This window comes from Enterobacter sp. WCHEn090032, from assembly GCF_003986875.1.
In the GTDB taxonomy this organism is placed as follows: Bacteria; Pseudomonadota; Gammaproteobacteria; order Enterobacterales; family Enterobacteriaceae; genus Enterobacter; species Enterobacter sichuanensis.
On record NZ_RXRN01000012.1, the window covers coordinates 112199 to 155625 of the forward strand.

General features: G+C 50.2%; 52 protein-coding genes and 4 pseudogenes (1 of these 56 cut by a window edge). 45 read left to right on the forward strand and 11 right to left on the reverse strand.

Annotation, left to right across the window (positions count from 1 at the left end):
- From EKN83_RS12490 to EKN83_RS12505, 7 genes and pseudogenes are all read right to left on the reverse strand, one after another.
- Positions 1 to 1005, reverse strand: partial view of a RecT family recombinase gene (locus EKN83_RS12490; protein ID WP_126801021.1) — the 5' portion only. 81 nt of this gene lie to the left of the window's left edge; only the first 1005 of its 1086 coding nucleotides appear in the window; the start codon lies at positions 1003 to 1005; its stop codon lies beyond the left edge, outside the window.
- Between the two features lie 9 nt (positions 1006 to 1014).
- A complete protein-coding gene (locus EKN83_RS12495) occupies positions 1015 to 4152 on the reverse strand; it encodes a RecE family exodeoxyribonuclease (protein ID WP_126801022.1) in 3138 nt (1045 codons plus the stop codon).
- Positions 4153 to 4292: 140 nt separating this feature from the next.
- Positions 4293 to 4457: a YdaE family protein gene (locus EKN83_RS23355; RefSeq protein ID WP_185857672.1), complete on the reverse strand. Its 165-nt coding sequence runs from the start codon at positions 4455 to 4457 to the stop codon at positions 4293 to 4295.
- A pseudogene (locus EKN83_RS23540) lies at positions 4450 to 4605 on the reverse strand (hypothetical protein); the annotation flags it as partial. The pseudogene EKN83_RS23540 and the gene EKN83_RS23355, both read right to left, overlap by 8 nt.
- Before the next feature lie 306 nt (positions 4606 to 4911).
- A complete protein-coding gene (locus EKN83_RS12500) occupies positions 4912 to 5751 on the reverse strand; it encodes a hypothetical protein (RefSeq protein WP_185857673.1) in 840 nt (279 codons plus the stop codon).
- Complete coding sequence (locus EKN83_RS23360) at positions 5714 to 5893, reverse strand: hypothetical protein (protein ID WP_185857674.1); 180 nt, start codon at positions 5891 to 5893, stop codon at positions 5714 to 5716. The genes EKN83_RS12500 and EKN83_RS23360 overlap by 38 nt, the downstream gene beginning before the upstream one ends.
- Positions 5894 to 6125: 232 nt before the next feature.
- A complete protein-coding gene (locus EKN83_RS12505) occupies positions 6126 to 6512 on the reverse strand; it encodes a helix-turn-helix domain-containing protein (protein WP_126801024.1) in 387 nt (128 codons plus the stop codon).
- 104 nt (positions 6513 to 6616) lie between these two features.
- On the opposite strand from EKN83_RS12505, the gene EKN83_RS12510 reads away from it, so the two are divergent.
- From EKN83_RS12510 to EKN83_RS12585, 16 genes are all read left to right on the forward strand, one after another.
- Positions 6617 to 6844, forward strand: coding sequence for a transcriptional regulator (locus EKN83_RS12510; protein ID WP_126801067.1), 228 nt, complete (start codon positions 6617 to 6619; stop codon positions 6842 to 6844).
- A 2-nt stretch (positions 6845 to 6846) separates the two neighbouring features.
- Positions 6847 to 7398 (forward strand): toxin YdaT family protein, encoded by a 552-nt coding sequence (locus tag EKN83_RS12515; protein ID WP_126801025.1) that lies wholly within the window; start codon positions 6847 to 6849, stop codon positions 7396 to 7398.
- 84 nt (positions 7399 to 7482) lie between these two features.
- Positions 7483 to 8400: a replication protein gene (locus EKN83_RS12520; protein WP_185857675.1), complete on the forward strand. Its 918-nt coding sequence runs from the start codon at positions 7483 to 7485 to the stop codon at positions 8398 to 8400.
- The gene (locus EKN83_RS12525) at positions 8397 to 9077 is read left to right on the forward strand and encodes a replication protein P (RefSeq protein WP_126801026.1); all 681 of its coding nucleotides are present in this window, start codon (positions 8397 to 8399) and stop codon (positions 9075 to 9077) included. The genes EKN83_RS12520 and EKN83_RS12525 overlap by 4 nt, the downstream gene beginning before the upstream one ends.
- Positions 9078 to 9243: 166 nt before the next feature.
- Entirely contained in the window at positions 9244 to 10590 is a 1347-nt protein-coding gene (locus EKN83_RS12530; protein WP_185857676.1) for an AAA family ATPase, read from the forward strand.
- 4 nt (positions 10591 to 10594) lie between these two features.
- Positions 10595 to 11230, forward strand: coding sequence for an RloB family protein (locus EKN83_RS12535; RefSeq protein WP_126801028.1), 636 nt, complete (start codon positions 10595 to 10597; stop codon positions 11228 to 11230).
- A 555-nt stretch (positions 11231 to 11785) separates the two neighbouring features.
- Positions 11786 to 12010: a DinI-like family protein gene (locus tag EKN83_RS12540; protein ID WP_126801029.1), complete on the forward strand. Its 225-nt coding sequence runs from the start codon at positions 11786 to 11788 to the stop codon at positions 12008 to 12010.
- Between the two features lie 115 nt (positions 12011 to 12125).
- The gene (locus EKN83_RS23680; RefSeq protein WP_260591250.1) at positions 12126 to 12368 is read left to right on the forward strand and encodes a hypothetical protein; all 243 of its coding nucleotides are present in this window, start codon (positions 12126 to 12128) and stop codon (positions 12366 to 12368) included.
- A gap of 39 nt (positions 12369 to 12407) precedes the next feature.
- Entirely contained in the window at positions 12408 to 13010 is a 603-nt protein-coding gene (locus tag EKN83_RS12550) for a DUF1367 family protein (RefSeq protein WP_014832175.1), read from the forward strand.
- Positions 13010 to 13216, forward strand: a complete 207-nt coding sequence (locus tag EKN83_RS12555) for a hypothetical protein (RefSeq protein WP_126801030.1) — start codon at positions 13010 to 13012, stop codon at positions 13214 to 13216. Before EKN83_RS12550 ends, EKN83_RS12555 begins: the two co-directional genes overlap by 1 nt.
- A gap of 2 nt (positions 13217 to 13218) precedes the next feature.
- A complete protein-coding gene (rusA, locus tag EKN83_RS12560; RefSeq protein WP_126801031.1) occupies positions 13219 to 13581 on the forward strand; it encodes a crossover junction endodeoxyribonuclease RusA in 363 nt (120 codons plus the stop codon).
- Positions 13578 to 14411, forward strand: a complete 834-nt coding sequence (locus tag EKN83_RS12565; protein ID WP_126801032.1) for an antitermination protein — start codon at positions 13578 to 13580, stop codon at positions 14409 to 14411. The genes rusA and EKN83_RS12565 overlap by 4 nt, the downstream gene beginning before the upstream one ends.
- A 195-nt stretch (positions 14412 to 14606) precedes the next feature.
- Positions 14607 to 14798 (forward strand): hypothetical protein, encoded by a 192-nt coding sequence (locus EKN83_RS12570; RefSeq protein ID WP_126801033.1) that lies wholly within the window; start codon positions 14607 to 14609, stop codon positions 14796 to 14798.
- Between the two features lie 565 nt (positions 14799 to 15363).
- Positions 15364 to 15588, forward strand: coding sequence for a class II holin family protein (locus EKN83_RS12575; RefSeq protein ID WP_126801034.1), 225 nt, complete (start codon positions 15364 to 15366; stop codon positions 15586 to 15588).
- Entirely contained in the window at positions 15566 to 16060 is a 495-nt protein-coding gene (locus EKN83_RS12580; RefSeq protein ID WP_126801035.1) for a lysozyme, read from the forward strand. The genes EKN83_RS12575 and EKN83_RS12580 overlap by 23 nt, the downstream gene beginning before the upstream one ends.
- Complete coding sequence (locus tag EKN83_RS12585) at positions 16057 to 16521, forward strand: lysis protein (RefSeq protein ID WP_126801036.1); 465 nt, start codon at positions 16057 to 16059, stop codon at positions 16519 to 16521. The genes EKN83_RS12580 and EKN83_RS12585 overlap by 4 nt, the downstream gene beginning before the upstream one ends.
- 13 nt (positions 16522 to 16534) lie before the next feature.
- Here the strand turns inward: EKN83_RS12585 and EKN83_RS12590 are convergent, their stop codons facing one another.
- Entirely contained in the window at positions 16535 to 17065 is a 531-nt protein-coding gene (locus EKN83_RS12590) for a hypothetical protein (protein WP_126801037.1), read from the reverse strand.
- Between the two features lie 66 nt (positions 17066 to 17131).
- Between EKN83_RS12590 and EKN83_RS12595 the strand changes: the two are divergent.
- Positions 17132 to 17347 (forward strand): annotated as a pseudogene (locus EKN83_RS12595) (hypothetical protein).
- Positions 17348 to 17502: 155 nt separating this feature from the next.
- Here EKN83_RS12595 and EKN83_RS23550 read toward each other — a convergent pair.
- The gene (locus EKN83_RS23550; protein WP_260591253.1) at positions 17503 to 17937 is read right to left on the reverse strand and encodes a hypothetical protein; all 435 of its coding nucleotides are present in this window, start codon (positions 17935 to 17937) and stop codon (positions 17503 to 17505) included.
- Here EKN83_RS23550 and EKN83_RS12605 point away from each other — a divergent pair.
- The 11 genes and pseudogenes from EKN83_RS12605 to EKN83_RS23365 all read left to right on the forward strand — a co-directional run.
- Positions 17818 to 18178 (forward strand): annotated as a pseudogene (locus EKN83_RS12605) (terminase small subunit); the annotation flags it as partial. The gene EKN83_RS23550 and the pseudogene EKN83_RS12605 overlap by 120 nt on opposite strands.
- 440 nt (positions 18179 to 18618) lie before the next feature.
- Positions 18619 to 18981 (forward strand): hypothetical protein, encoded by a 363-nt coding sequence (locus tag EKN83_RS12610; RefSeq protein ID WP_126801039.1) that lies wholly within the window; start codon positions 18619 to 18621, stop codon positions 18979 to 18981.
- A gap of 36 nt (positions 18982 to 19017) precedes the next feature.
- Complete coding sequence (locus EKN83_RS12615; protein ID WP_126801040.1) at positions 19018 to 20007, forward strand: terminase small subunit; 990 nt, start codon at positions 19018 to 19020, stop codon at positions 20005 to 20007.
- On the forward strand, positions 19985 to 21292 hold the full coding sequence (locus tag EKN83_RS12620; RefSeq protein ID WP_126801041.1) for a terminase large subunit domain-containing protein: 1308 nt from the start codon (positions 19985 to 19987) through the stop codon (positions 21290 to 21292). The genes EKN83_RS12615 and EKN83_RS12620 overlap by 23 nt, the downstream gene beginning before the upstream one ends.
- A 1-nt stretch (position 21293) precedes the next feature.
- Positions 21294 to 22682, forward strand: coding sequence for a DUF4055 domain-containing protein (locus EKN83_RS12625; protein WP_126801042.1), 1389 nt, complete (start codon positions 21294 to 21296; stop codon positions 22680 to 22682).
- Between the two features lies 1 nt (position 22683).
- Positions 22684 to 23781, forward strand: a complete 1098-nt coding sequence (locus EKN83_RS12630; RefSeq protein ID WP_126801043.1) for a phage minor head protein — start codon at positions 22684 to 22686, stop codon at positions 23779 to 23781.
- A gap of 80 nt (positions 23782 to 23861) precedes the next feature.
- Positions 23862 to 24644: a hypothetical protein gene (locus tag EKN83_RS12635; protein WP_126801044.1), complete on the forward strand. Its 783-nt coding sequence runs from the start codon at positions 23862 to 23864 to the stop codon at positions 24642 to 24644.
- Between the two features lie 10 nt (positions 24645 to 24654).
- Complete coding sequence (locus tag EKN83_RS12640) at positions 24655 to 25602, forward strand: major capsid protein (RefSeq protein ID WP_126801045.1); 948 nt, start codon at positions 24655 to 24657, stop codon at positions 25600 to 25602.
- Between the two features lie 102 nt (positions 25603 to 25704).
- Positions 25705 to 26190 carry a hypothetical protein gene (locus EKN83_RS12645; protein WP_126801046.1) on the forward strand — a complete coding sequence of 162 codons (486 nt, stop codon included), beginning with the start codon at positions 25705 to 25707 and terminating at the stop codon, positions 26188 to 26190.
- Positions 26191 to 26294: 104 nt separating this feature from the next.
- Positions 26295 to 27752: a glycosyltransferase family 2 protein gene (locus EKN83_RS12650; protein ID WP_126801047.1), complete on the forward strand. Its 1458-nt coding sequence runs from the start codon at positions 26295 to 26297 to the stop codon at positions 27750 to 27752.
- A gap of 12 nt (positions 27753 to 27764) precedes the next feature.
- Positions 27765 to 27905: a hypothetical protein gene (locus EKN83_RS23365; protein WP_185857678.1), complete on the forward strand. Its 141-nt coding sequence runs from the start codon at positions 27765 to 27767 to the stop codon at positions 27903 to 27905.
- A gap of 40 nt (positions 27906 to 27945) precedes the next feature.
- Here EKN83_RS23365 and EKN83_RS12655 read toward each other — a convergent pair whose 3' ends face one another.
- Positions 27946 to 28161, reverse strand: coding sequence for a hypothetical protein (locus tag EKN83_RS12655; protein ID WP_126801048.1), 216 nt, complete (start codon positions 28159 to 28161; stop codon positions 27946 to 27948).
- 161 nt (positions 28162 to 28322) lie between these two features.
- Here EKN83_RS12655 and EKN83_RS12660 point away from each other — a divergent pair, with 161 nt between their 5' ends.
- The 16 genes from EKN83_RS12660 to EKN83_RS12735 all read left to right on the forward strand — a co-directional run bounded on the left by EKN83_RS12660 (position 28323) and on the right by EKN83_RS12735 (position 42513).
- Positions 28323 to 28919 carry a hypothetical protein gene (locus EKN83_RS12660; RefSeq protein ID WP_126801049.1) on the forward strand — a complete coding sequence of 199 codons (597 nt, stop codon included), beginning with the start codon at positions 28323 to 28325 and terminating at the stop codon, positions 28917 to 28919.
- Positions 28916 to 29398, forward strand: a complete 483-nt coding sequence (locus EKN83_RS12665; RefSeq protein ID WP_126801050.1) for a DnaT-like ssDNA-binding protein — start codon at positions 28916 to 28918, stop codon at positions 29396 to 29398. The genes EKN83_RS12660 and EKN83_RS12665 overlap by 4 nt, the downstream gene beginning before the upstream one ends.
- Position 29399: 1 nt before the next feature.
- On the forward strand, positions 29400 to 29660 hold the full coding sequence (locus EKN83_RS12670; RefSeq protein WP_126801051.1) for a hypothetical protein: 261 nt from the start codon (positions 29400 to 29402) through the stop codon (positions 29658 to 29660).
- Between the two features lie 3 nt (positions 29661 to 29663).
- The gene (locus EKN83_RS12675; protein ID WP_126801052.1) at positions 29664 to 30014 is read left to right on the forward strand and encodes a hypothetical protein; all 351 of its coding nucleotides are present in this window, start codon (positions 29664 to 29666) and stop codon (positions 30012 to 30014) included.
- A 1-nt stretch (position 30015) separates the two neighbouring features.
- Positions 30016 to 30600, forward strand: a complete 585-nt coding sequence (locus EKN83_RS12680) for a hypothetical protein (RefSeq protein ID WP_126801053.1) — start codon at positions 30016 to 30018, stop codon at positions 30598 to 30600.
- Entirely contained in the window at positions 30597 to 31007 is a 411-nt protein-coding gene (locus EKN83_RS12685; RefSeq protein WP_126801054.1) for a phage tail terminator-like protein, read from the forward strand. Before EKN83_RS12680 ends, EKN83_RS12685 begins: the two co-directional genes overlap by 4 nt.
- A gap of 67 nt (positions 31008 to 31074) precedes the next feature.
- Positions 31075 to 31758, forward strand: a complete 684-nt coding sequence (locus tag EKN83_RS12690) for a phage tail protein (protein WP_126801055.1) — start codon at positions 31075 to 31077, stop codon at positions 31756 to 31758.
- A 47-nt stretch (positions 31759 to 31805) separates the two neighbouring features.
- Positions 31806 to 32117, forward strand: a complete 312-nt coding sequence (locus tag EKN83_RS12695) for a phage tail assembly chaperone (protein ID WP_126801056.1) — start codon at positions 31806 to 31808, stop codon at positions 32115 to 32117.
- A 47-nt stretch (positions 32118 to 32164) separates the two neighbouring features.
- Entirely contained in the window at positions 32165 to 32428 is a 264-nt protein-coding gene (locus EKN83_RS12700; RefSeq protein WP_312845068.1) for a DUF1799 domain-containing protein, read from the forward strand.
- Positions 32425 to 35352, forward strand: a complete 2928-nt coding sequence (locus tag EKN83_RS12705; protein ID WP_126801057.1) for a phage tail tape measure protein — start codon at positions 32425 to 32427, stop codon at positions 35350 to 35352. Before EKN83_RS12700 ends, EKN83_RS12705 begins: the two co-directional genes overlap by 4 nt.
- Before the next feature lie 35 nt (positions 35353 to 35387).
- On the forward strand, positions 35388 to 35735 hold the full coding sequence (locus EKN83_RS12710; protein WP_047361644.1) for a phage tail protein: 348 nt from the start codon (positions 35388 to 35390) through the stop codon (positions 35733 to 35735).
- Positions 35732 to 36487 (forward strand): phage minor tail protein L, encoded by a 756-nt coding sequence (locus EKN83_RS12715; protein WP_126801058.1) that lies wholly within the window; start codon positions 35732 to 35734, stop codon positions 36485 to 36487. The genes EKN83_RS12710 and EKN83_RS12715 overlap by 4 nt, the downstream gene beginning before the upstream one ends.
- 1 nt (position 36488) lies before the next feature.
- Positions 36489 to 37199 carry a C40 family peptidase gene (locus tag EKN83_RS12720; protein ID WP_126801059.1) on the forward strand — a complete coding sequence of 237 codons (711 nt, stop codon included), beginning with the start codon at positions 36489 to 36491 and terminating at the stop codon, positions 37197 to 37199.
- Between the two features lie 32 nt (positions 37200 to 37231).
- Positions 37232 to 37861: a tail assembly protein gene (locus tag EKN83_RS12725; RefSeq protein ID WP_126801060.1), complete on the forward strand. Its 630-nt coding sequence runs from the start codon at positions 37232 to 37234 to the stop codon at positions 37859 to 37861.
- A 60-nt stretch (positions 37862 to 37921) separates the two neighbouring features.
- A complete protein-coding gene (locus tag EKN83_RS12730) occupies positions 37922 to 38488 on the forward strand; it encodes a hypothetical protein (protein ID WP_126801061.1) in 567 nt (188 codons plus the stop codon).
- 62 nt (positions 38489 to 38550) lie between these two features.
- Entirely contained in the window at positions 38551 to 42513 is a 3963-nt protein-coding gene (locus tag EKN83_RS12735; RefSeq protein WP_126801062.1) for a DUF1983 domain-containing protein, read from the forward strand.
- A gap of 34 nt (positions 42514 to 42547) precedes the next feature.
- Here EKN83_RS12735 and EKN83_RS12740 read toward each other — a convergent pair whose 3' ends face one another.
- The gene (locus EKN83_RS12740; protein WP_126801063.1) at positions 42548 to 42817 is read right to left on the reverse strand and encodes a hypothetical protein; all 270 of its coding nucleotides are present in this window, start codon (positions 42815 to 42817) and stop codon (positions 42548 to 42550) included.
- Between the two features lie 128 nt (positions 42818 to 42945).
- Between EKN83_RS12740 and EKN83_RS12745 the strand changes: the two are divergent.
- Positions 42946 to 43427 (forward strand): annotated as a pseudogene (locus EKN83_RS12745) (tail fiber protein); the annotation flags it as partial.

The window sequence follows — 43427 nt, forward strand, 5'->3', positions numbered from 1 at the left end:
AGATGCCAGTACGCGCTCGGCTTCCGCGAACCGTTCGGCGGCATTCGGCTCGTCAGGCTGGGGCAGGGAGTTAATAGCGGCCTCAACCTTGTTGCGTGCGTCCACCAGGTAATAACGCTTCACGGCCTTGTTTTTCAGCTCAGTGAACAGGGCAGAACCCAGGGTTGCTTTCACGGTTTCAATATCTGCGCGAAGAGCTTTAGCGCTATCCACATCCTGAGCCGCCTCGATGCGGTCACGAAAATCATCAGCAAGAGCATCGATGTTTTGAGCAGATTCCTGAGCCGTTTGAGTGGTAGTTACGTTGTCACCTGAAATGTCTGCGAGGCTAACGTGCTGCGCCGGTGCCGGGTTTACCTCTCGTTCTTCTCGTCGATCATCGAGCTCATCAGGGGTGTAAACGCCCAGAATCACATCCGGGCAGAACAGTCTCGCCCAGCGTTTGACGGCCAGGTACGCCAGCTGCTGGCGAGGGTCATCAGCCCAAAGGGTAGAGTTACGGGTTCGGGCCTGAGCCAGCAGCAAATCGAGTTCTCTCGGCTGATCTTCACCTTTAAGCGTTGCGCGGATAATGATGCCGATCCCGGCTTCGTCGGCCAGGGTCCAGCCCGGGACGCGGTACTCGCCTTTGTCGCCTTTACGGATATTGAATTTTCCAACTACCTTTTCCCATGGCCCGTACCATTCATATTCAAAGCGGCTGGCCAGCACGCCGCTGCGCGAAATGACTGCATTAACCAGCTGCGCTTCATACCCGAGCACACCGTTAATCAGGTGCGTCTTCTGCGCCACGGCAAAGGGATTCATCTGCCACTGTGCCGCTTGCATCGCTACAGCCATGCAGTCGGCCTGGTTGCCCTGCAGGTGTTTAGGAACGGTCGCGGTTCCTTGCGCCATAATTTGCGCGAACGTGCTGATGGCGTTCAGATACTGGGAATCAAACAAAGCCACGTTGGAGTTAATAACAGTGTTCTGGTCAGCAACGGTAACGTTAGTGTTATGCATAAATCCCCCTTAAGCCTGAGCGCGCAGCGCTTCGAGGCGGCGCAGGTCGAAATCGTTCAGTTCATCTGTGTAATCGGTAGTGATTGGCGCTGGCCACTCGCCCGTATCGAAGCCTGTGGCGATGGCGCGCATCGTTTTGCGGTACTCCAGCATGCCCAGTTCCAGTAGTTCGGTGGATGCCTCAATGATGGCGATCCAGTGGTAGTTCTCGTCTTTATTGACGAAAATCCAGAAGAACTGGTCCAGCGCCGCGGTCTCGCAATACATTGCCGCGCTGAGGTGATAGTCACGGTCTATGATTTCCCTGTGCAGCCTGGCGCGAAGGCTTTCTTGCTTCACATTCCACATGCTGATGGTTTTCAGATCGGCACCGATGCGCACGCCATCCAGTTCAATCTCTAGGTCCGGACGTACACGCACTTCTAAACCTGTTTCGTCGTCAAAGCCGAAGTAACTCACTTCAACAGCGCGGCTTGGATGTGTCAGCAGCATGCCCGCGGTCGGGTGCGCCAGTAGAGCGGACTGAATTGCTCGCGCTGTGGCCAACTGCTGGCGGGTAACCAAAATCTTTTCGCCAGGGTTGTTGCGCCAGGCATCTAGAAGTTCGTCGGCGAATATGGCATCGGGCTTAACCGACTTAACTGCCTGGATCATGTCTGCTTTGGTGCCGGACACTTTCAGCGGTGTCGGTTTCTGCGCTTCCTGTGCGACCAGATCAGGATTGATGATCGCTAATTGCTCGAGTAGCGCATCACGGCTGCCGCTGGTTTTAACCGGCGTCTGCAGAGTGGCGTTGTACTGTTTAATGCATGCCTTCATTGCCGTTGCTGTCTGCTTCTGGCCTTCTTCAATGCGCTGGTACTCAGCAGGGAGAGCCATATAGCTTTGAGCCGTTTCTTCCAGACTGGCGCCAAGCGGCACTGGAGCGGGAAGGGACGCGTTATGTTCTTCAAGTAACGCTTTAATCTCGTCAGCGCTTAGCAGCGCCGGCAGGCTGGCGTTGTACGCTTCGATGAACTCGCGCAGAGTTGCGGTGGTGGTGAAAGCACCCTCCGGGATCTCAGGTTCTACGCTGAATTCTGCTTCCAGGTTCTCCGGCTGCAGTGCAAGGGCGTGCACCAGATTTCCCATGTCCAGCACTTTGGATGCTGTGCGCGGGATAGTTTTAGCCACATGGCGCGCGTTGAAGTACATCAGGCTGACGCGGGCATCTTTCACCTGGGTTGAGCTAATGCCGTTTGCTGCGTGATAAACGTCATTCGGTAGGCCTTCGTAGCGGCCAGGCTCGAAGTAAGCCGGGTATTCAATTACCGGTTCTGCTTGCTGTTCTTCCAACGCTACGGAATCTGTCTGCGAATTAGCTGCATCAGTGCTTTCGCTCGGTGGTACTGAACCAACATCTTCGTCTTTCTCTGGCTTAGCCGTTTCCATCTGCACATCGCTGGTGGTCTCCGCTGCGTTTTCCGTTTTTTCGACTTCATTTGAGGTGGTATTGATGCCCGGATTGTTATTTCCACCAATCAGGCCATCGATGGAGAACACGCCACTGCCGAGATTTTCAACCTGCGGTTGTTCAACTGGGGCTTCAGTCTCAACTGCAGGAGTAGGCAACGGCAGTAGCTCCACAGCAGAGTTAAACCCAGCCGTCATGGTTTTATTAACTAACTCAAGATGAGCCGCTGGCGTATGGTGGATGTTCTCTGGTGCGATACGGATCAGATTGAAGATTGCCGCACGGTTCACCGCCAGTACGCCTGGTTGATTGCGTAGGATTGCGCTCCATGACTTCCATGGCTCCTCTTTCTTGGCTACGATTTCTTTGGCGCGTCGTAACACGCTCGAAGGAATTTCGAAGTGGTGGAAGTCCATAGGCAGTAGGGCACAGGCAATTTCAAGATCGAGAGTGTCCAGAGTGTGGTGCGCACCTTCGCCGCGATCCGTCACATAGCCACCGTCTGCATTGGTACCAGAATCAGTGCGCTGAACATTACTGATGCGATTACCGGTAGCCCATTCGCGAACGAGAATGCCGCGATCGATATAATCAGTCTTCGCCCAGATTCTGGTGAAACGGAGAACCAAAGCGAGTTCGTGACGCTTATCCTGGCTGAACACCTTGCGAATGGCGTCGGTGTAGCGCCACAGGTCTTTGGTATCGTAACCCTTTACCTCTTCGCAGTTTTCTGCCGCCAGCAGCAGGTTCTGGACGTAGCCGTTGTCAGTGTCCATTTCCAGCGCGCTGATACCTTCGTATTCTTCGCGGGTTAAGTGGTGACGCAGTTCGTCGGCGGTGAACTGGGCGAGCAGCTGCTTGCGGAACGGCATACGAACGACTGGATAACGTGTGGTTTCGTCATCATTCTCGTCAATCTGGATACCATTATCAGGTTCTAAATCCTGACCGGTTGTAGCGCCGCTGTCGCTGGCGCTTTCTGATTTGAGAAGAGTAAGCTTTCCGCTTCTCCACTCTTCAATTAACTGATTGCGGTCGCCAGTATCTGCTCTCGTCCAGTCAGCCATGAATGCAGCGATAACTTCTGCTTCGTGCGTTTCATCTGGCGCGAAGACCTGCTTTATCGCCTGAACCAGTTTCCATTCAGCGTTCAGGCTGAGTTCGGCAACTTCAGGGATGTCGTTCTTCGCAAGCAGCAGGTTCTGGAGATAAGTGTTGCCTTCATCCAGTGACATTTCGCTGGCAGCCAGCTGCTGCTCTTTAGTGATGTGTGACTGGTATTTGTCGCTGGTCAGATGGACGGCAAAACGGACAGCTGGAGTGCGGTTTTCAAGCGGGACACTCTCGACGGTAGTTTCGACTTTAACGGTCGTTTCCGGTGCGGCAGTTTTGTCCACGGCACCAGTCGACTCAGTACCAGCCTTTGGCAGCCAGGTGCGTCCATCGTCCTGCAGTTCGTAGCGTTTGCACCAGGTGTAATCCACAGTGCTTTCTTCAGGCAGATCGTTGTAAACAGGGAAATCGGTGCGAACCGGTTTGACGTAATCCTTACCGCGGCCGGTTTCAATACCGGCATCTTCAAGCTCAACATCGAGCTGCAGGTTGGCACGGGCTTCAGATTTCGCAGTGAACCAAATCACTGCATCTTCTTTGCCAGATTTCTGCGTAGCCTTCACTACATAGAAAAATTCCATGTGAGATCCTCTTTTTTGGATGTAAGATCCCCGGGCCAGAGATAGCGCCCATTGGGTGAACTTTGGTTTTTTAAGTAGTTTTCCGGTGTAACTTTGGTCGGGAGCACCGGACGTACGGGCCGCCTTGCGCGGCTTTTACGTTATGCCTCGTAGGCCATCTGGTCGTACGAAGCACAACGTTCAGAGCAGTATTCTTTTTCTTTGCGCGCCAGCTGTGCGCCGTTGCGATAGAGAAGGGTACTTTTGACTAATTCCCCCGGTTTAACCGGCTTGCCGCAGTACCCGCATTTCGTTGAGTTACACATCTGGATTCCCCTTTTGCGCCAGCAGGTAGCATAAGCGGCGAAGAATCACTTCGAAGAAGTTCAGCTTTACGGCCTGCTGCCGTCCTGGTTTGCGTGCGAAATCAATCATTCTCACCCTCGTTTGCCTTATCGCCGGCCAGCGGAACGTTTACACCTGATGCGCGTTAATCTCTCCACCTCATCCGACTATTCGTATGCCGTCGGCGGCTACTTCGTGGGCGTCCTGCCTTGGTGGTTCGTAGTGCGTCTTGGTGAAGTCATATTAAGTCTTAGGCTTAATTTATGTCAAGTCTATGGCTAAATTTGGGGGTAAGTTGTAGACTTAGTTGTGATGTTTGAAGGAATATTAAGGCAAAAAACCCGACGCTATGGTCGGGTTCGGGGAGTTAAGTGTAGGGCTTGGCAGCGAACTAGTGCCTAAAGAGAAGTAAAAACGTCGCGGTGGCAGAGTTAGTTATTGAATATTCCTGAAAATTATAAGAGGTGTCATGCCATACGAATTTCCACTTCTCCCGGCTAAGTCCCTTATCCCAGACAGCATGCCATGAATGCCGTCTTTCATTGGATTCGGCTCAAACGGTGAAGTATCCGTCATATCTTCTTCGGCTTCAGGAAGAGCATCAATGAAACCAATTACATACCACTCACCTGGCAATCTGGAACCATACTTTAGAACCATGTCATCTGGATTTATCGTAAGGTAGTCTCTATTTATAGTCATCCAGATTGTTTGTCCCGCTTCGTTTATGAAATCAACCTGTAAAGTGTTCGGGACAATGTTTAACACCTCTTTCATCATCCCAAAAGTTACACCTGGGGCGATGAATTGGTCATCAACCTGAAAGTTTGATTTTTTTGCTTTAGGCGGCAGTTTTGGTTGTTCCATTTCCATCATCTTTGCTATAAATGGAACACTTTTTTGAAAAACTGAGATATCAAAAATTCTCATTTTGCCCTTGCACAGAACGGTACTTCCAAGACGCTCTCCATTGAGATCTCTTCTTATCAGGCCGCACTCATCAAGTTTATCGAGAAGATTGATTGGAAGGGTCCACGATGCATCAAAACTTTTTTCTTGTGAATGGTTTAAAGTTTCCTCAACACCGATTTTAGATTTGACAAGTTTTAAGTCAAATCCTGCATCGGAAACTGATTTATCAATTTCAGCTGTGACATGTTTAATCGATGTTACAACACCTGGTCCATGCATTTGCGCGAGAAGCGAAGACGCGCGCTGATTATCAACATAGAGAAAATCATAAAGTGAATCGGTGCTTTGTTGCTCTTGCTCCATTTTGCCATTCCTCTCTAGCTCTTTCTTTCTTTTCAGCAATTTTCCGTTGCTTTTCATCTATTTCATCAAATAATTGAGTAAGTTCATCCTCGACCTCATTGGGGACGTTGGGTTTGGCTTGTTTCAATAATTTTCTGAGCATGATGATCTCCTAAAGAGAACTGACAGCTTAAATTATGTTCTCTTTACGTTTTATAAGCAACTTTCTACCGATCAAACGCGAGTCACACAAAGCAACTCTTCATAAAGTTACCTATGATTCCGGTGGTTACGAGCCATGCTTGTTGAGCCTGTCTCAAGTGCTGGGATACAGTTACGATAAACACCAACACAGGGAAAGCGATCCCTATTCTCATAAAATCTCCGGGAGGATGTTATTCCTCATCGCCCTTAATCCTGCGCCCCATGTACTTGGCATACAATTCGTCGAGTTCTTTTAGCCGTAGTGAAACAATCCTTAGCATGTTCCGTTGCTCTTCTTCAGGCAACTGGCGATAGAGCTCTAGTAGACGCTGCTCGTCAGGCTTAAGACCGTCTTTTTCGCCAACGTCCTCACCGAGCAACCATGGCACAGATACGCCAGCTGCGTCAGCAACGGCAAGTGCGGATTTCTTACTGATCACACCTTTCTTAAACCAGCCGTTTACAGATTGCGGGGTAACCCCAGCAACCCTAGCCATATCGGATTTAGTCATACCACGGCCATTCAGTTCTGAAAGGCGGTCGACAAGTAGTGGATTAAGTATGGTTTTCTCTTTCATGGTTAGAAGAATAAGCCTTTTGCTTAAACTTGAAAATTCGCCCCAGACTTGACAATTAATTAAGCCTAAGGCTTAATTAATTGATGTTCAAATCGGAGAGAATGATGAACGGGTTAACTAAAGCTATTCAATCTGCTGGCACAGCAACAAATCTCGCATTCCTGCTAGGTATAAAACCTATGTCGGTTAGTCGCTGGAAAAACCGATATCACGGTGTTGTACCAGCAGATCGGGTCCTGCCAATTTACGCAGTAACAGGTGTAACACCCCACGAACTGCGCCCAGATCTCTACCCAAATCCTACTGATGGTTTACCTAAACAGGAGCCTTAATAATGCAAACTTTATCATTTCAACAGAGTAGCAGAGCTTCCTCGAATCCAATGATATTCCCGTGTCATCAAAGCGAATCCGCAGCTCAGGATATTGATCATCGTGATATCTGCTCTGCGGTCAGGGCGTGGGCTGCGGCAGAAGGGCGAGTTTCTGTTGCACTTCAAATCCAAGAAGCGGCGGAAGAGCTCCAACTTGATGGCGTGGATGTGTCTGGCCAGGCCGATGTCTGGAACGTGAAGCTGTTCCGCTGGCTCGACAACAAAGAAGAATCTTCATCATACCGAAAGAACGTCGGACAACTGTTGCCCGCGATCATGTCTGTATTGCCACTTCGATACCGCGACCGTGTCGTAAAGAACGACTCCTTTGCCTACCGGATGGCCAGGTTGGAAAAGGAAGTGAGTGAGGCGAAGCAAGCTCTGATGCTCGATGCACCGAAGAAGGAAAAGCTGAAGGAGTTAGGCGAGGGGATTTTTGAGATGTTCCGTGTCGATCCTGACCTTACTGCGCCGCTGCTGGCGATGGTGACAACCATGCTGGGGGCAATGTGAATACTCTAGAAAAGGCGAAAGCCGGTCTGCGCGAACAGAACCGACTTTCAGGTGCAAAAACGGAGTGTAATTGCGGAGCTAAGTATGTCAAACACAGCTGAAATTATCAATTTCCCCCACAGAACCGAACAACCGGGAGGTCGTATGGCCGACCTGTCGAACGGGTATACCAAGGTCGCTAACGAGATCCAACAGCTCAAGCCTCGTCTGAGAATGTCAGGCCGGGAGTGGCAATGTTTTGAGGCGGTGATCTGGCTTACCTACGGCTGGAACAAGAAGCAGGACCGTGTTACGAACACGGTGATTGCCGAGCTTACAGGGCTGAGTGATTCGCATGTTTCTGATGCGCTCAAATCACTCGCAGAACGCAAAATCATCTTCAGTCAAAAGCAGGGAGTAATGAAAACGGTCGGTATAAATACTGACCTTTCCGCCTGGATTTTAGACAAACCGAAAACGGGAAAAGTCTTCCCGAAATCGGGAAAAGTGTTACCGAAAACGGGAAAAACCTTCCCGGAAACGGTAGACACCCAAGACTATAACAAGAACAATATTAAAATATCCTCGTCTCGGAATTCTGACGAATCCCGAAACCAGAAAACTCAAAAGTTTCTCTCTCGCCATCCAGAAGCTGCCGCCGGGATATACACCCCGGCAGGGAAATCATGGGGATCCGCTGACGACCTCAAGGCCGCTCGCTGGATTTACGACAGGCTTCTCACCGTCAACGCATCGCTTTCCGAACCCAACTGGGCTGAATGGGCAAACACCATCAGGCTGATGCGTGTCCAGGACAAGCGTACTCACTACGAAATCTGTGACCTGTTCCAGTGGGCCAACCGGGACGAGTTCTGGAAAGACAACATCCTGAGCCCTTCAAGTCTGCGCAAGCAGTGGGATCAGCTGACTACCAAACGGCTGCGCGCAACTGGAATGGTGAAACCTTCCCGGGGAGGTATCGACCTGCATAACACCGACTGGATTGACGGGGTGCTGGAATGAAAAATCTTGCCGAGAGCATTTGCAATTTTGACCGGGAACAGGCCCGCCGCGTAGCGCACAACCTGCCTGAGCAGTACACCGAACGCGAACAAACGCAGCAGGTGGCGCAGATTATCAACGGGTTATTCGTACAACTAGCCGCCGCGTTCCCGGCAACCCTGGTTAATCGCAGCCAGGAGGACGTTGACGAAATACGCCGGCAGTGGGTGCTGGCCTTCAAAGAAAACGGGATCACCACTCTGGAGCAGGTTGAAGCAGGCATGCGCATGGTGCGTCGCCAGGAACGTCCATTCCTTCCTTCTCCAGGCCAGTTCATCAAGTGGTGCAGGGAAGGGCGCAGCGTGCTGGGGATCACTTCCGCTGACGTGATGGCTGAATACTGGAAATGGCGCAAGCTGGTGTACCGGTACCCGAGCAGCGAGCAGTATCCCTGGCCAAAGCCGGTTTATTATCACATCTGTCTGGAGCTGCGTCGCCGCAGCACTGAGGGCCAGTTGAGTTATCAGGAGCTGGAACGCGAAGCCGTTGCCGTTCTGAACATGTGGGAGCGCCGGGTTATCTCCGGCAAGCCAGTACCGCCAATCTGTCGCGCACTGGCAGCGCCTTCAAAACCAGAGGGTCCAACCCCAATCCAGTTGTTACTTGCTATGTGCAATCGTCTTAAATCACGGGAATAGCAGGAATAACAGGCAAAGGGATTTTTGTTTGGTTGAATCGCGGTAAACCGAAAAATGCGGTAGGTAAAGAAATCGGTTCTAAATTGTGCGTGACAGGACTACAATGCTGTCAAACCGCATTTTTTGGTGCGTTTTTTGCGTAAAACGCCTAGTTGGAGGTATTACAATGCTTTTATCACTTAAAGTTGAAAACTTTAGGTCTTTGAAGAATGAGGTTGTGTTTGACTTATCAGGCACTTCGTCAAGCAATCACTTGAGCGATCATTTGATTAAAGTTCCCAATAGCTCGGATTATGTAGTGCGTACTTTAGGCATCTATGGACCGAATGCGTCTGGTAAGTCCAATTTATTAAAGGTATTCAGAGCATTAAATTATTTAGTTGATGATGCCGCAGCTCTAAAAGAAGGCGAATCAATTAAATGTTATGAGCCATATACACTTTGCCAGACAACCATTGATGCTCCGACAAAATTTGAAATTGATTTTGTGGTTGATGAGTTGAGGTATAAATATAAAATACACTTTAAGAAAACCGAGATCATATTAGAAAGCCTTGATTGTTTTTATTCTAAACAACCATCTAACCTTTTTACTCGGAAAACTGAGGGTTGGGAAAATATTAAGTTTGGTGCTCAGTTTAAAGGTGGTGTGAAAAAAGTTCCATTTGGTAATAATAACTCATATTTATCAAAAATTGGGTTGGTTCAAGAAGCGCCTAAGGTTATAGAAAAAATTTATGATTATTTTATTGGCGTAATCTGCCCAATAGGTATGAATTCCTCATTTAACCTTCTTCATTTACAAGATGAAAGTTTTAGAGACATTTTAGTTGAAACCACAAGTAGCTTCCTGTCATTGGTTGATACTGGGGTTAAAAGTATAAGAATAGAGGAAAATAAGAATATAGATATTAAATTGCCAGACGATATACCAGAGGATCTTAGAGAGAGAATTATAGCGGAAAATCTGCATAGCTTTAAGTTCGAGCATGATACAGATAGTGGTGATAGCTCTGAAATAGATATTGAAGACGAGTCTGATGGTACTAGACGTCTTTTTGAATTAACACCTGCTATAGTCTCAGCTCTATTAATGCAGCGGGTTCTTGTTATTGATGAAATTGATCATAGTATGCATCCTCATTTAGCAGCTCTTCTTGTACGTCTCTTTAATGATAGTGAAGTTAATGGGAAGAACTCGCAGTTAATATTTTCTACACATAATATAGAATTAATGAAGCCAGATAGAATGCGCAGAGATCAGATCTGGTTTTCTGAAAAAAATAAAGGTGAAACAAATATTTTTAGTCTGGATGATTTTGATAAAGATAAAGTAAAAACTTCATCACCATTTAATAAATGGTATGATGAAGGTCGGTTTGGAGGAACTCCGTCAATAAATTATGGTAAGATTCGCGATTACTTCATACATCTTGCAAGTGAAGATGAAGTCGATGAACCTAGCGAAGAGTTATTTGGTGATGTTAACGATATACCAGAAGATTTAAGGTGAATTCATGGCAAACAAATCGAGAAAATTAGAACGTCGATTACATATCATTTGTGAAGGCGCTAAAACTGAACCTATGTACTTACAAGGTTATATTGATGAATTTGCCTCGGAAAAGGCACGCCTAATATCTATCCCTGATGTTAAGTACAATACTCCAATTGCTTTGGTGCGTGCAGCAATAAGACTCAAAGAAAGTGATGCCACAACTGATGAAGATGAAATATGGGTTGTGTATGATAGAGAAGCAGTATCTAAGTACCCTCATACACTTCATCGTGAAGCTTGGGAATTGGCACATTCTCAGTCGATAAATGTTGTTTTATCTAACATTTGTTTTGAACTGTGGCTGTTGCAACATTTTTCTTTTAACTCTGCTCCATATAGCTGTTTCGATGATCTTAAAAAAAATTCAAGTTTAAAAGCCGATCTTCTGAAAATAGGTATAAAAAATTATGACAAAGCTGATAAAAAATTATATGGTAAGATTAAGAAAGGTATCCCAAATGCTCGTGCAAGAGCAAAAGCGTTAAACAAGCAAAGTTTTGCAGCAGCACCATTGAATGCGAATAAGCCATTTCAGCTGAGTTGTTATACCAATGTAAATGAACTGCTTGATGCTATTGATGAATTTACCCCATAATTGCTTCAGGTTAATTTTATAAAAAAAGACTCGTCCTTAGTGCAAGTGTCAGCCTGGATGGCTGACACTGTATAAATTTTTATAGTAGAAATAATAAGCATTTTTATACTTTTAACTACTTATAGAGTTGTGATTTTCATCCCCCTAACTTTAATTAGTTCATTGAGTTTTTATATAATTGAATGAAATAAAAAGTATCATTACACTATGAAGTTTGTTGTTAGAAAAGTCGAACTTATTGAACGCATTGCTAATCGTGCTTAACAGCAATAAGCTTAAAAGAATTATTAACCTCCTACCATGTAGTTTTTTTTATACCTTCTATCCAGCCAATGTTGTACAGCGCCCCCGTCAATACAGTCTCCCTGTGGCGCAATTCATCAATAATCGACAACGGACACTCGAAGCCCACCTAGATTGGGCATTCGTCTGGTTGCAAAGAAATCTGAGTAGAAACAAAGAGGTGTCTTTATCAAAAAGTGCTCTTAAAGGATTGATTAATTCTCTGCATGAGTATACTGTAATTATATACAGTGTTTCTGCAAAGGGAAAAATATGAAAATCGAAGTGACAATCGATCGCATCAAAAAGCTGCCTGACGGCGCTGTCCCGGCACTTGAGCAGGAGCTTCTGATGCAAATTAGTCAGAGCTATACCGGCTGTAAGCTGGTCGCTCGCCGAGCCGGTTCTGACGGGTTAAGCATCATCGGCGGGGGAAAGACGGACAAAAAGCGCATCGAAGAAATCCTGCAGGAGACCTGGGAAAGCGTGAATGTGTGAATTTATTAATGGCGTTAATTTCACTGGAGCAGTTTCAAAGAGTATCGCTGTTTGCGTTCCCCTGGCTGTTCCCGATTACTGTTTACCGCGTCAATAAGTCGCTCTGGGGGAAATAGTGTTTAGTGCAGATGCCTTTAATGCAGATGATCAATGGTACGACGTGGTCAGAAGGGCCGATAAAGCAGTTATCTATAGCTTCCCAGCGGAAGGGAGATATCTGGTTTATCGAGTAAATGGAATAGTTTCATTACGACCGTTACTCGAAGAGGAAGAAATATTCACTCTCAACGGGTTTATGCAATTTGCGAAACGACTGGGGTACCGAGTTACACCACCGTCTGATATTATTCTTTCATAGGCCTGAACAACCTATACCTGATGCGCCACGGAGAGAACCATGGCGCTAGAATTACAACTTATCAAACACCACTCAGGAATACTGATCCCGGCCACACCCGAGACCAGCGATATCCTGCAATCCAAAACCCGGCTCGGCGATGTTCTTGTTGCCGAGTTCAGGCGGGTACGTAACCCGGCATTCCATCGGCGCTTTTTCGCGCTTCTCAATCTCGGTTTTGAATACTGGGAACCAACCGGCGGGGCTATCTCGAGTAACGAGCGGAAGCTGATCACCGGCTACGCCAAGTTCCTGGCCTCGTATGGCGGAAACGAGGGGGCTCTGATCGATGCTGCTGAGCAGTATCTTGAGCAGGTTGCTTACCGGCGAGTCACGAATGGTATTAGCCTGTGCAAATCCTTCGATGCTTACCGCTCATGGGTGATCGTTGAGGCAGGGCACTTTGATGCCATTCAGCTACCTGACGGAACACTAAAAAAACATCCTCGTAGCATCTCATTCGCCAACATGGACGAGTTCGAGTTCCAGCAGCTCTATAAAGCTGCGCTCGATGTTCTTTGGCGCTGGGTCCTGTCCCGTTCATTCCGCAGTCGCGATGAGGCTGAAAATGTCGCCGCGCAGCTGCTTGGCTTTGCGGGGTAATGGGGATGAAGAAAACCTGGTTCCACCACACCGATTGCAGCACCGAACAGGCCGACGAACTGGTTAAGCGTTACAAAGCGCGCGGCGTGAGAGTAGAGCGCAGCCTTAACCAGGATTACATGACCTGGACTGTCAGTGCATTCCTTCCGACCTCAAATACTCCAGCGCGGCCGGATAGCCGCTGGCGAAACCGGATGTGGGGGTGAACGTGAAGACATATCAAATCACTTTGCCCTGGCCGCCGAGCAATAACCGGTATTACCGGCACAACCGCGGGCGCACGCACATTAGCGCTGATGGTGTCGCGTACCGCTATGCCGTGGCCAGTATCATTCGAAGCGCCCGGCTTAATATTCGGACAGCTGCACCACTCAAAATCCGTATTGAATGCCACATGCCTGACCGCCGGCGCCGTGATCTGGATAACCTGCAGAAGGCTGCATTCGACGCTTTGACCAAGGCGAGATTCTGGCTGGATGACAGCCAGGTAATCGATTATCGCGTTGTGAAAATGCCTGTCGTTAAGGGCGGAAAAATAGAACTCACCATTACCGAACTGGAGACCGCATGAATCTCGAAAATACACTCAAATATCACTTCGCCAAATCGACGATGATTAGCGACTCTCCTCGTGCTACGGCATCAGATGCATTAACCGGTTCGGATATTATGGCTGCAATGGGCATGACGCAGGAACTGGCCGCCATGGGTTACAGCGCTTTTCTCGGGAAGATGGGTATCAGCAACAATGACCGGGAGAGGGCGATTGAGTTGCTGGCCCAGTACGCGCTGACCAAGTGCGATCGGGTTGCTGCGCTTCGTAAACTGGATGCCAAGGTTAAGCCAGTGGTGATGAAGCAGCTGGCTGCCTTCGCGTTCGAAGACTATTCCCGCAGCGCCGCCAGCGTGAAGCAGTGCTATGGCTGCAATGGGGAAGGGTTTATAGACGCTGAGGTTTTCAACATGAAGTCTCACACTCCGGCAAAAGAGAAGAGATTCGTGAAGATGTCTCTGAATATGGGCGTCGAAGATTTTCGACCTTCTGAGTATGAGGTACGGAGGCAGGTCAGGGAGATAGCCCGCGTTCTCTGCCCTCAGTGTAAGGGCAAGAAGGTTGTTAGCTGTGCCTGTAGAGATTGCCATGGACGCGGGAAAGCCGTTAATCAGGCTCTTACAGAACAGCAGGGCGTTCCGGTATTGGCTGATTGCAAGCGCTGCAGCGGTCGTGGTTATGAACGAATCCCATCGACCGAGGCATACGCTGCGGTGTGTCAGATAACGGAAGCAATCAGCCTCGATACCTGGAAGAAGTCTGTTAAACCATTTTACGATCAGCTAATCACCAAGTTTGACATCGAAGAGGCCTGGGCAGATGCGCAGCTGAAGCAGATAACAAAATAGGGCGTTATTTTATCGTGAGCTATTTACTTTTCCCGAATCTGTGGTAATTTTGCTCTAACGATGGGTTATTGCCTTCGTTTAAAGCCCTGCGGTTAACCCCGTGGGGCTTTTTGCTTAATGGAGATTTAAGTATTTCTAAAATCATCAATATTCATTGCCTCTTATAATCTCTATATCGAAGAGGAGGGGGGAAAGATGAGAGAAGGCTATTACTGGATCCAGTACAATGGCAGCAGGCAGATCGCTTACTACGTGCACGAAAAAATTGACGATTTAGAGTCGGGTGAAACTATCTACGGCGCATGGTATTTGACTCGTGGAGATGATCTCGCCAACAATGGAGAGGTCGAAGTGCTAAGCGAACGTATTGAAGAGCCAAAGCTGTAACAGGAAAAATAAGTGAAGCCTCGTTACTGTGCGAGGCTTTTAGTACCCATGAAAGAAGTAGCGAATCTTCAAACCGATAAACTTTAACACTGGCCAGACATAATGCTGGCTTAAATATAGGGCAGGTGGAACAACCAATGTCGCCCCAGTTGCGCAGAGTGCGTATACCGCCGAGTCCTTTGCGATTAATGAGTAATTTAGGTTAAGTGTTTCAAGATTAATTGCATTGGCTGTACTCGAACCTACAAATCCAGAGCCAAAAACAACCAGAAACACATAAAGTGATACTGTTATGAGCTTTAATATTAGCCTAATGTATTTCACGATGAGCACCTGCTGATTGATGTCATCGTTTTACACAAATGCCATCTGTTTAGCTAGCTTATAGGTCGCTTGGTTCTAAATAATATCCTGTTCATTGCCTTACCCTCACATTGCCAGCCTGTCGCTGGCTTTTTCATTTCAGGCTCCTGGAACCATCATCGACACGCCTTCTTGTCAAATCGTCCCGACGGACAGACCCTTTTCAAACACACAGCACCCGCTAACTACGCGAGGTGAGAGTATGTATCGCATGGATAAATTAACCACAGGTGTTGCTTACGGCGCTTCAGCCGGCAGCATCCTCAACGGCATTCTGAATGCCTTCAGTCCCGAGCAATGGAATGCTATCGGTGTGCTTGTGGGTATCATCGTTGCTGTACTGACGTACCTGACAAATCTCTATTTCAAGATCCGCGAAGATAACCGCCGCAGCAGGAGCCGAGATGAATACGACACTCAGAAATAAACTGGTGGGTGCAATATTAGGCGGCTCCGGAGCAATCACTATTGCAGCTGTGATGCTGGGCAATGCGGATGGGCTGGAAGGGCGACGTTATTACGCCTATCAGGATGTGGTCGGCGTCTGGACTGTTTGCGATGGGCACACCGGTACTGACATTCGCCGCGGTCACCGTTACACCGACAAAGAATGTGACAACCTGCTGAAGGCGGATCTGCGAAAGGTGGCAAACGCCATTGACCCGCTAATCAAGGTTAGTATCCCTGAGCCTACCCGCGCCGCGCTTTACTCCTTCACCTATAACGTGGGAACGGGAGCATTTAGCAGATCAACGCTGCTGAGGAAACTGAATGCCGGTGATGTTCCGGGTGCATGCAAAGAGCTGCAGCGCTGGACGTATGCCGGTGGGAAACAGTGGAAGGGACTGGTAACCCGCCGGGTGATTGAGCGTGAAGTCTGCGAGTGGGGCCAGAAATGAGCCGATTAACAACCATCATTTGCGCTGTCGTTATCTGCCTGCTGGTTTCCATGACATGGGCGATTAACCACTACCGCGACAACGCCATCACCTACAAAGACCAGCGCGATAAAGCTAGCGAACAACTGAGCCTGGCGAGCGCTACCATCAAAGATATGCAGGCCCGGCAGCGTGATGTCGCTGCACTGGATGCTAAATACACGAAGGAATTGTCCGATGCGAAAAAAACCATTAACGATTTGCGTCGGGATGTCGATTCTGGCGCTCAACGGCTGCGCATCGCCGCAACCTGCCCTGGAGTGCCCAAAGCCACCTCCGCCCCCGGCGTGGATGATGCAGGAGCCCCCGAACTTACTCCAGACGCTCGACGGAATTATTTCGATCACCGGGACGGAATTGCAACCGCTGACAAGATGATTCGCGGCATGCAGGACTACATCAAAGATCAGTGCCTGAAATAAAATTAAAAAAACATCATTCTTTACTCAGATTGCTCCAGTCAGATAATGTTAGCCCTGATATCTTGAAATATTCCAAGTCTTTAGCAATTCTCCTTCCGCGCTTAGTTCCGTCTATACGATACAGTGTTTCTACTAGTGCACTTAGATTTGCATTATGTTCTTGCATCTCATCAAGAGTAATGGTTTTTGAATTTTTATCGCTATAAAGGGCCTCATCACATGGAGATTCCTCAGGTTCATGATTTTCCCAAAAAACAAGCTTAACTGTATTGTGAGCGATAATATTTCTGATTTCTGTTAGCTCATCAATATGTTTGTAAGCCTGAATAAGTTCCTGATGAAGGTCTGGGTGTTCTTCGGAGCACTTAAGGATATCAGTGATGATCTTTATTTTATTACTAAGTGCCATCTCTTTGATATGTTTATATATTAAAGGGGGGGTTAACTCTTCAAGAAGGCTACGAGTAAAAGATTCAACGGCACCAAATTCGAGCATAAACATGCCTACATGTGGTGCCCATTTCTCAATATCTACTATTTTCATGTGCTGTTCCATAGATGGCCTCGTGAGGAGTTTATCACCCAATTAATGCATCTGGGAGTAACAATAATGCCAGACATCTACCAAATCACGCTAACCCCCCAAACAGGCTAAACCTTCACAGGCAAGATGTCGCGACGTCAGCCTGAGCTTAACGGTTTTGTACCGCTGGCGACGAAGACGGGACAGTGGCTGTATTTCGCGCCTGCCGATGTGAAGCGCGTGGAGTTCACGCCAGTACCTGCAGAGCAGGCTGAACAGTCGGAAGAACAAGCAACGGAGTAACCCACGTCTAATCCTTTATGGGAGCCCATAGAGACACGATATGCAAAACCTCCGAGGAAAAATCTGAGTCAATTAGACGATCAAAAATTGTCAGTAAGGTAAATAGAGAATGACACTTTGGTTTTCAAAGTGTCACTGTTCTTAATCAACGCTAGTCAAACGCCGAGAAGGGCTATTGCTGCTGGTAGTAGGGTTAACACTGCGCCAATAATTATTTTGGGGCGGGTAGTTATTTTAAGGTTGGACGCTCCAGCCTGCAAAGATGTAATTCCCAGTGTTAAAAGAACAACAGATAACTGAGGTTTACTGTCTGCAGCTATACATGAAAACACTATTGCTACGACATAAATAATGGCTGACACAGCGAACACAAACACCCGAAGCCCATAGTGCTCAGGTAGAAAATCATCTCTAAAATTCATTTTTTCACCATTTTGGATATGCGTATGGCACTCACCGACAAGCAAGAAATGTTCTGTCGCGAGTACCACATCGATTTGAACGCCACGCAGGCGGCTATTGGGGCGAGGTACAGCGTAAATACCGCCCGTAAAATTGGCAGTGAAATCTTCACAAAACCAGACGTCCATGATTGCATTACAGAACTAAAGTCACAACGCTGTGATTTGGTAGGTATCGACGCTGCGTATGTATTTCGGCGTCTTACCGAAATTGATCAGATGGATGTTCTCGACATACTCACCTCTACCGGTGAACTCAAGCAAGTGTCGAAGTGACCGAAGGTTTGGACGGAGGACTATGCTTTCCGGGTTGAATGTGATTGAAGTGTTCGCCGAGGGAAAAACCTCGGCGCAGCTCAAGAAAATTAAGAGTACTTACAATATGAGGATCCCTGTTCTTCTCTGAAAGCGGCATACAGGGACACTCAGAGAAACAAATGAGGCCAGCAATGTACAGCATACTGTCAACTATATACCTGGCGACGATGTTGATCGCGAGCGCAGGGCAATTGGACCCGTAAGGGTTGAGGTAGTGGACACGGCTTGCGACTGGGTTAACCCCATCAACGGAACGGATCACAACTGGAATATAATGGACAGGCAGATGAAGGAAGACATCCTAGCTCATAACAAAGCGTGACAGGCTAACTGCCATCCAAATTAGAACCTAGCCCATGAGGCTCTGACTCAGCCTCTCCTCTGAACTTTAACCGTAGCAAAAGCTTTCGCTCTTCGCTGGTGGGCTTGATAATTGTTTATAGCGTCAATTAACAATTGTAATGATAAAATACCCTCTTTTTAGGAGGGAATATGTTTATTTGGATGGTTGCTCACGGGGACTTAATAAAAATTATCGCTTCAGGACTTTTGACATTCGGTTCTGTTGTGCTCGCTTTCAGAGTAAAGTCATTAATTGCGCTCATTGGTGATGTTCTTAACGCACATGAGAAAGCACTTTGCGAAATAAAGGACATTAGCGAAAGTCCGAAATGGGACAATGCAGGACGCTTAAGCGCATCTGTCGATGATGGGCTTACAAATGGCATGGCCGTGACTATAGACAGATTCAATGCCAAGAAAGGTGCTGTCCTGCTTGTCATTGGATTTGGCTCGCTCGCTTTAGGGGGAAGCCTTAACTTTGCGATTGGCATATTGATGAAATTTTTCAGCTAAGCGACCGCCTCCGGGCGGTTTTTTATTGGAGTAAATATGGCAAAACCGGACTGGGGCGAGCTTCAGCAACGGTTCCTGTCCGAACATGCCGCAACCGGCGTATCACCAAAGGAATGGTGTGAAGCGCAGGGACTGAACTACGCTACAGCCCGTCGATATATCAAAAAACCTTATGCGCACACTGCGCAAAAACCTGCGCAGAAAAAAATGCGCACTGCGCAGAAAGATAAAAGCGCAAATGAGCTGGTGGATGATGATGGACTTACTGCTCAGCAGCGCTTATTTGTCGCGGAGTACCTGAAGGACAACAACGCCACGGCAGCCGCTGCGCGTGCTGGTTATAGTGACCCAAACTACGGTCGTCAGCTCATAGCGAATCCTAACGTTGCGCAGGCTATTGCGCAGCAGCAAAAAGCCTCCATTGTGCGCACGCTTGGCAGTGCCGATGAAGTCCTCGCGCAGATGTGGCAGCTCGCCACTTTCGATGCAAACCAGCTTTCACAGTATCGTCGCGGCGCGTGTCGTTATTGCTGGGGCTTCGGTCACCACTACCAGTGGTGTGATGCCGTGGAGTTCGAAGAGAAAAGACTCGAGGCTGCTGAGCGTGACAGACGTGAACCCGAAGATTCCGGCGGTTACGGCTATGACCACAATCGAGAACCAAACCCCGAATGCCCGCGCTGCAATGGCGACGGTATTGGCCAGCCTTATTTCCCCGATACGCGCAAACTCCCGGCCGCTTCCAGGCTCGCCTATTCAGGCGTGAAGGTTGGCAAAAACGGCGTCGAAATTACAGCAATCAGCCGCGAGCGGATGTTCGAAGCGGTAATGAAGCGACTTGGCCTGGCCGATAGCGAATTCGCGCAGCGCCTGCAGCAGATTGAAATCGAACGCCGACTGCTGGAGGTTGAGAAACTCCGTAAAGAGTTGGCCGGTGAGGGGGAGGACGATGAACCAACGCCAGTGCAGATCAATATCAACGTAGTGGATGCGAGGGCAGACGATGGGGATCAGCCCGACACTTAACATTCCTCAGGCGCGCTTCCTCGCGATGCAGCACAAATTCAAAGCCTATGTTGCCGGGTTCGGTTCGGGTAAAACGTGGGTGGGTTGTGGCGGCATCTGCAAAGGGATGTGGGAGCACCCGAAGATTAACCAAGGCTATTTCGCGCCGACGTACCCGCAAATTCGTGACATCTTCTACCCGACGATTGAAGAGGTGGCCTTTGACTGGGGCTTGAGCGTCAAAATCAACGAGGGGAACAAAGAGGTTCACTTCTACGAGGGGCGACGGTACCGCGGGACGACAATTTGCCGTTCGATGGAGAAACCCGGCTCAATAGTCGGCTTTAAAATCGGTAACGCGATGGTCGATGAGCTGGACGTCATGGCGGCTGCTAAAGCGCAGCAAGCCTGGCGAAAAATCATCGCTCGTATGCGTTACAAGGTTGATGGGCTGCGAAACGGTATTGACGTTACGACAACGCCGGAAGGCTTCAAGTTCGTCTACCAGCAGTTCGTGAAGGCGGTTCGTGAAAAGCCGGAGCTCGCGGCCCTGTATGGACTGATTCAGGCCAGCACGTTCGACAATGCGAAGAATCTACCGCCTGATTACATCCCATCGCTGCTGAGTTCTTACCCTGATGAACTGATTCAGGCCTATCTGCGCGGGAAGTTCACGAACCTCAATAGCGGAACCATTTACCACACCTTTAACCGCAAGCTGAATAACTGTTCTGACGAGATTCAGGATGGAGATCCGCTGTTCATTGGTATGGACTTCAACGTTGGAAAAATGGCTGCGATTGTTCACGTTAAGCGTAATGGCCTGCCGCGTGCGGTTCGTGAGCTGGTGAAGGTCTACGACACGCCGGCGATGATTAAGCGCATTCAGGAAGAGTTCTGGCGCTACGAGGATGGTCGCTACGTTAAAAGCCGGGAGATTTACATCTATCCGGATGCCTCTGGCGACTCACGCAAATCGCAGAACGCCAGCAGGACCGATATTGCTCAGCTCAACGATGCCGGGTTCAGCGTCATTGTTGATGATGCCAACCCGCCAGTTAAAGACCGCATCAACTCGATGAACGCCATGTTCTGCAACGCCAACGGTGAACGCCGCTATCTGGTTAACGTTCAGAGCTGCCCGGTTTACACAGAGAGCCTCGAGCAGCAAATCTGGGCGGCCAATGGCGAACCGGATAAATCAGCGGATAACGATCACCCCAATGATGCTGGTGGTTACTTCATCGTGAAGGATTACCCGATCGTGAAACCGGCATACTCAATCACCATGGACACCACTTTCTGATATGGCAAACGACGACATCACCTGGGTTCGACCAGAACACCGGGCGGCTTCTGCTGCCTGGCGGAAATACAGAGACTTTTGCAAAGGAGCTGAGGCCGTAAAAGCTGCGGGTAATAAGTACCTGCCTTATCTCGACCCGACTGATAAATCAACGCGTAACCGTAAACGCAACGAAGACTATCTGAGTCGCGCGGTGTTCTATGCCATTGCCGGCAACACGAAGATCGGCATGCTTGGGATGGCGTATCGAAAGGACCCCACGTTTAAGGGTCCTGAAAAGCTGAAATACCTGTTGGACAATGCTGACGGGGCCGGTACCAGCATCTATCAGCAGTCGCAACTGGTGACCGAGAACGTGCTGGAGGTGGCACGAGAGGGGATTTATGTTGACTACGCAGAAGCATCCGATGAGGCGATCATCCTCCGCTATCCGGCAGAGAACATTATCAACTGGCGAACAAAGCGAATTAACGGACGCGATCAGTTGGTGCTTGTGGTCCTGCGCGAATGCGTTGAAGAGCCGGATGGTTACGCTTACAAGGATGAAATCCAGTACCGCGAGCTGGCGCTGGAAGAAGGGCGGTTCATCTGCCGGGTATGGCGCCGGGCTGGTGGCACTGCAAGCGGAACCTACACTGTTGACAGTGAGTACCATCCTAAGCCGAAAGGAAAGGACTACTGGGACGAAATCCCGTTCACCTTTGTCGGTGCCCAAAACAACGATCCTACCATTGATGATTCACCGCTGGCTGCGCTGGTGGAGATAAACCACGGCCATTATCGAAACAGCGCTGACTATGAGGACAGCGTGTGGTTCTGTGGCCAGGTACAGCCGTATATGACCGGGCTCGATACCAACTGGCGCGACCACCTCGAGAAGAAGGGTGTGAAAATTGGTTCCCGATCACCGCTTTTACTTCCCAGGGAGGGCTCGTTTGGCTATGCCCAGGCGCAGCCGAACATGCTGGCTAAAGAGGCCATGGACAGCAAGCGCGATTACATGGTGCAGCTGGGCGCCCGACTGATTGAGCAGAACGCCACGGCGAAGACGGCAACCCAGGCGAGTGGTGAGCAAACATCTTCCACATCCGTGCTCGGTATCTGCGTTTCAAACGTTTCTGAGGCCTACACGCTGGCGCTTGGCTGGTGTGCGAAATATCTCGGCATCAAGGGCGAATCGACGAGCTACACGATCAACCAGGAATTCATTGCGAAGGTTGCCGAGTCGGGCATGGTGACGGCAATCGTCAATGCCTGGCAGTCCGGTGCGCTGCGCGATAGCGATATGATTCGCGCACTGCAGAAGCTTGACCTTATCGACCCGGCCGATAGCCCGGACGAGGTTATTGATGCGCTTCGCAATCAGGCACCAACGATGACGGGAGGCTGATATGCCCACCATTAACGAAAGCCTGCGTGATGAGTCGATCGCACATTCCGTTTGGTTAAGCCGCTACGCCACCGGCGTGGCAAACCGGATGGTGAAGTTGCTTAACGAGACGGATGCTTACCTGTCGGCACGTCTACTGGATGCGCTGGATAGATTGCCGCCGGAGAGCTTCACAGTTAATCGCCTGCAGAGTTTACTGGGCAGCGTGCGCGATCTTAACCATCAGGCCGTAGCTTCCATGCAGGCAGGGCTCGAGAGTGAGCTGGTGGCGCTGGCAAAGAACGAAGCCAGTTATCAGCTGAGCCTGTTCGATTCCCTTCTGCCATCACAGGTCCTGTCTCACTATCCGTTGCAGGGCATCACCGCCGATATGGTGTATGCCGCGGCGATGGCGCAACCCTTTCAGGGGCGGCTGCTGAGTGAGTGGGCGGAGAATCTGGAATCGGACAGGCTGGCGCGTATCGTGAACGCCGTCCGCAGGGGGTATCTTGCCGGCGACACGGTAGAAACTATCGCGCGCAATGTTCGTGGCCATGCCAACAAAGACTATCGCGACGGGGCGCTGCAGATGAGCAGGGCAAACGCCGCCAGCATCGCTAAAACAGCTGTGAATCATCTGGCTGCCACAGCGCGCAACAGCTTCACCAGTGCCAACAGCGATATCGTGAAAGGCAAACAGTGGCTGTCTACGCTGGACAATAAAACCAGCCACGACTGCATTATTCGTGACCTGCTGCGCTACACCCTGGATAACAAACCTGTCGGGCATAAGGTGCCTTACCTGCAGGGACCCGGGAAAATACATTTCTGCTGCCGTTCTACCGAAACCCTGATCCTCAAGTCGTGGCGCGAACTTGGCATCGATATCGACGAGATGGACGAGGGGACTCGTGCCAGCATGGATGGACAGGTGCCGGGGAAAACCTCGTATCTGGAATGGCTAGCGCGCCAGTCGGCACAACGCCAGGATCAGGTTCTGGGTGCCGAGCGTGGACGTTTGTTCCGCGCGGGTGAAATCGACCTGGCTGATATGTTCACTGACAAAGGCGAATGGATCAGCTTGGAACGTCTGAAGCAGTTATCTGGCACTGACTACTAACACCCATTTCTAACTTCACGCCCTGGCATCCGCCGGGGCTTTTTTATGGGCGAGGCCCGGCAAAATCCCAAGGGGAAATTATGTTAATTCGAAACATGCTCATTAAATATTACGCGCCAGCAGGTGAGGAGGACAAATCTGGTGGTGGCGGTAATGGTGATGTTCCAGAGATCAAGCCAGAAATTCAGAGGCTGATTGATGAGCAGGTATCAGCTCAGGTATCAGGGCTGAAAAATAAAAATACCGAATTGCTCGGGAAACTCAAAGAGTCCACCGAATCCCTCAAACGCTTTGATGGTATCGACCCGGACGCTGTTCGCAGCATCCTGCAACGTTTTTCCGACGACGAAGAAGCGAAGCTGATCGCCGACGGTAAAATTGATGAAGTGCTGAACAAACGAACCGAGCGTTTACGTGCTGACGTTGATAAGCAGATCAAAGCGGCAAACGAGCGCGCGGATAAAGCCGAAGCGTTCTCCAATAAATTCCGGGATCGGGTTCTGGGCGATGCAATCCGGGCGGCAGCGTCAAAAGCTGGCGCGCTGCCGGAAGCATCCGACGATCTGATTCTGCGTGCCAAAGGCACATTCCAGCTCAACGACGAAGGCGAGGCCGTAGCGGTTGATGCAAATGGCGATGTTCTTTTCGGTAAAGACGGAAAAACCCCATTGAGCCCCCTCGAGTGGGCGGAGTCTCTTAAGGAGACGGCTCCGCACTTGTTCCCGCGCGCCGAAGGTACTGGAGCGGGCGGACACAAGCCCGGCGGTGGCGGTAGCCTGAAACGTTCCGAAATGAGCGCCAGTGATAAAGCGGACTATATCCGCAAGCATGGCCAGCAGGCCTATCTTAAATTGCCTAAGTAAGGATTAATCAATGCCTACGACTGTAAACAACGACCTGATTATTTATGACGATCTGGCGCAGACCGCGTTTCTTGAGCGTCGTCAGGACAATCTGGCAGTGTTCAACGCCGCCTCAAATGGCGCCATTATCCTTGATAACGAGCTGATCGAGGGGGATTTCCGGAAGCGCACCTTCTATAAAGTCGGTGGTTCTATTGAATCGCGCGACGTGAACTCCACCAGCACGGTAGAAGGAAAAAAAATCGGTGCCGGTGAGTCTGTCAGCGTAAAAGCACCTTGGAAATACGGCCCGTATGAAACCACTGAAGAGGCCTTTAAACGACGTGGTCGCGATGTGAGTGAATTCTCCGAAGTAATCGGCGTCGATGTGGCTGATGCCACGCTTGAAGGTTATATCAAGTACGCTCTTCAGGGGCTTGTTGCGGCTATCGGCGCAAACGCTGAAATGACGGTTACGGCTGATATTGCCACCGATGGCAAAAAAACGCTGACTCGCGGCCTGCGTAAATACGGCGATAAATTTAACCGTGTTGCGCTGTTCGTTATGCATTCCACGACCTATTTCGACATTGTGGACCAAGCGATCGACAACAAAATCTACGAAGAAGCTGGTGTGGTGGTGTATGGCGGTCAGCCTGGCACTCTGGGTAAGCCAGTACTGGTAACAGATACCATGCCAGTTGATGCGATTCTTGGGCTGGTGGCCGGCGCGGTATCTGTAACCGAATCACAGGCTCCCGGCTTCCGTTCCTACGACATCAATGACCAGGAAAACCTTGCAATTGGTTACCGTGCAGAAGGCACCGTGAATGTTGAACTGCTGGGTTATAGCTGGGATGAAACGAAAGGCGCTAACCCTGACTTGACGAAAATCGGCACTGGCGATAACTGGAAAAAACATTTCACCAGTAACAAATCCACTGCGGGTGTTCTCATTAAGCTAGGTGGCGGTAGTTAATAATAAAGGACGTTCGCCTTAATAGCATTCCGGTCGTGTCCTAACAAGGTGCTTACCGGAATGCTTTGCGTTAGAATCAACTCAAATGAGAAAGAGGTGATTATGAACGCAGATTATATTCAATATGAGTCATTAATAGCTGCAAGAGATGCTGCTTACTGGGCTTATTTATCAATGATTGGCACATGGGTTTCTGCGATTGCCACACTTATTGCAGCAGTAGTAGCCTTCTGGGCTATCAGAGGGTGGAGGGTGCAAGAAGAAGCTCATGAATTGAAAGAGTTCAGGATTAGTGCATATAATTATCATAACGCAATGATTCGTGTGCCTGAGTATAATTCAGAAGATTTAGATGAATTGCAGTTTATTGCAGTTCAAAATGCCTTCAATGCGCTCAATGAAATTTATATGTCTACTTTAAAAATGCACTCAAAAAAAACAAGAGGTATGGCATCTGATATCTATGGTCAATTCGGCTCAGTTTTCTCAAAATACAGAGAAAGGGAAATTTCAAATTTTGAAGCGCAAGAAGAAATAGCAAAAATTAGAACTCATGAACCATTGCTAGGAATTGGTTTGAAAGAATGATTGTCTATTTGTGCGGCCCCGTTTTGGGGCCTTTGTTCTATGTTCATTGCAATTAATTTAAACCATCCGGCAAATCACCAAAAATAAAATACCCAGGAGTATCTATGCAGGTCACTATTGATGGTGTCCCGTTTGTTCCTGCCTGCGCTTCAGCATCACGGATTGGCATTGCCATTACTACATATAATCGGGCGGAAGTTTTAAAGCGCGCCATTGAGCAGCACCAGAAGCATCTTCCAGCCGGTGCGCTGGTGGTTGTTATCGACGATGGCTCTAAACCTGCCGCAGTAGTGCCTGACGGCGTGCAGCTGCTTCGCCATGATGAATCACTCGGCATTGTTGCTTCGAAAAATGCCAGCCTGTCAGCCCTGATGGATGCCGGGTGTGAGCATTTATTTTTATGGGATGACGATGCCTGGCCGACTGCAGACAACTGGCATCTTCCCTACATCGAATCCCCAGAGCCGCACCTCGCTTATCAGTTCCTCGATCTGGCTGGGCAGCACAAGCTGAACGATATTTCGGTGCTTTACCGTGACGATCAGCATGTGGCGTATACCGGGCAGCGCGGCGTGATGCTGTACTACCACCGCAGCGCCATCGAGAAGGTGGGTGGATTCGATCCGGTTTATGGTCGCGGCATGTACGAACACAGCGACCTCGCGCTGCGGATTCATAACGCTGGCCTCACGACGTGGGCTTACGCTGATGTCGTCGGTTCAGAAAAGCTGATTCATTCTCTCGATGAGCATGAGGCCGTGGAGCGTTCGGTACCGAAACCAGACCGACAGGCACTGGTGGAGCGTAACGTTAAAATCCACAACGAACGTCGCGATACCGGGTTTACCGGTTATGTGGAGTACCGGCGGCAACGCGACGTGGTAATCACTACGTTACTGACCAGTCAGCCAGATCCGCAGCGTGGTACGAAAATGGCAGCCTCACCTGATATGTTGAGCAGGTGGGCGGCATCGCTGCGGAATTGTGGCCGTATCGCGCTGGTGGATGAATTGCTGACGGCCCCGGCAGACGTTGAGCTGTACCGCGTTCCTGACGTGAAGATGAATGCCTACTTCCGGCGATGGCTGCACATCTGGCAGCACCTGCGAGATCACCCTGAATACCGGTTCGTCTGGTGTACCGATGGTACCGATGTCGAAATGCTACGCGCCCCGTGGGATGAAATGCAGACCGGCAAGGTTTATGTCGGTTCAGAACCGAAGACCTACGCTGACGCCTGGGCGAAGCAGAATCATCCTGAGCGTATCTATCAGGAATTCATTGAAGCGCACCGCGGCGATGTGATGCTTAACGCTGGTCTGCTGGGAGGCACCCGCGCTGATGTAATGGCGTTCGCTCACGGCATCACCCGTCTTTACTACCGGATTGAGAGTTATCGTTTCTGGAAGAAAGAACAGGCTGGCGCCGCGGTGGGTGACATGCTGGCGTTCGGTATTGTTGCTCATGCATTCACTGGTAAGGTGATAACCGGACCTCAGGTTCATACGGTGTTTAAAACCGATGGCATTGGTAAAGAGTCAGCTTGGTGGAAACACAAGTGAAAGGAGAACCATATGATTCCCAAAAAAAGGCTTGCAAAACGAGAAGAAAATGAAACGAACGGAGGAAAAAAGAATACCAAAGAAAAAGTAGTATTCAATGAGGAATACAGTAGTTCTCTACACATTAAAGGACGACTTACTCATACAAAATAAATGGAGGGCAATGCCCCCCATTGGGTTAATATGACGCGAATTACGATTCTTTCGGGTTGAACTGCGCGAGTAAATCGGCTTCTTCGTAGAGCGCAAAACCTTTCAAGTCATCAATAACTTTATTTCTTTCATTTGGCGGTAGTTTCGCAAGAAGTACACCAATAACAACTTTCAGTCTGCTCAGTTGTTCGTTGACTTCTTGGAAGGTTTGCGCGTTAGTCTTAACAGTTATATCAATATTATGGACTGCCATCATTATTCCTTTTATGAGAGGTAATCAGCCATACTCCCAGTGTAGGTTCGTCAGTGTCCCACCACTCACGGGCTGATTAACCACTTTACCCAGGGTTAAAGCGAAGTAACACCCTGATATATAGACAGTAGCCGCCATCGTGCGGCTTTTTTATTGGAGATTCGCTGGTGCCCGAAGACATAAAGTTTGTGGTGGTCGGTCATCACGCCAGACGGCAGCAGGCTGAGGCGCTGGCCTCGGTTTTAGGTGCACATCTGCTGATTGATGATGCTAACCACGGTGCGAACTGGAATCATCGCCGAGCGCTTGAGTGGGCTGCTGAGCAACCTTGCAGGGTAGTGGTGCTGGAAGACGACGCGATACCGGTGCACGGATTCATCGACAAGATAAGTGACTGGCTGGCCCACTTTCCTAATTCTCTCGTCAGTTTTTATCTCGGGACCAGCCGGCCGCCACAATGGCAACCGGCTATCGCGTCAAAATTATCATCCTGCCCGGACACCATAAGCCTGCCGACTTTGATTCATGGAGTTTGCTACAGCATCCCCCCTGAGGAACTGCCAGGCATTCTGGATCGCTGGCCGTACCACCTTGCAGCCGATTTTGCTATCGGAAGGGCATGGGGGCGCGACGTGATTTATCTGTCCAAATCACTGGTTGAGCATGCCGACGGGCCAAGTGTTGAACGCCACCCGGATGGTAAACCGCGGACTGAGACCCGGCGGGCGTGGGCGCTGGCGGACGCTCTGGAGGAATTATGATTATTACGGATCCTGCAAACCCGGGTTTTAATAGCTATGCCAGTGAGTCTGATTTAGTCGCTTTCGCTGATGTCAGAGATATCGAATTACCGGAAAAAATAGGTTCTTTGCTTATTAAGGCGATGGACTATCTCGAAGGTCTTGACTGGGTGGGGCAGAAAGCTGAACCGCGGCAGCCATTGGCCTGGCCACGTGTAAACGTGGTCATGGATGGCTATGACTTACCCTCGGATGAAGTGCCACGGCAGGTCATTACTGCTCAGTGCATGCTTGCGGTAGAGGCAATCGACGGCGATTTACTCTCCAGCGTGCGCGAAGCTGCTGTGAAAACTGAACGTGTGGAAGGTGCTGTCACCATGACCTATGCGGTCACAGAAGGGGAGGTGTTTATCCCTTCATATCCGGCGGTAGTGGCAATTCTCGGTGAGCTTGCTGGTGGCCGGGGTTACGCCATTAATACCTTTGCGGAGCGAGCGTGATATGGCTGATTTGAAAATTGTTAGTCTGAGTGCCAAAAAAAATGCAGATCTTGAACACCATCGGACAGAAGTTATAAGGCTCCTCGAAGAAGCGCTGCAAGCAGCCAAAGAGGGCAATTACAGGAGCATGGCCGTATTACTTATTAACGACAGCGGCGAGGTTCTTGACGCCTGGCACAGTGGTGGATTGCCGTATGTCATGTTGGGGGCCATGGAATCGCTGAAATGCGATTTTATCAATCTGCAAATAGAGAGGCGCTAATCAGTGGCTATCAACTATCAGCAAATGCAGGCGACAGCGACGCGCATGCTTAAACAGAACGGTATGGCCTACAGCGTTACACGCAAAGGCAGCGTGACTGTTATTGGAGGAGTTGAGCACAAGACTGATGATGTCCATTTTTTTGCTGTCGGGGTAAAAACCGAATATGAGCCTGGCGAAATAGACGGAACGGTCATCAAAAATGGAGATGTGCGGATCGTCTTCACAGCAGAACAGGAAATCAAAATCGGCGATGTGGTTGATATTGACGGCACAGCCTACCGCGTAGTGAAACCGAACCCGGCAAAACCTGCTGCACTGGTGCTCTGCTACAAAGCGCAACTGAGGGCATGACATGGGCGAGAACGCGGCTTTCCTGGCTGAAATCACGGCATTCGTTAATAAGGCGAAAACGAATCAGGAAGCAGTGGTGCGCGCCGTCGGAATCAAAATTCTTAATCAACTGGTGGTGATGTCCCCAGTGGGCAACCCGGAGTTGTGGGAAGTTAACCAGACAGCAGTTTCCTATAATCGCGCTGTTTACGACCACAACGAGGACCAACGAGGGGATCCTGCCAACCTGACCAAAACCGGGCGGCTTAAGAAAAAAGCCCGGCTGGTGGATGGGATGGATGTCAAAGCACCTCCGGGTTATACGGGGGGCCGTTTTCGCGGTAACTGGCAGGTATCCTTTGATGCACCAACGACAGACGAGACTGGCCGGATTGATAAGACAGGTGATCTGACAAAGGCGGCCGGGAACTACACGCTGTCACTCTTCAAAGTCGGGATGAAGTCCATTTATTTCTGCAACAACGTCCCCTATGCCTACCCGCTGGAAATGGGGCATTCCACACAGGCCCCTGGAGGCATGGTCCGCATAACTGCAGCTGAGTTTCAACGCTTCTTTGAGGAAGCTGTAAGGGAGGTGAATAAGTGATTCCCGATATTGCGGCGGCGCTGGCGGCCAGGCTAGGGCGCTGGGCGGATGCCGAAGGTATTCAGGTTGCGTGGGAGAATGTGGCGTTTACCCCACCAGCAAACGAGATCTACCTGGCAGTTCATGATATGCCCGTTACGCCGCGAACAATCGATCTCGGTCTGCGGTGCCGGACTTACTCAGGTGTGTATCAGATTAATGTTGTGGCGCCGGCCGGTTCCGGTCGTACCGATGTCGTAGCCCTGGCTGGGCGAGTGGCAGGGTTGTTCCCCGAGGGTCAGGAAATTAAAGGTAATGGTTTTTATTGCTGGGTAAACGGGCCTCCAGCTGTCTTTCGTGGTATCGCCACATCAGTATCCTACACCGTTCCTGTCAGCCTGAATTACCGGGCGGATATTTCCAGCTGATCTTTTTTCTGTGTTCCAAATCTGACCGGACCTGTGCCGGTTTTCTTTTTTCAAAGGAGAAACTCCTATGGGCTTTGCACTGCCTAACGGCGCTCACGTCTATCTGGCGTCGGGCTACGGCTCGGCCATCACCTTCACTGGCGCAACGAATGCCGAGCATGTTGTTATCAACGTAAGCGATGCTGACGAGCTGGCGGTTGGCGATATCGTTCACGTGAACTGCAACTGGTCGGGTATTGATAACGTTATCGCGAAAATCGACGCAATTGCAGCGAATTCTGTAACTCTTCGCAACATCAATACCACCAACAAAAACAAATACGCGGCGGGCGGCGGTTCCGGCTCTATTCGCAAAATTAAGGAATGGACCGAACTACCACAAATCACTGAGGTATCGAAATCAGGGGGTGATCAGAACACCACGCAGATTCAGTTTCTCAGCGATGATCGCCAGCGCAACCTGAATACTTATAAATCAGCTGTCTCTCAGACTTACTCGATCGCTCACGACTCAAACCTCCCGGTATATCCGTTGCTGCGCCAACTGGACGAAGACGAAGAGACTGTGGCGGCTTACATGTATGTGCCGAAGGCGAAAGAGGACCGTTACTGGGCTGCTACGGCTTCGTTTGATGACACTCCGTCAACGGCAGTAAACGAGGTAGAGACTGTTAGCGTTGTACTGAATCTGCAATCTCCGGCAATGACGTTTTATAAAACAACCGCTACCGATCCAACACCTGGCAGTTAATTTCATTATTAGTGCCCCGAAAGGGGCTTTTTTACAGGTAAAAATTAATGACTACTAAATTTACCCTTCAGCCCAAACCAACTTTCAAGGCAAACGTCTCGATCCCGCGCGCCGGCGATGAGGATGGCGTGCTGACATTCACGTTTAATCATAAGCCACTTAAAGAGCTGGCTGATCTGGAAAAACTGGAAGGCAAAACCGCCACTGATTTTCTAATGGAAATTATTTCTGGCTGGGCACTCTCCGATACATTCAACGCGGAGAATCTGTCGGTACTGCTGGAAAACTATCCGGGAGCAATGAAGGCAATCCCGGAAACCTACTATCGCGAGCTGATGGGGCAACGCGAAAAAAACTGATAGCGGTTGCCTCTGCATTCTATACGCCTGAACCCACAGCGGCAGACCTGGCACCTTACGGGCTTACGCCGGATGACTACGACGATCAATACATCGACGTCTGGCCAGATGTATGGCCTTCATTCCTGGTGTTTCAGGCTGTTAGTACGCAGTGGCGCACGGGCATGGGAGGCGCATCAGGGCTTGATTACAACGTGCTGCCCTGGGTAATGCGCCTGCACCACATCGAGGACGAGGCAACCGCGCTTTCGGACATCCGAATCATGGAGAGCGCCGCACTAAAAATTATGCATAAAGAGAGGGCGGAATGAGTAACGATATCGCCACGATTTCCCTGCGCGTAAATACCAGTGAGCTGGAGCGCGGTAATCAGGCACTGGATCGCTTTCAGGAGACCGCGTCCGCCGCGGCAGGTAAAGCGGATGACCTGAACAGCACGTTCCGCACCGGTATCGATAACCAGAAGAAAAACAGCGAAAGCCTGAAGCAGCAGCGTCAGGAACTGCAGAACCTGCTGAATAAAATCAGCCCGGTAAACAAGGCGCTGGATGAACTGGACACTATCCAGGAGAGCCTGGCGAAATTTCGCGGTAAAGGGCTGGTGGGAGACGAGGACTTTACTCGTTACAACAGCGTGCTTGAGACGACGCGGGCAAAATTGGCACAGGTAATGGAGTCTGAAACCGCAGAGGGGCGGGCTCGCATTGAACAGGCTCAGGCAGCGCAGCGTGCAGCTGCGGCGGGCAAAACCTTTATCGATTCGCTGGAGGAGCAGGTCACAGCAATCGGAAAAACGCGCGCAGAACTGTTAGAGCTAAAAGCTGCCCAACTCGGCGTATCCGATCGTGCTGCACCAATGATCGCAAAGCTGAAAGAGCAGGAGGATGCGTGGAAGTCTGGGGCTATCAGCGCGGGGCAATACCGCAATGCTATGCGTTATCTCCCGATGCAAATTACCGACATTGTGACCTCACTGGCTTCCGGTATGCCGGTTTATATGGTTGCTATTCAGCAGGGCGGTCAGCTCCGTGACTCGTTTGGCGGTGTAGGCAATGCGCTGAATGCGATGTTGTCGATGGTGACCCCTGCCCGAGTGGCAATTGGCGGCCTGGCCGGTGCTGTACTGATTGCGGCCAAAGCGGGATCGGACTACTTCACCGCCTACGACGAAATCAACAAGGCCATTATCAGGACTGGCAACATTGCCGGCACGTCAGCGCTCCAGATCATGGCTTCCTCGCAGTCAATTGCTGCCTCTACTGGCGCTACTGTAGGAACTGTTCAGAGTCTGATGACTGAACTGGTTGGCATGGGATCGCTGACACAGCAGCAACTTGAAAAAGCAGCGGGCTCCACGGCGCTGGCGGTACAGACCGGTATAGTCTCGGCGCAGGACATCACCAAAGCCTATAAGGACATCGAAAAAGATCCTGTTAAAGCGCTGCAGAGTCTCAACGAACAATATAATTTCCTGACCGTTTCACAACTTAAGCATGTTGACGATCTGATCAAGCAAAAGGACCAGACCGCGGCCGTTACGCAGGCTATGGACCTTTTTGGCGATACGATGGCAAAACGTGGAGAAGAGGCTTACGACTCGCTGACGCCGTTTGGTCGTCTGTGGCTGGATATCAAGGGGTGGGCGTCTGAGGCCATGCAGAGTATCGGTCAGTGGGTAGCTGAGCTGGCATCAAACACACTGAAGGAATTCAACGCAATTTATTACAGCGTTGCGATCGTTTTCCAGAAGCTGAACCAGATCATTTCTTCCTCTATCGCTGCTGCGATTAACCTCGTTCCCGACTGGGCGAAAACAGATACTTTGCAGGGATGGCAGGACTACAACGAACAAATGGCCGGTGCTTATGGCGACAGCGTCTCTCAGCTGAAAAAAGACTGGGATGCCGCTGATATCAGTGCAGGTAAATACCTCGATACGACCAGAAAGATAAGCACCGCAATCACCCAGAAGGATCGGGAAGGAGTAGCTGCTTTTGGCAAAAAGACCAAAACCGGAAAGCAGGGCACTTTATCGGCTGGCGATCGCAGCACGGATGCTGCCCAGGCCGAGTTACTGGCGCTTCAGGCACAGTTACGCGCGCTGCAGCAGCATAAAGGGCTGAACGACACTATCAGCCAGCAGCGCAAAGATCTGTGGACGACTGAAGCAAAATTTCAGGTGCTGGAGGAGGCCTCGCGTTCACGTTCACTGACAAAGCAGGAGAAATCCCTGCTGGCGAGTAAAGACCAGGTGCTTCAGTTGGCACGGCAGAAAGCCCTGTTAGGTGATCAGATTACCGCTCAGGAACAGCTGAACAAGCGAATGGATACCTCGCAGAAATACGTCACGCAGATGGCAGAGAAGCAGGCTGCATTAGTGAACGGTGCCGGGATGAGTGACCGTCAGGCACAACGTGAACTCGCGGAAAGTCAGCTTGCCGCTGGCTGGAAGAATGCTGGAGGTTCGCTTGATGATGAGGGATACCAGAATCAGCTTAAAGCGGCGAATGATTACTATGACGCAGAGGACAGGTTACGTGGAGACTGGCTGACTGGCGCGAAAAAGGGCTGGGCTGAATTTGAAGATAGCGCGACCGATGTTTACTCGCAGGTGCAGACGATTACCAGCAATGCTTTTACCGGGATGGCCAGCACCCTGACTGATTTCTTCACCACCGGTAAATCTAACTTCTCAGATTTCCTGTCTACCTTCCTGAAGGGCATCGCCCAGATGCTGACGCAACTGGCTCTGGTTAATGGAATGAAGTCAGCCTTTGGTGGAACGGCAATAGGTAATTTCTTTGGAATACAGGCATGGTCTGGCGGCTTTATTCCTGAGTACGCTAATGGCGGCGCTGTTGGCTATACCGGGGATGGAGGAAAATATCAGCCAAAAGGTGTGGTTCATGGCGGTGAATTCGTATTCACCAAGAAGGCTACCAGTGCGCTGGGTGTCGGTAATCTCTACACGCTTATGCGGAGCGCTCAGGGGTATGCAAACGGCGGCTACGTCGGAAACGCACCGATGTACGGATTACAGGCTGCTGGTTCAGGGAGTGTGACGGTCCAAACGTCTGTTGTTGTGCAGAACCAGAACCCGCAACAGCAAACAAACGCTGGTAGTGATGCTATGTCCCGAGCCTATAAGCAAACTATTGATCAGTCAGTGCGCGAAGGTATTGCGAAGCAATTGAGGCCTGGAGGGCTCATCTGGAATGCTTCCAAATCACGATAACCCGCTCAGGCGGTTTTTTTATGCCTGGAGAAAGCATGACAATCGAAACATTCACGTGGCGAACACAGATACAGGCGGGAATGGAAGGATCGTTCAGCCTTAAAACGCGCTCTGCAACCTTTGGAGACGGCTATGAGCAGATCGCCGGGGAAGGCATTAATCCTGAAAAGCAGTCTTGGCCTGTAACACTCACGGGGAAAAAAGCGGACATGCTTCAGGCCCTGAAGTTCTTTCGTTCTCACGTCACCAAATCATTCATCTGGACATCGCCAGTTGGCGAAACAGGGCTCTACCGGATTGAGGCCGAATCAATCAAGTCACAGCCCTTATCCAGCAACGTTCTGACTATTTCCGCAACATTCAAACAGGCGTACGCACCATGATCACAGCAGACTATCAAAGCCTTGAGCCCGGCAATAAAGTCCGGCTTATCGAAGTTGATGGCTCTACGTTCGGCGTGGATGATGTACTGCGATTTCACGCGTACAACCTCCCGCACACGGAAGAAGAAATCGCCGCTGCTGGTGGTGATGAATCAAAGCTGAAGGCGAAAAGCATCTGGTGGCAGGGGGAAGAATATGCCGCCTGGCCGTATCAAATTGAAGGGCTTGAAGCATCCACAGAAGGCAACAGCGCCCAGCCAACGCTGACGGTTGCAGATATCGAAAGCAAGATTACAGCGCTGTGCCTTGCCTATGACGATATGCTACAGGCGAAAGTCACTATCCATGACACCTATTCGCACTATCTCGATGCGAAGAACTTCCCTGCAGGTAACGCAACAGCCGATCCGCAACAGGTCAGAAAACGAGTTTTTTACATTGATAGCAAAGCCAGCGAAATTCCGGGCGAGAGTATCGAATTCGTACTCGATAGCCCGATGTCGTTACAGGGAAAAATGATCCCCACACGTCAACTTCATTCTCTGTGTACCTGGTGTATCCGGAATAAATATCGCACCGGCGACGGCTGCGACTATGCCGGAACCCGCTATTTCGATAAAAACAACAACCCGGTGAGTGACCCCTCTCTGGACGAATGCAACGGCACGCTTACGGCCTGTAAGCTCCGGCATGGAGACGGCAACGAACTGCCGTTCGGTGGGTTCCCGGGCACGTCTTTGATCAGGAGCTGATATGCGTCAGAAAACCATCGATGCGATTATGGCTCATGCTGCAGCTGAGTATCCTCGCGAGTGTTGCGGCGTGGTGGCGCAGAAAAGCCGTGTTGAACGTTATTTCCCGTGCCGGAATCTTGCCGCTGCGCCGGAGGACAATTTTGTACTTTGCCCCGAAGACTATGCAGCTGCAGAAGACTGGGGGAAGGTGATCGCCATCGCTCACAGTCACCCGAATGCCACGACGAAACCGAGCGAGCTGGATAAAGCGCAATGCGATGCAACCCTTTTACCCTGGCATATCGTGAGCTGGCCGGAGGGGGATTTACGGACCATCCAGCCGCGTGGTGAACTGCCGCTGCTGGAGCGCCCGTTTGTGCTTGGTCACTTCGACTGCTGGGGTCTGGTGATGAGCTATTACCGGCAAACGCACGGGATAGAGCTTCACGATTACCGGGTCGATTATCCCTGGTGGGAAAACGACTATCCGGACAACTTCTATCAGGATTGCTGGTATGAGTGCGGATTCCGTGAGTTCGACGGGCCGCCAAAACCTGGCGATATGGTGATCATGCAGGTTCAGGCTGATAAGTGGAATCATGCGGGGATTCTGCTGGAAGGCAACATGCTACTGCATCACCTTTATGGGCATCTGAGCCAGCGCGTACCTTATGGCGGTTACTGGCGTGAGCGCACAATGAAAATACTGCGCTTTAAAGACTGTTCCTGATAACCGCCTGTGGCAGTTTTTATGGGGGAAAAATGGCTGCATTACTCAATGTTGAGCCGGTCCGCACAATTCGATTGTACGGCGTACTAGGCGCCACCTTCGGGCGTGAATATCGTTTATCAGTAGCTTCACCTAAAGAGGCCATCCGCGCCCTGAGCGTTATCGTGCCGGGTTTTGAGCGTTTCCTGAATACCAGTAAGCAACGAGGTTTAACTTATGCGGTATTCAGCGGGAAACGAAACCTCTTAAACGATGAGCTCAGTATGGACAGGAGCACAGAGGAAATCCGCATCGCGCCGGTGATCATCGGCAGTAAGCGAGCCGGGGTGTTTCAGACAATCCTCGGGGTTGCCCTTGTTGCTGTTGCTGCGTTCGTCACGGGAGGGGCCGCGATCGGGATTGGTGGTACCGCTTTCGCTGGTGGATGGGGAGCTGTGGCGGGGATTGGGGCATCAATGGCAATCGGCGGCGTAGTCCAGATGCTTTCTCCACAGACAACCGGGCTCGCCAGTAAGCAATCTGCGGATAACCAAGCCAGCTACGCCTTTGGTGGAGTAACCAATACGACAGCCCAGGGGAATCCGGTACCACTTTTGTACGGTAAGCGTCGCATCGGTGGTGCGATCATTTCTGCTGGCATTTATGTTGACGATCAGCAGTAGCTATAGTGCCAAGCTAAGTGTATCTTCTTGAAAGAACGCATTATATGAGTGGAAATGCTTATGGATGGTTATGCAATAGACTTTCAAGATTTGCTTGGAATAAGAAAATTAAACGAGCCTGGTTTGGACAGGAGGGCGTTCACAAACTGGGCAGAAAACCAGATTGCTGCCGGCATTGAGTCTTCAAATCTTTTGATTTTGGCATCTTTGGGATTAGATAAGGAAATCTCAAAAGATGAGGTGTTTCGCTATTTTGATGGCTACGTTGATGAAATTGGAGAAGTGATGCCAACTGAACGAGTAGCGTTAATATTGTCAGTACGATTAACATTCAAAAAGCTCGCCTATTCGGAACTTGAGGATGAGGTCTGGAGTGAATTAACTAGAACTTTTGTTAAGTGGTATGACTTGCCAAATGGCCTTTTAAATAGAGTAATGACGTACTGGAGCGCATTGCATGATGATTTTATCAATAATTATGAATATGAGGTTGGATATTATTACCTGAACTATCAGCGACACGGTGACATTCCTCGCTCGAAACAATTAGAGTACGTTCGTAATTGTGCAATTCGCTTTCTCCGTATTTTCGATGAACAGTACTATTTCGGTTTGCTAATCAAATAATATTTAATTCAACATCGCTCTGATCATGGCCACCTCCGGGTGGCTTTTTTTATGGACAAAATATGGAAACTGCAATCGCTATAAAAGGCCGCAAGGGCGGCAGCTCCAGTTCCCGAACCCCTACCGAACAGCCTGATGATTTGCAATCTGTAGCAAAGGCAAAAATCCTCGTTGCACTAGGAGAGGGGGAATTTGCAGGGCAGCTGACGGCGAAAGATATCTACCTGGACGGAACGGCTCTGGAGAATGCTGACGGCTCTCAAAACTTCAGCGGTGTTACGTGGGAATTTCGCGCGGGAACTCAGGCGCAAAAATACATTCAGGGAATCCCCGGTACCGAAAACGAAATCAGCGTGGGAACTGAGGTATCGAGCGCTACTGCGTGGACGCGCACCTTTACCAATACTCAGCTTTCAGCGGTTCGCCTGCGTCTGAAATGGCCTTCGCTTTTCAAGCAGGAGGACGACGGCGATCTGGTCGGTTACTCGGTTAATTATGCGATTGACCTGCAGACGGACGGTGGCACATGGCAGACGGTACTCAATACCAGCGTGACCGGCAAAACGACTTCAGGTTACGAGCGCAGCCACCGTATTGATTTACCTCAGGCGGGCAGCACCTGGACAATCCGACTCCGTAAGATTACGTCTGATGCCAACAGCGCGAAGATCGGCGACACGATGATGCTGCAGAGCTTCACCGAGGTAATTGACGCCAAATTACGCTATCCAAACACAGCGCTGCTTTATATCGAATTCGATTCCAGCCAGTTTAACGGCTCAATCCCGCAGATCTCCTGCGAGCCCCGAGGCCGCGTTATCCGCGTTCCGGATACTTACGACCCCGACACCCGCACTTATAGCGGTACGTGGACTGGGACATTTAAATGGGCCTGGACCGATAACCCTGCCTGGATTTTCTACGACCTGGTGGTTAGCGACCGTTTCGGACTTGGGGATCGTCTTACAACGGCCAACATAGATAAATGGACGCTCTACCAGGTTGCGCAGTATTGCGATCAAAAGGTACCGGATGGCAAAGGCGGAAGTGGTACCGAACCACGTTATACCTGCAACGTCTACATTCAGGAACGCAACGACGCTTATACGGTCCTGCGTGATTTTGCTGCCATATTCCGTGGGATGACCTACTGGGGCGACGACCAGATTGTGGCGCTGGCGGACATGCCGAGAGATGTAGATTTTACATACACGCATGCGAACGTTATTGATGGGCGCTTTACCTATTCCAGCAGCACCACAAAGAACCGTTACACCAATGCGCTGGTGTCCTGGTCTGATCCTGATAACGCTTATTCTGATGCGATGGAGCCTGTTTTTGAGCAGGCGCTGGTTGCGCGTTATGGGTTTAATCAACTTGAGATAACTGCGATCGGCTGTACCCGTCAGTCAGAAGCGAATCGGAAAGGGCGATGGGGGATCCTCACCAACAACAAAGATCGCGTTGTTACTTTCAATGTAGGGGAAGATGGCAACATTCCGCAGCCTGGCTATGTAATCGCTGTAGCGGACCGAGATCTCTCAGGGCGCGACCTGGGCGGCCGTATCTCTGCGGTGAATGGTCGTGTGCTGACGCTGGACAGGGTGCCGGATGCTTCGGCAGCCGACAGGATGATTGTCAATCTTCCATCGGGGGTTTCGCAGTCACGCACCATTCAGTCGATAACGGGCAATAAAGTGACCGTTACGACCGCTTACAGCGAAACGCCTGTGGCTGAGGCCGTATGGGTGATTGAGTCAGATGAACTCTACGCACAGCAGTATCGCGTAATTACGGTAACTGATAATAATGACGGCACGTTCACAATCGTTGGTGCAAGTCACGATCCGGATAAATTCGATCGTATTGATACCGGAGCCATCATTGACCAGCGGCCGGTGAGCGTGATCCCGCCGGGCAACCAGTCGCCGCCTGCGAACATCGCGATCAATTCGTTTTCCGTGGTGCAGCAGAATATCAGCGTCGAAACCATGCGCGTGAGCTGGGACCAGGCTCAAAATGCTATCGCCTATGAGGCGCAATGGCGCCGCAACGATGGGAACTGGGTTAACGTGCCGCGCAGCTCCACCACGTCATTCGACGTACCGGGGATTTATGCCGGGCGCTACCTGGTGCGCGTGCGCGCAATCAATGCCGCAGAAATTTCATCCGGATGGGGCTATTCAGAAGAGAAAACGCTGACAGGTAAAGTGGGCAATCCACCGAAGCCGGTTGGCTTCATCGCTTCTGAAAACGTTGTTTTCGGAATCGAGATGAACTGGGGATTCCCGTCGAATACCGACGACACGCTGAAGACGGAAATTCAGTACAGCCTGACTGGTACCGAAAACGATGCGATTCTGCTGGCCGATGTGCCTTACCCGCAGCGCAAATATCAGCAGATGGGCCTTAAGGCTGGGCAGATTTTCTGGTACCGCGCGCAGCTGGTGGACCGTAGCGGCAACGAGTCTGGTTACACAGAGTGGGTGCGTGGGCAGGCCAGTATCGATGTCTCCGACATCACCGATGTGATCCTGGAAGAGATTAAAGACTCGGATACCTTCAAGGACCTGATCGAGAGCGCCGTGAATACCAACGAAAAAATTGCTGGTATGGCTGACGATATCCTGCAGGCGAATAATGAGCTCGAACAGCAGGCGCAGGAAATTGCCAAAAACGCGCAGGACATCGGGCAGGTTCAGACCGATGTGAAGGAACTGACAAGCAACGTTGGAGATGTGTCGTCATCTCTGTCTCAGCTTGAGCAGACCGTGGCGACGGCTGATACCGCGCTGGGCCAGCGAATCGACAGCATCAGCGTGTCTATGGACGGCATGACGGGCGGGGTAAAAAACTCGGCCATTGCCATTATCCAGAATGGGCTGGCACAGGTGGCCGCGCGTAAAACCCTGTCCGCAACGGTCGCCGGTAACAGTGCGCAGCTGGACCGTCTCGACGAAGTAATCGTCAGCGAGAAGGAAGCCACAGCACGTTCATTGCTGAGCCTGCAGACGGACGTTAACGGCAATAAGGCATCCATCAACAGCCTCAACCAGACGTTCTCTGATTACCGGCAGGCGACGGCCACTCAGATAAACGGTATTACGGCAACTGTCGACGGGCATACCGCGGCGATCACCACCAACGCTCAGGCTATCGCGAGCATGGATGGTGATCTCAGTGCCATGTACAACATCAAGGTAGCAGTCGATGCAAACGGTAGGCAATACGCTGCCGGAATGGGGATCGGCGTAGAGAATACGCCAGAGGGCATGCAGTCACAGGTAATGTTCCTGGCTGACCGTTTTGCTGTCATGACCCAGGCAGGCGGTAATGTTACGCTTCCGTTCGTTATCCAGAATGGCCAAACCATTATCAGGGACACGGTCATCGGTAACGGGACAATCGACAATCTCAAACTCGGTAACTATATCCAGTCCTCAACATGGGACGGAACCGGTAACGTTGGCTGGCATATCAACAAATCGGGTTATGCCGTTTTCAATAACGTAACTGTGCGAGGAACGGTTTACGCCACGAACGGTGAGTTCACCGGGAAAATTACGGCAACCAGTGGCTCGTTCAAAGGCACAGTGGAGGCTGATAGCTTTGTAGGGGATGTGGTTAACGCTGGCGTTGGTCTGGATAAATCCAAATTAGGAGCAGGTGGTGTCACAACCAATCTGACCTATACGGATACAACCGGAACAAGCAAACCCAAGACTGCAATTGTGTCGGCTGTAGTGATGATATATGGCGTCTCAGCAGGAGATGCTACTGCACGGATATCTGTGACCATTGACGGCACAACAAAAGATTATCAGTGGGTAACTTGTCCAAGTAGAAACACCACCAATGCTATTGCGGTCCCGGTATTTTTTGCGAAAAGTGGAATTACAAAGCAAGTAGTCACCGCATCAATAAGTGTTAATGATATGTCGGGAGGAACAAACGCCTCAAGGAAAGATATTCTTTCACCTGTATTACAGATAGCTCGAGGGTCGGGATCTTTTTCTTCCTCATAAAAATAAAGCCCCTGAAGGGGCTTTATTTGCTTGTTTATTTAAAAGGAGCTTTATATTTTTGGTCCGGGAGTTTTTGGCTCTTGTAAGATGCGCCGCCTACGCATGGCTTAACATGAGACCCATTGTCGTAAGAAGCCACACTGGACGTGTTTGCGTTTACGCAGGCATCAATCTGACGTTTTTGCGCGGTTCCGCCATTGCCATAACCAGGGTCTGATTTTTGCCCCTGTTCAGAAGCAAAAGATACAGAAGACAGGGTCAGGAAAGTCACGCCAAGTAACACCGATAAATAATTCTTTTTCATTCTATATATTCCATTTGTTAGTGGGATATCCATATTCACAAATAAACTCCCATTATTCAGATCGTTTATACGAATCAATATTCATTTATTGATCGTTTCTAGCGATCGATAAATTCATGGAGCGCAAAATGCTTTATAACACTGGCACTATCGCAATTAACGGAAATACAGCAACCGGCACCGGAACGAACTGGACGGCACCCGCCAGCCAGGTTCGCGCTGGCCAGACGATTATTGTCATGTCTAACCCGGTGCAGCTGTTCCAGATCTCATCCGTGAACAGTGCCACGACAATGACGGTAACACCTGCTGCATCACCGGCGCTGAGCGGCCAGAAGTATGGAATCCTTGTGTCGGACAATATCTCGGTCGACGGACTGGCCCAGGCCATGTCACAGCTCATCAAAGAGTATGACGAGAATATTGGTGCCTGGGAGACGTTCGCCACAACTTCAGCAAACCAGAGCATCACCGTAACCATTAACGGCACCCCTGTAATCATTCCTGGTATCGGTAAACTGGCGCAGAAAGGGGCCAACGGTGCGCTTGCAATTACTGACGGCGGGACCGGGGCAACGACTGCAGAAGCCGCTCGCACAAACCTCGGTTT

Excerpts from the sequence above, each read along its gene's own strand:
- EKN83_RS12650 (WP_126801047.1), top strand. The coding sequence starts at position 26,295 with ATGCAGGTCACTATTGATGGTGTCCCGTTTGTTCCTGCCTGCGCTTCA.
- EKN83_RS12500 (WP_185857673.1), bottom strand. The coding sequence starts at position 5,751 with ATGGAGCAAGAGCAACAAAGCACCGATTCACTTTATGATTTTCTCTAT.
- EKN83_RS12625 (WP_126801042.1), top strand. The coding sequence starts at position 21,294 with ATGGCAAACGACGACATCACCTGGGTTCGACCAGAACACCGGGCGGCT.
- EKN83_RS12565 (WP_126801032.1), top strand. The coding sequence starts at position 13,578 with ATGAATCTCGAAAATACACTCAAATATCACTTCGCCAAATCGACGATG.
- EKN83_RS12530 (WP_185857676.1), top strand. The coding sequence starts at position 9,244 with ATGCTTTTATCACTTAAAGTTGAAAACTTTAGGTCTTTGAAGAATGAG.
- EKN83_RS12520 (WP_185857675.1), top strand. The coding sequence starts at position 7,483 with ATGTCAAACACAGCTGAAATTATCAATTTCCCCCACAGAACCGAACAA.
- EKN83_RS12580 (WP_126801035.1), top strand. The coding sequence starts at position 15,566 with ATGAATACGACACTCAGAAATAAACTGGTGGGTGCAATATTAGGCGGC.
- EKN83_RS12740 (WP_126801063.1), bottom strand. The coding sequence starts at position 42,817 with ATGAAAAAGAATTATTTATCGGTGTTACTTGGCGTGACTTTCCTGACC.
- EKN83_RS12725 (WP_126801060.1), top strand. The coding sequence starts at position 37,232 with ATGGCTGCATTACTCAATGTTGAGCCGGTCCGCACAATTCGATTGTAC.
- EKN83_RS12635 (WP_126801044.1), top strand. The coding sequence starts at position 23,862 with ATGTTAATTCGAAACATGCTCATTAAATATTACGCGCCAGCAGGTGAG.
- EKN83_RS23550 (WP_260591253.1), bottom strand. The coding sequence starts at position 17,937 with ATGGACGTCTGGTTTTGTGAAGATTTCACTGCCAATTTTACGGGCGGT.
- EKN83_RS12535 (WP_126801028.1), top strand. The coding sequence starts at position 10,595 with ATGGCAAACAAATCGAGAAAATTAGAACGTCGATTACATATCATTTGT.
- EKN83_RS12680 (WP_126801053.1), top strand. The coding sequence starts at position 30,016 with ATGGGCGAGAACGCGGCTTTCCTGGCTGAAATCACGGCATTCGTTAAT.
- EKN83_RS12730 (WP_126801061.1), top strand. The coding sequence starts at position 37,922 with ATGGATGGTTATGCAATAGACTTTCAAGATTTGCTTGGAATAAGAAAA.
- EKN83_RS12505 (WP_126801024.1), bottom strand. The coding sequence starts at position 6,512 with ATGAAAGAGAAAACCATACTTAATCCACTACTTGTCGACCGCCTTTCA.
- EKN83_RS12670 (WP_126801051.1), top strand. The coding sequence starts at position 29,400 with ATGGCTGATTTGAAAATTGTTAGTCTGAGTGCCAAAAAAAATGCAGAT.
- EKN83_RS12690 (WP_126801055.1), top strand. The coding sequence starts at position 31,075 with ATGGGCTTTGCACTGCCTAACGGCGCTCACGTCTATCTGGCGTCGGGC.
- EKN83_RS12575 (WP_126801034.1), top strand. The coding sequence starts at position 15,364 with ATGTATCGCATGGATAAATTAACCACAGGTGTTGCTTACGGCGCTTCA.
- EKN83_RS12695 (WP_126801056.1), top strand. The coding sequence starts at position 31,806 with ATGACTACTAAATTTACCCTTCAGCCCAAACCAACTTTCAAGGCAAAC.
- EKN83_RS12715 (WP_126801058.1), top strand. The coding sequence starts at position 35,732 with ATGATCACAGCAGACTATCAAAGCCTTGAGCCCGGCAATAAAGTCCGG.
- EKN83_RS12640 (WP_126801045.1), top strand. The coding sequence starts at position 24,655 with ATGCCTACGACTGTAAACAACGACCTGATTATTTATGACGATCTGGCG.
- EKN83_RS12710 (WP_047361644.1), top strand. The coding sequence starts at position 35,388 with ATGACAATCGAAACATTCACGTGGCGAACACAGATACAGGCGGGAATG.
- EKN83_RS12645 (WP_126801046.1), top strand. The coding sequence starts at position 25,705 with ATGAACGCAGATTATATTCAATATGAGTCATTAATAGCTGCAAGAGAT.
- EKN83_RS12665 (WP_126801050.1), top strand. The coding sequence starts at position 28,916 with ATGATTATTACGGATCCTGCAAACCCGGGTTTTAATAGCTATGCCAGT.
- EKN83_RS12495 (WP_126801022.1), bottom strand. The coding sequence starts at position 4,152 with ATGGAATTTTTCTATGTAGTGAAGGCTACGCAGAAATCTGGCAAAGAA.
- EKN83_RS12555 (WP_126801030.1), top strand. The coding sequence starts at position 13,010 with ATGGGGATGAAGAAAACCTGGTTCCACCACACCGATTGCAGCACCGAA.
- EKN83_RS12610 (WP_126801039.1), top strand. The coding sequence starts at position 18,619 with ATGTTTATTTGGATGGTTGCTCACGGGGACTTAATAAAAATTATCGCT.
- EKN83_RS12615 (WP_126801040.1), top strand. The coding sequence starts at position 19,018 with ATGGCAAAACCGGACTGGGGCGAGCTTCAGCAACGGTTCCTGTCCGAA.
- EKN83_RS12525 (WP_126801026.1), top strand. The coding sequence starts at position 8,397 with ATGAAAAATCTTGCCGAGAGCATTTGCAATTTTGACCGGGAACAGGCC.
- EKN83_RS12655 (WP_126801048.1), bottom strand. The coding sequence starts at position 28,161 with ATGATGGCAGTCCATAATATTGATATAACTGTTAAGACTAACGCGCAA.
- EKN83_RS12515 (WP_126801025.1), top strand. The coding sequence starts at position 6,847 with ATGCAAACTTTATCATTTCAACAGAGTAGCAGAGCTTCCTCGAATCCA.
- EKN83_RS12570 (WP_126801033.1), top strand. The coding sequence starts at position 14,607 with ATGAGAGAAGGCTATTACTGGATCCAGTACAATGGCAGCAGGCAGATC.
- EKN83_RS12550 (WP_014832175.1), top strand. The coding sequence starts at position 12,408 with ATGGCGCTAGAATTACAACTTATCAAACACCACTCAGGAATACTGATC.
- EKN83_RS23360 (WP_185857674.1), bottom strand. The coding sequence starts at position 5,893 with ATGCTCAGAAAATTATTGAAACAAGCCAAACCCAACGTCCCCAATGAG.
- EKN83_RS12585 (WP_126801036.1), top strand. The coding sequence starts at position 16,057 with ATGAGCCGATTAACAACCATCATTTGCGCTGTCGTTATCTGCCTGCTG.
- EKN83_RS23365 (WP_185857678.1), top strand. The coding sequence starts at position 27,765 with ATGATTCCCAAAAAAAGGCTTGCAAAACGAGAAGAAAATGAAACGAAC.
- EKN83_RS12510 (WP_126801067.1), top strand. The coding sequence starts at position 6,617 with ATGAACGGGTTAACTAAAGCTATTCAATCTGCTGGCACAGCAACAAAT.
- EKN83_RS12590 (WP_126801037.1), bottom strand. The coding sequence starts at position 17,065 with ATGAAAATAGTAGATATTGAGAAATGGGCACCACATGTAGGCATGTTT.
- EKN83_RS12540 (WP_126801029.1), top strand. The coding sequence starts at position 11,786 with ATGAAAATCGAAGTGACAATCGATCGCATCAAAAAGCTGCCTGACGGC.
- EKN83_RS12630 (WP_126801043.1), top strand. The coding sequence starts at position 22,684 with ATGCCCACCATTAACGAAAGCCTGCGTGATGAGTCGATCGCACATTCC.
- EKN83_RS12735 (WP_126801062.1), top strand. The coding sequence starts at position 38,551 with ATGGAAACTGCAATCGCTATAAAAGGCCGCAAGGGCGGCAGCTCCAGT.
- EKN83_RS12620 (WP_126801041.1), top strand. The coding sequence starts at position 19,985 with ATGGGGATCAGCCCGACACTTAACATTCCTCAGGCGCGCTTCCTCGCG.
- EKN83_RS12720 (WP_126801059.1), top strand. The coding sequence starts at position 36,489 with ATGCGTCAGAAAACCATCGATGCGATTATGGCTCATGCTGCAGCTGAG.
- EKN83_RS12705 (WP_126801057.1), top strand. The coding sequence starts at position 32,425 with ATGAGTAACGATATCGCCACGATTTCCCTGCGCGTAAATACCAGTGAG.
- EKN83_RS23355 (WP_185857672.1), bottom strand. The coding sequence starts at position 4,457 with ATGTGTAACTCAACGAAATGCGGGTACTGCGGCAAGCCGGTTAAACCG.